At 34.7% G+C, this 57,671-nt stretch carries 44 protein-coding genes (1 of these 44 running past the window's edge); 19 read left to right on the top strand and 25 right to left on the bottom strand.

All coding sequences use genetic code 11. The features are described from left to right. From cysB to matP, 3 genes are all read right to left on the bottom strand, one after another. Positions 1–613, bottom strand: the 5' portion of a protein-coding gene (gene cysB, locus A9G11_RS10555; protein WP_065619573.1) for an HTH-type transcriptional regulator CysB. Its footprint begins 359 nt before the window's first position; 613 of the gene's 972 nt are visible here — the first part of the coding sequence; its start codon is at positions 611–613; its stop codon lies beyond the left edge, outside the window. 173 nt (positions 614–786) lie between these two features. Then, on the bottom strand, positions 787–3,387 hold the full coding sequence (gene topA, locus A9G11_RS10550; protein ID WP_065619572.1) for a type I DNA topoisomerase: 2,601 nt from the start codon (positions 3,385–3,387) through the stop codon (positions 787–789). Between the two features lie 29 nt (positions 3,388–3,416). Continuing rightward, positions 3,417–3,881 carry a macrodomain Ter protein MatP gene (matP, locus tag A9G11_RS10545; protein WP_065619571.1) on the bottom strand — a complete coding sequence of 155 codons (465 nt, stop codon included), beginning with the start codon at positions 3,879–3,881 and terminating at the stop codon, positions 3,417–3,419. Between the two features lie 151 nt (positions 3,882–4,032). Between matP and A9G11_RS10540 the strand changes: the two genes are divergently transcribed. Next, positions 4,033–5,715 carry an amidohydrolase gene (locus A9G11_RS10540; RefSeq protein ID WP_065619570.1) on the top strand — a complete coding sequence of 561 codons (1,683 nt, stop codon included), beginning with the start codon at positions 4,033–4,035 and terminating at the stop codon, positions 5,713–5,715. Between the two features lie 301 nt (positions 5,716–6,016). Here A9G11_RS10540 and A9G11_RS14080 read toward each other — a convergent pair whose 3' ends face one another. After that, a complete protein-coding gene (locus A9G11_RS14080; RefSeq protein WP_081298535.1) occupies positions 6,017–6,190 on the bottom strand; it encodes a PTS sugar transporter subunit IIA in 174 nt (57 codons plus the stop codon). Positions 6,191–6,600: 410 nt separating this feature from the next. Between A9G11_RS14080 and A9G11_RS10535 the strand changes: the two genes are divergently transcribed. Continuing rightward, positions 6,601–7,962 (top strand): APC family permease, encoded by a 1,362-nt coding sequence (locus A9G11_RS10535; protein WP_065619569.1) that lies wholly within the window; start codon positions 6,601–6,603, stop codon positions 7,960–7,962. 117 nt (positions 7,963–8,079) lie between these two features. Here the strand turns inward: A9G11_RS10535 and A9G11_RS10530 are convergent, their stop codons facing one another. The 8 genes from A9G11_RS10530 to A9G11_RS10495 form a co-directional block, all read right to left on the bottom strand. Next, a complete protein-coding gene (locus tag A9G11_RS10530) occupies positions 8,080–8,343 on the bottom strand; it encodes an HPr family phosphocarrier protein (RefSeq protein ID WP_065619568.1) in 264 nt (87 codons plus the stop codon). 150 nt (positions 8,344–8,493) lie between these two features. Continuing rightward, positions 8,494–9,432: a phosphatidate cytidylyltransferase gene (locus A9G11_RS10525; protein WP_065619567.1), complete on the bottom strand. Its 939-nt coding sequence runs from the start codon at positions 9,430–9,432 to the stop codon at positions 8,494–8,496. A gap of 62 nt (positions 9,433–9,494) precedes the next feature. After that, entirely contained in the window at positions 9,495–9,974 is a 480-nt protein-coding gene (locus A9G11_RS10520; RefSeq protein WP_065619566.1) for a hypothetical protein, read from the bottom strand. After that, entirely contained in the window at positions 9,974–11,293 is a 1,320-nt protein-coding gene (locus tag A9G11_RS10515) for a phosphatase PAP2/dual specificity phosphatase family protein (RefSeq protein WP_065619565.1), read from the bottom strand. The genes A9G11_RS10520 and A9G11_RS10515 overlap by 1 nt, the downstream gene beginning before the upstream one ends. A 12-nt stretch (positions 11,294–11,305) precedes the next feature. Further along, on the bottom strand, positions 11,306–13,057 hold the full coding sequence (locus tag A9G11_RS10510) for a bifunctional alpha/beta hydrolase/class I SAM-dependent methyltransferase (protein WP_065619564.1): 1,752 nt from the start codon (positions 13,055–13,057) through the stop codon (positions 11,306–11,308). Between the two features lie 13 nt (positions 13,058–13,070). Beyond that, the gene (locus A9G11_RS10505; RefSeq protein ID WP_065619563.1) at positions 13,071–13,679 is read right to left on the bottom strand and encodes a CDP-alcohol phosphatidyltransferase family protein; all 609 of its coding nucleotides are present in this window, start codon (positions 13,677–13,679) and stop codon (positions 13,071–13,073) included. 75 nt (positions 13,680–13,754) lie between these two features. Beyond that, the gene (locus A9G11_RS10500) at positions 13,755–18,029 is read right to left on the bottom strand and encodes an acyl-CoA dehydratase activase-related protein (protein ID WP_065619562.1); all 4,275 of its coding nucleotides are present in this window, start codon (positions 18,027–18,029) and stop codon (positions 13,755–13,757) included. 231 nt (positions 18,030–18,260) lie between these two features. Beyond that, complete coding sequence (locus A9G11_RS10495; protein WP_065619561.1) at positions 18,261–18,977, bottom strand: epoxyqueuosine reductase QueH; 717 nt, start codon at positions 18,975–18,977, stop codon at positions 18,261–18,263. Between the two features lie 594 nt (positions 18,978–19,571). On the opposite strand from A9G11_RS10495, the gene A9G11_RS10490 reads away from it, so the two are divergent. The 5 genes from A9G11_RS10490 (at position 19,572) to tamB (ending at position 30,816) form a co-directional block, all read left to right on the top strand. After that, positions 19,572–20,984 (top strand): EmmdR/YeeO family multidrug/toxin efflux MATE transporter, encoded by a 1,413-nt coding sequence (locus tag A9G11_RS10490; RefSeq protein WP_176701264.1) that lies wholly within the window; start codon positions 19,572–19,574, stop codon positions 20,982–20,984. A gap of 825 nt (positions 20,985–21,809) precedes the next feature. Then, entirely contained in the window at positions 21,810–23,192 is a 1,383-nt protein-coding gene (locus A9G11_RS10485; RefSeq protein WP_065619560.1) for a glycoside-pentoside-hexuronide (GPH):cation symporter, read from the top strand. Positions 23,193–23,240: 48 nt separating this feature from the next. Further along, positions 23,241–24,767, top strand: coding sequence for a glycoside hydrolase family 43 protein (locus tag A9G11_RS10480; RefSeq protein ID WP_065619559.1), 1,527 nt, complete (start codon positions 23,241–23,243; stop codon positions 24,765–24,767). 540 nt (positions 24,768–25,307) lie between these two features. Then, complete coding sequence (gene tamA / locus A9G11_RS10475) at positions 25,308–27,032, top strand: autotransporter assembly complex protein TamA (RefSeq protein ID WP_442902991.1); 1,725 nt, start codon at positions 25,308–25,310, stop codon at positions 27,030–27,032. A 1-nt stretch (position 27,033) separates the two neighbouring features. Then, on the top strand, positions 27,034–30,816 hold the full coding sequence (tamB, locus tag A9G11_RS10470) for an autotransporter assembly complex protein TamB (RefSeq protein ID WP_141674409.1): 3,783 nt from the start codon (positions 27,034–27,036) through the stop codon (positions 30,814–30,816). A gap of 36 nt (positions 30,817–30,852) precedes the next feature. On the opposite strand, the gene mnmD is transcribed toward tamB, so the two are convergent. Then, positions 30,853–31,581 (bottom strand): tRNA (5-methylaminomethyl-2-thiouridine)(34)-methyltransferase MnmD, encoded by a 729-nt coding sequence (gene mnmD, locus A9G11_RS10465; RefSeq protein WP_065619556.1) that lies wholly within the window; start codon positions 31,579–31,581, stop codon positions 30,853–30,855. An 85-nt stretch (positions 31,582–31,666) separates the two neighbouring features. On the opposite strand from mnmD, the gene A9G11_RS10460 reads away from it, so the two are divergent. The 6 genes from A9G11_RS10460 (at position 31,667) to A9G11_RS10435 (ending at position 36,773) form a co-directional block, all read left to right on the top strand. Beyond that, positions 31,667–32,398, top strand: a complete 732-nt coding sequence (locus A9G11_RS10460; protein WP_065619555.1) for a 1-acylglycerol-3-phosphate O-acyltransferase — start codon at positions 31,667–31,669, stop codon at positions 32,396–32,398. A 3-nt stretch (positions 32,399–32,401) separates the two neighbouring features. Next, the gene (locus tag A9G11_RS10455) at positions 32,402–33,178 is read left to right on the top strand and encodes a methyltransferase domain-containing protein (RefSeq protein WP_065619554.1); all 777 of its coding nucleotides are present in this window, start codon (positions 32,402–32,404) and stop codon (positions 33,176–33,178) included. 395 nt (positions 33,179–33,573) lie between these two features. Continuing rightward, entirely contained in the window at positions 33,574–34,503 is a 930-nt protein-coding gene (gene rfaD, locus A9G11_RS10450; RefSeq protein ID WP_065619553.1) for an ADP-glyceromanno-heptose 6-epimerase, read from the top strand. A gap of 10 nt (positions 34,504–34,513) precedes the next feature. Next, a complete protein-coding gene (gene rfaF, locus A9G11_RS10445; protein WP_065619596.1) occupies positions 34,514–35,557 on the top strand; it encodes an ADP-heptose--LPS heptosyltransferase RfaF in 1,044 nt (347 codons plus the stop codon). Positions 35,558–35,563: 6 nt separating this feature from the next. After that, the gene (rfaC, locus tag A9G11_RS10440; RefSeq protein WP_065619552.1) at positions 35,564–36,526 is read left to right on the top strand and encodes a lipopolysaccharide heptosyltransferase RfaC; all 963 of its coding nucleotides are present in this window, start codon (positions 35,564–35,566) and stop codon (positions 36,524–36,526) included. A gap of 46 nt (positions 36,527–36,572) precedes the next feature. Continuing rightward, the gene (locus A9G11_RS10435; protein ID WP_065619551.1) at positions 36,573–36,773 is read left to right on the top strand and encodes a YaeP family protein; all 201 of its coding nucleotides are present in this window, start codon (positions 36,573–36,575) and stop codon (positions 36,771–36,773) included. Here the strand turns inward: A9G11_RS10435 and A9G11_RS10430 are convergent. The 3 genes from A9G11_RS10430 to trmA all read right to left on the bottom strand — a co-directional run bounded on the left by A9G11_RS10430 (position 36,766) and on the right by trmA (position 40,303). Then, the gene (locus tag A9G11_RS10430) at positions 36,766–38,172 is read right to left on the bottom strand and encodes a heavy metal sensor histidine kinase (protein WP_065619550.1); all 1,407 of its coding nucleotides are present in this window, start codon (positions 38,170–38,172) and stop codon (positions 36,766–36,768) included. The genes A9G11_RS10435 and A9G11_RS10430 overlap by 8 nt on opposite strands. Beyond that, positions 38,159–38,845 (bottom strand): heavy metal response regulator transcription factor, encoded by a 687-nt coding sequence (locus A9G11_RS10425; RefSeq protein WP_065619549.1) that lies wholly within the window; start codon positions 38,843–38,845, stop codon positions 38,159–38,161. The genes A9G11_RS10430 and A9G11_RS10425 overlap by 14 nt, the downstream gene beginning before the upstream one ends. A 357-nt stretch (positions 38,846–39,202) precedes the next feature. Continuing rightward, the gene (gene trmA, locus A9G11_RS10420) at positions 39,203–40,303 is read right to left on the bottom strand and encodes a tRNA (uridine(54)-C5)-methyltransferase TrmA (RefSeq protein WP_065619548.1); all 1,101 of its coding nucleotides are present in this window, start codon (positions 40,301–40,303) and stop codon (positions 39,203–39,205) included. A gap of 490 nt (positions 40,304–40,793) precedes the next feature. Between trmA and srmB the strand changes: the two genes are divergently transcribed. The 3 genes from srmB to A9G11_RS10405 all read left to right on the top strand — a co-directional run bounded on the left by srmB (position 40,794) and on the right by A9G11_RS10405 (position 43,493). After that, positions 40,794–42,104, top strand: coding sequence for an ATP-dependent RNA helicase SrmB (gene srmB / locus A9G11_RS10415; RefSeq protein ID WP_065619547.1), 1,311 nt, complete (start codon positions 40,794–40,796; stop codon positions 42,102–42,104). Between the two features lie 126 nt (positions 42,105–42,230). Next, positions 42,231–42,833 carry a peroxiredoxin C gene (locus A9G11_RS10410; RefSeq protein WP_065619546.1) on the top strand — a complete coding sequence of 201 codons (603 nt, stop codon included), beginning with the start codon at positions 42,231–42,233 and terminating at the stop codon, positions 42,831–42,833. 345 nt (positions 42,834–43,178) lie between these two features. Beyond that, the gene (locus tag A9G11_RS10405) at positions 43,179–43,493 is read left to right on the top strand and encodes a DMT family transporter (protein WP_065619545.1); all 315 of its coding nucleotides are present in this window, start codon (positions 43,179–43,181) and stop codon (positions 43,491–43,493) included. A gap of 24 nt (positions 43,494–43,517) precedes the next feature. On the opposite strand, the gene A9G11_RS10400 is transcribed toward A9G11_RS10405, so the two are convergent. Together A9G11_RS10400 and A9G11_RS10395 are read right to left on the bottom strand one after the other, a co-directional pair. Further along, positions 43,518–43,832 carry a DMT family transporter gene (locus A9G11_RS10400; RefSeq protein WP_065619544.1) on the bottom strand — a complete coding sequence of 105 codons (315 nt, stop codon included), beginning with the start codon at positions 43,830–43,832 and terminating at the stop codon, positions 43,518–43,520. A gap of 25 nt (positions 43,833–43,857) precedes the next feature. Further along, on the bottom strand, positions 43,858–44,181 hold the full coding sequence (locus tag A9G11_RS10395; protein WP_218056124.1) for a DMT family transporter: 324 nt from the start codon (positions 44,179–44,181) through the stop codon (positions 43,858–43,860). Positions 44,182–44,546: 365 nt separating this feature from the next. Between A9G11_RS10395 and A9G11_RS10390 the strand changes: the two genes are divergently transcribed. Further along, complete coding sequence (locus A9G11_RS10390; RefSeq protein ID WP_065619543.1) at positions 44,547–45,194, top strand: TetR/AcrR family transcriptional regulator; 648 nt, start codon at positions 44,547–44,549, stop codon at positions 45,192–45,194. A 583-nt stretch (positions 45,195–45,777) separates the two neighbouring features. Here A9G11_RS10390 and ribB read toward each other — a convergent pair. The 6 genes from ribB to eco form a co-directional block, all read right to left on the bottom strand. Continuing rightward, positions 45,778–46,422, bottom strand: a complete 645-nt coding sequence (ribB, locus tag A9G11_RS10385) for a 3,4-dihydroxy-2-butanone-4-phosphate synthase (protein ID WP_065619542.1) — start codon at positions 46,420–46,422, stop codon at positions 45,778–45,780. A 600-nt stretch (positions 46,423–47,022) separates the two neighbouring features. Beyond that, positions 47,023–47,859 carry an ABC transporter permease subunit gene (locus A9G11_RS10380; protein WP_065619594.1) on the bottom strand — a complete coding sequence of 279 codons (837 nt, stop codon included), beginning with the start codon at positions 47,857–47,859 and terminating at the stop codon, positions 47,023–47,025. Positions 47,860–48,024: 165 nt separating this feature from the next. Then, entirely contained in the window at positions 48,025–48,942 is a 918-nt protein-coding gene (gene potH / locus A9G11_RS10375; protein ID WP_065619593.1) for a putrescine ABC transporter permease PotH, read from the bottom strand. Between the two features lie 279 nt (positions 48,943–49,221). Next, positions 49,222–50,358, bottom strand: a complete 1,137-nt coding sequence (gene potG, locus A9G11_RS10370; RefSeq protein WP_081298533.1) for a putrescine ABC transporter ATP-binding subunit PotG — start codon at positions 50,356–50,358, stop codon at positions 49,222–49,224. A gap of 105 nt (positions 50,359–50,463) precedes the next feature. Then, positions 50,464–51,573, bottom strand: a complete 1,110-nt coding sequence (locus tag A9G11_RS10365; protein WP_065619541.1) for an extracellular solute-binding protein — start codon at positions 51,571–51,573, stop codon at positions 50,464–50,466. Between the two features lie 321 nt (positions 51,574–51,894). Further along, positions 51,895–52,389 carry a serine protease inhibitor ecotin gene (eco, locus tag A9G11_RS10360; protein WP_065619540.1) on the bottom strand — a complete coding sequence of 165 codons (495 nt, stop codon included), beginning with the start codon at positions 52,387–52,389 and terminating at the stop codon, positions 51,895–51,897. Between the two features lie 104 nt (positions 52,390–52,493). On the opposite strand from eco, the gene ydiK reads away from it, so the two are divergent. After that, positions 52,494–53,546 carry an AI-2E family transporter YdiK gene (gene ydiK / locus A9G11_RS10355; protein WP_081298532.1) on the top strand — a complete coding sequence of 351 codons (1,053 nt, stop codon included), beginning with the start codon at positions 52,494–52,496 and terminating at the stop codon, positions 53,544–53,546. A 148-nt stretch (positions 53,547–53,694) separates the two neighbouring features. Continuing rightward, positions 53,695–55,050, top strand: coding sequence for a CDP-diacylglycerol--serine O-phosphatidyltransferase (pssA, locus tag A9G11_RS10350; protein ID WP_065619539.1), 1,356 nt, complete (start codon positions 53,695–53,697; stop codon positions 55,048–55,050). A 260-nt stretch (positions 55,051–55,310) separates the two neighbouring features. On the opposite strand, the gene A9G11_RS10345 is transcribed toward pssA, so the two are convergent. After that, positions 55,311–57,080: a hypothetical protein gene (locus A9G11_RS10345; RefSeq protein WP_065619538.1), complete on the bottom strand. Its 1,770-nt coding sequence runs from the start codon at positions 57,078–57,080 to the stop codon at positions 55,311–55,313. Positions 57,081–57,671 lie beyond the last annotated feature (591 nt).

The raw sequence follows: 57,671 nt of genomic DNA, 5'->3' as shown, positions 1-57,671 counted from the left end.
CTGAACCGTCATTAGAAAAATCGTAACTCACAAGAGGGTATTTTGCCAGTTGCTCTAGGGTAATTAAACTGCTTTGTGCCAAAGGATGATCTTTCATCACAATGATAGCTTGGTTCCAATGGTAACAAGGTAGTGCAATCATTTCATCACTTAACTGCGAAAGTTCGGTCACAATAGCAAAATCAGCTTGTCCAGACTGTGCTTGTATAATGCATTGGGATGAAGAGCCTTGTTCCATATGCAAGGTAATATTGGGATATTGCTGCATAAATTGTTGAATCACAACTGGTAATGCATAACGTGCTTGAGTATAAGTCGTGGTAATAGTTAATGAACCTTGATTAGGTTGACTAAACTCTTTGGCGATGATTTTAATATCTTGTGATTTATTGAGAATTTCTCTGGCTAATGCAACAATTTTCTGCCCTACCGGCGTTACTTCAGATAAATGTTTACCTGCACGAGTAAAGATCTGTACGCCTAACTCATCTTCCAGTAATTTGATTTGTTTACTAATACCGGGTTGAGATGTATAAAGTTTCTCGGACGCTAACGAGACATTGAGATCGTTATTGACGACTTCAACAATATAGCGTAACTGTTGCAATTTCATGACAAAGACCTCTTCAATCCTATACTGTCCTTCCTTTAAGTCTGCATTTAAAAGGAAGCTATCATAAAATCATTCCTTTTAGACGTTAACACAAATAAGGATAATCTGTCTTTATACTAAAACGTAGGCTTAACCTGAAACATCTTGCCAAATGTTTCAGGTTTTTTTATTACCTATTTTTTACCATTAATCCATTTTCCGTCCACATACTGCATCACCCAACCTGTCGATTTTCCATTGACTTCGGATGTAACATATTGTTGTTTACTTTTACGACTAAAACGCACTATGGCCTGATTACCTTCAGGATCTTTACTTGGCGCTTGAGTTAAATATAAGAACTTTTCTGGCAAGCGATCTTTAAAACGTTGTAATTCTTCAATCAATGGCGCTCTGGTTTCCCGTGATTTTGGGAAATTATGAGCCGCTAAAAAGATGCCTGAAGCACCGTCACGTAATACGAAATGCGCATCTGATTTGGTGCATTTAAGTTCTGGCAAATCAACTGGATCCTCTTTTGGAGGTGCGACATCTCCATTTTTCAAGATTTTGCGAGTATTTTTACAATCGGGATTTGTACAGCCCATATATAAACCAAAACGTCCTGATTTTAAATGCATCTCTGATCCACATTTTTCGCACTCAATAACTGGACCTTCATAGCTTTTTACTTTGAAGTTACCTTTTTCAACAATAAAACCATCGCAAATTGGATTATTACCACAAATATGCAATTTACGCTCATTATCAAGTAAGTAACTATCCATTGCTGTATGGCATTTTGGACAACGTTTGCGCGCTCGCAATGCATCGGTTTCGGCCGTATCTGCTTCTTCTAAAATATTTAAAGTCTCATGCTCAGGAATTAAGTTTATTGTCTGTTTACAACGCTGTTTGGGTGGCAGTGAATAACCAGAACAAGCAAGAAAAACCCCTGTTCCAGCGGTTTTAATTCCCATTTCACGTCCACAATTTGGACATTTAATTTCTGGCGTTAAGACTAATGGATTCAGCTGCATTCCACCTTTATCCGGATCTTGTTCGGCAATATCAAGGTGTTCACTAAAATCACTAAAGAATTGGTCTAATACTTCACGCCATTCCTGTTTTTTATTGGCTATTTCATCAAGCGCTTGTTCCATACGAGCAGTAAAATCATAACTCATAAGATCATTAAAGTTTTCACTTAGTCTGTCTGTTACAATCTCCCCGATTTTTTCTGCATAAAAGCGACGATTATCCAAACGAACATAACCACGATCTTGGATAGTGGAGATAATTGTTGCATAAGTTGAAGGACGTCCAATTTCGCGTTTTTCAAGTTCTTTAACTAACGATGCTTCATTATAACGAGCAGGTGGTTTAGTAAAGTGCTGATTTGGATTTAAACTTTGTAATGCTAATTTATCGTTAACCGCTACCTCTGGTAACATTTTATCTTCACTATTTTTGCTAAGTTGTGGTTGAACTTTTGTCCAACCATCAAAGCGTAAGGTACGACCTTTAGCCTTTAAGATAAAATCACCCGCTTTAACAGTTATCGTGGTTGAGTTATATTCGGCACTGGTCATTTGACAAGCCACAAATTGTCGCCAAATTAACTGATATAATTTCCCTGCATCAGCTTCAACATCACTGAGATTTTCAGCAAGGATCATTACATCTGAAGGACGAATGGCTTCATGCGCTTCTTGAGAATTTTTCTTACTGGTATAGACATTTGCTGAACTTGGTAGATATTTATCACCAAAATTTTTACCAATATAGTTGCGAACCATGGTCAGCGCATCTTGACTTAAATTAGTCGAGTCGGTACGCATATAGGTAATGTAACCTGCTTCATAGAGCCGTTGTGCTAACATCATCGTCTTTTTGACACCAAAACCTAAACGGGTACTTGCTGCTTGTTGCAATGTAGAAGTAATAAATGGTGCGGTTGGATTACTTTTAGTCGGTTTTTGTTCTATATTTGTAACCTGATATTGGCTATTATTTAATTCAGTTAAAGCAATATCAATAGCAAGTTTATCTTTTGGTTCAAAGGCTTCGTCTTTATAGTGAGTAACTTGTAGCGTTAATAACTCTTTGTTAGAAGTAGTCAAATCCGCATAAAGATCCCAATACTCTTGCGGAATAAATGCATGAATTTCGCGTTCACGTTCAACAACTAAGCGCACGGCAACGGATTGAACTCGGCCAGCAGATAGCCCTCGAGCAACTTTTTTCCATAATAAAGGCGATAACATAAAGCCGACAACCCGATCCATAAATCGTCGCGCTTGCTGAGCATTAACGCGATCCATATCTAACATTGAAGGTTTATTAAACGCATTTTTAATAGCGGTTTTAGTAATTTCATTAAAAACCACGCGACGATATTTACTATCCTCTCCACCAATCACATCTTTAAGATGCCAAGCAATGGCCTCTCCTTCTCTATCCAAGTCGGTTGCGAGGTAGATCATATCAGCATCTTTCGCCAGTTTTTTTAACTCAGACACCACACGCTCTTTGCCGGGTAAAATCTGATAATGAGCTTGCCAACCGTTGTAAGGATCGACACTCATTCTGTCAACTAAGATCTGTTTTTCGGAACGTTTTACTTTCTTTTCTGTTTTATCTTTGCTGGTTTTCTCAGCGCGCTGGCTACTTCCACTCACCGGAAGATCACGAATATGACCAACACTTGATTTAACCACGAAATCTTTGCCAAGATATTTATTAATTGTTTTTGCTTTGGCTGGTGATTCTACAATAACAAGGGATTTTCCCATAATTAAACCTATTTATTCTGTTGTTTGTATTATTTACTATCTTGTTTTACATCAAGTAGTGATAGTAAATCATCTTTAATTGTCGATACTTTGGTTGCATATTGCTCTTTCTGCTCAGCATCTTCAATTAGTTGCGTAATCGTTTCTGACAACGTAGAACGCCTTCTTTTGGCTAGATTCGCTAATCGTTGCCAAACTAGAAATTCCAAATCAATCGATTTTTTTCTGGTATGCTGTTGCTCTGCATTAAAATGTCGTTTTCGTTTTGCCCGAATTGTTTGCTTCATGCGATTATCTAAATCGGGGTTTAAATGCTGTTTAATCCAGTCAACCACACCGGTTGGATTACGTTCTAGTAGCAATAATTCATTAACGGCATGTTGAGCTGCGCTTTTTTCTATATAGCGAGTAATCGGCTCACCTTCTGAATGCCTTTTTACTAGATAGTGCCACTTCCAACCACATTCAAGGTTTTCTAGTTGTTGATATTTCATCTGTTTACCATGTGACGCTGTAACTAAGATAGATTATTTGTAGCATAATCCCCTCACACAATAAAGAAAATTATTGCATTTGACAAATTTTTTATAAATCTGCTATCGTTTCATCTTTGATTTTGATCTCTATTTAAAGGAATCACCAATAATGGCTAAAGCTGATGTTATTTATATAAACGGCTATATTTATACCGCTGATCAACATGATAGTGTGTGTGAAGCAGTCGCGATTGAAAATGGGTATATTACTGCAATAGGTAGTACCAAAGAAATAAATAACAGTAATTTCGTTGATCATCATACGACCATTTATGACCTACAGGGTAAAACCATGATGCCTGGGATCATTGATACTCATCTTCATACTTTTTGGGGTGGAACGCAATTATCCTCTTGTAATTTAAATTATCAGAGTTTAACCGTAGATGCTACTTTAGCAATTATTCAAAAATATTTAGACGAAGATATTACAAAAAATAGTGACAGTTGGTTGCAAGTTCGCGGTTGGTTGAGGCAAGAAGTTTTGCCCATTGGCACAGATATTACTCGTTTTGATCTTGATAAACTTAACACTAAACGCCCTGTTATTCTCTTTTCCAACGATTGTCACACACTCGTTGCAAATAGTATCGCATTAGAAAAATTTGGATTTGACAGAAATACACCAGAGCCATCAGATGGAAAAATAGGTCGCACTCACGACGGAGAATTAAATGGTATTTTAGAAGATGCACCAGCAATGCGTGCATTTGATAGTATTTCTAAAATAACTGCTGAACAAGCGGTTAATATTGCCAAATTGTCGCAAACAGAACTAAATAAACAAGGCGTCACGGCAGTAATGGATGCACGAATTACCGAGTTACAAGCTGATGCATATTTAAATCTTCAACAACATGACCAATTATCCATTCGGTTATTTGGCGCACGTGAATTACCGCCGGGTGATATTTCTACCATTGAGGATATTCCTAATGTAGTGAATAAAGTTAAACAGTTTGCCAAACGTTATGATGATAAAAACTGGCAACCGAAACCCGGAATCAAAATTTCCCATACTAAACTGTTTGTTGACGGTGTTATGCAAGCACCACTAATGACCGCTCGTCTACTTAAGCCCTATCATTTAGCGACTGAAAAAGATCGCTATGGTGATCTTTACTATTCAACTGAAATGTTAGATGCATTAATTCTCGAATCAGCAAAAGCAGGCTTTCATCCACATATGCATACGGTAGGTGAAGGAGCGATTGAAGTTGTGCTTAATGCCATTGAAAAAATGCGTCAAGTATTACCTGATGCCGATATTCGCCCTAGTACTGCCCACAATGAATTAAGTGCTATGCATCAGTTTGCCAGATATAAACAATTAAATACTTCGGTAGTATTTTCATTTCAATGGGCAGGATGCAGTTCAGCAATGATTGAGCAGTATCAAACACTGTTTGGTTCAGAACGTTACAATGGTTTAGAGGCACACGGTCAATATATCGATGCCGGAGTTAAATGTGCATTCGGTAGTGATTGGCCAATTGATCCTTTAAATGAGTGGTATGATTTTCAAATTGCCATGACAAGGCAAATTAGTCCCGATTATCCTCGTTTAAATAGCGATCGCAATTTAACGGTTAACGAAGTGTTACGTTGTGCAACAATTAATGCCGCATATGTGTTAAAACAAGATAAGTATATCGGCTCGATTGAAAAAGGTAAATTTGCCGATCTAATTATTTTAGATCGTAATCCGTTTACTATTCCTGCAACTGAAATAAGTAAAGTAAAAGTCTTAACGACTATTGTTGGCGGTAAAACAGTTTATAACCAACAATAATACAGACTCGTTAACGTCTATCATTTTTACAGTACATAATCAACACCGATAAAATATCGGTGTTGATTATAATATCGAACGTTATTCCACTTCATTGGCATCATAGTGGTCAACTACATTCTTTTTGCTAAAATATAAAATAGCCACAATCTCTTTATTATTCCTACAAACCTCGAATTTTATCAACAATAGTATTTGTCACTGTTAAGTAAATTGTCGACAAAATCATCCATAACTAAATTAGAAGCTAAATTAGCAATTATGATTAAATGGTCTTGGTTAGCTGTTCAGAAGAATTAATTTAAACACTTAATTTCACTTTATTATTGTTCCAAACGACACCTGTACTATTTTTAGGTATTGCAATGAAAAGCGTTTTAACCACACTGCTTTTAGCATGAAACAATACAATATTATTAGGTAGAACTTTCATCTCTATCTCTTGCTCATGAGCCATCACATCTGCAACAAACATTGTTACACCAGTTAAATAAATTTCACTTTTGCTATCATAAAATCAATGATAAAAGATTTTGATTAATGACATTGTTTGTTAATTTAATAGATATAACAGGGATTGATGCGATAAATATATTCTTCTAATTGATAAAAACTAGCTAACTAACACGCTATTTCGACACAGATAAATACGAATAAACATACAGTCATTTATTTCCCGAGACCCTTTTTTTATTTTGACATGCCTAAATTTAGTTCATACATAATCCCAAATTTAGCAAATTGTTCACTTTTCCATTAATTAACAAAAAATTGGCTTGCATATTTACAATAATGTGGGAAAATTCCCTGCCGCTTTTAGCGGGTAAAAAGGCAAAACTATACTTAGTAGTTTTTTATTGTTTTTTTGGACAGAGGAGCAAAGTCATGTCCACAATAAAAATGAAACGAGTTTTAACCACACCTGCATTGATTGCATTTGGTTTAGCTTACATGGTTCCTTTAGGGATCTTTACCACTTATGGGCAAGTTACAGTTTTAAGCAATGGACACTTACCTATAGCCTATATTATCACCCTTGCAATGATCTTTTTCACAGCATTGAGTTATTGCCGTATGGCAAATAAATTACCTATTGCTGGCTCTGCCTATTCATACGTGCAATATACGTTTGGCGGGAAAATTGGTTTTTTAGTGGGTTGGGCGCAAATTCTTGATTACCTATTTTTACCAATATTAAATTATTTGGTTTTAGGCATTTACCTGCATGATACATTTCCTTTTATACCAGCTTATGTTTTTGTATTAGGAGCGTTAATCAGTGTAAGTCTTTTAAACTTTATAGGTATCAAATTAATTAACTCTGTCAATTTTACATTAATCATTGTTCAATTAATTTTTATTGTATTATTTGTTTTTTTAGCTTTCACCAATGTCGATCATTCGCCAGAAACAATGCTAAAACCACTTCAAATCAGTCCACATGATTTTAGTGGTTTACTTTCGGGCGCTGCGGTGCTTTGCCTTGCTTTTCTAGGCTTTGATGCCATAGCTACGTTAGCTGAAGAATCAAATGATGCACAAAAATCATTACCTAGAGCAATACTGTGGACGGTAGCCATAGCTGGCGGTATCTTTTTAATTGTCTCTTATAGTGCGCACTTAGCTTACCCGATTTGGAGTGACCTGATTGGTAAAGAAGACATTGCAAGTTTATATGTTGTTCGCCGTGTTGGCGAAATCAGTCACCTAAGTGGCAACTTTATGTATAACTTCTTTCAAGCAGCCTATTTAACTGGTGTATTTGCTTCAGCGATGACGGCTCAAACTAGTGTATCAAGAATATTTTATGCAATGGGACGAGAGGGAGTGTTACCTAAACAAATTTTTTATAAAATTCATCATCGTTTTAGAACACCTTACCTATCTATTATTTTTGTTGCATGTTTTTCATTGTTATCATTAGTATTAGAACTTAGTCTTGTTGTCTCAATGATTAGTTTTGGTGCATTAGTTGCTTTCACTTTTGTTAACTTATGTGTCATTAAGAGTTATCTAGGTAAAGTCAAAGGTAGCACAGGCACTGCCATTTTTAAATATGGGTTATTACCTTTAATCGGTGTACTACTTTCATTATGGTTATGGACGAGTCTTGATGCTACGGCGATGATTGTCGGTTTAATTTGGTTGGCAATTGGTTTTATTTATTTAGTCTATCTGACTAAAGGTTTCAAATGTATGTTACCTTCAATTGGTCATAATGAACTAAATTCTATTATCAAAGATTGAATTAATCAGATCATTATCTCTATTTTATACTACTTAGTACTGTCTTTTTTAATATTCCGTCGATCAATATCGACGGAATAAATATCTTACAAAACTTACGGTTTACTTTTTCAGCTATTATTCGCCAAAGCCAGAAGCAAAAAGTTCACGAATTTCATCCATAGCGGCTTGTTCGTCTTCACCATCACAAATAATTTCAACAGTTGAGCCACCTTTGACGCCAGCACCTAATAGACCCATCATACTTTTTAATTTAATGGTTTTTTCATTATAAACAAGTTCAATTGTTGATTTGTAGCGACCGGCCAATTTAACAAGCGTTGTTACAGGGCGTGCGTGAAGTCCAGTTGAATTTTTAACTACCATTTGCTCTTTTAACATAATAAGGTCCTTATTTATATTGTTAAGTTAATTAAATTTGTGTATTTATATCATAAATTTAATCATTTTGCTCTTTTTTACATGCAATTTTTTATACTAACAACAGCACTGGTCTATTTTATCTATAATTATTTGAATATTCGATAATCGTTACACCCAAAAATAGCGTACAACGTGGAAAAAAATTGGCGCAGCAAAGCAGACGGAATCTAGACGATCTAAGATACCACCATGACCACCTATTAAATTACCCCAATCTTTTACTCCTCGATCTCGCTTTATAGCTGACATTACTAATCCTCCCATAAAACCAAATAAGGTGATGAGCAAAGAGATTAAGCCAGCTTGAATAAAGCCAAATGGCGTTATCCAGAAAAGACAGGCGCCGATAAAACTTGCTGATAAAACACCTCCGAAAAAACCTTCAATCGTTTTTGAAGGTGATAAATTGGGGGCAATTTTATGTTTACCAAATAACTTACCAAATACATATTGTAATACATCAGAAAGTTGTACCACCAAAATTAAAAAAGCGATAAGTAATAAATTCCGATCTTGATAATTGTTGATTTCTAATGCCAACAATGCCGGTACGCAAGAAATACTATATACGGTGATCATCAATCCCCATTGAACCTCTGCGGTTCGCTCTAAAAAGTTATTGGTTGATCCGGTAATTGAAGCCAATATAGCGAGTAACAAAAAAACGTAAACAGGAATAAAAATGCTGAATAGACCATACCATGATACAGCCACTAAGATGTATTGCACCGGAAGTGCCACATAAAAAGCAAATAACAGTGCATAGTAATCATAACGTGTAATTGGAGTTAAAATAAGAAATTCGCGTAAAGCCAGACCTGAAGCGACAAAAAATAGGAAAATCACCGCCAATTTACCAAGTAAAAAAGCAACACCTATAATCACCACCATCACCCACCATGCATTAATACGAGTGTTTAAATTATCAATTACGCTATTAGGCGCTTTAACACGACTTTTCAATATCCAACCAATAATTGAAGCGACAACAAGAAAAAGCCCGATGCCCATAAAAAGCCATAATGTATCATGTTGGTAACTAGACATCTTTTTCCCCTTATCGCTAATTCAATTTAAAATTTGCTATAAATACGCAACTAGCAGTTTATTTACTGCAAAAAAATGCCAGTCAAAAGCGTAACGATTAATAACAATAGCTGAATAATTAGCATTATTAACTGTTTTTTTAATAATTGTATTGTGCCATGCTGACGATCGACAAATGTTCGAGGCGATTGCGAATTTGGTTTGATTAAATTAAATGACACTAATGCCTCATCCAATTCGAGTAGTATTTCAGACAATTGCTCTGGATTTTGAGACAAGTAATCAAATAGTGTTTTATCAAGAGAAAGTCGTAAGGCATAATATTTAGCAATTACACCAATTATAAATATAACTGCACAAAAAATAGATAATAGAACTGCATGAAACCACCAACTTGCAATCATACCAATACCTATAACTAAAATGGTTAATAACTGCGAAAAATTATCCAATTTTTTACTCAAACCAAGTAGACTACAAAAAGTGACTAATGCGGTTTTATTTATATGATCTGTTGTTTGGACAGAATAACTCTTTAACATCATTGTTCCCTATTATTAAGCTGAGCAATCCAATCTTCCAAAATTTGTCGTTGTTGTGTTGAAATGACAATACTAGGACGACCAGCCTTTATTATATTAATAGCATCAACAATATTGGATGCCCTTTTCGTCATTAATAACCAGGCAATGATAGCAGTTGCACTTCGAGAATAACCTAAGGCACAATCAACTAATAATTTTCCTTGTGAATAATATTGTTCAATAAGAGTTGCGGCTTTCCAACAATCTTGTGCCGTTAACGGCGTCATATCAAGGACAGCTATCAACGAATAATGACCATTAAACCTACCAATAGGTAACTCTGCACAAAGATCCACAACTGAAATAAATTGATTTTTAATCAATATGCTAGTTGAGGGGATACGTCCTAAATAAATCGTTTCGTGAATATGATCTATCTCATGATTGTTATAAGTCCATAAACGTGAATTTATCCACATAATGATAAAATATGGCAAATATAGAAGTGTTACAGCTAAATTAAAATGTCCGTTAGTCTGTTTTTGAAATCCTTTTGCACCTAACAGCAGATAATTCGCTGACACAAGCAGAAACGCCGCTGACAACCATAGTAACCACAGTCCCCATGATTGTAAGTAAATGGCGATGCCAAAAGAGAGTAAACAACAGGTAAAATAGAACGTAGACCACAAATATTGCTTAGGTGGTTGGACCCTTTTTAAAGGGGATAATCCATTAGCAGGCCATAACCATATACAAAAACATCCAACCCAGATCCCAGTCGGAATATCGAAAAAGTGGTGTTGCCAAGTAGTTAATACCGATATACCAATTAATAAACACCAAAAATGTAACAAGTAACGCCAAAAAGATCGAAGATAGCTATTATAAAATGCCCATAAGATGACCAGTAAAGTAATATGCAACGAAGGAGCTTGATTAAAAGGTTTATCAAAACCCATTAGAATATCAAATAACCAGCCAGATAATCCGTCTAAAGCTGGCCGTTCAAAACTGAATTTAAGTGGGAATAACAAAAAACAGATAATACAAATAATTTGTGCAGACAAAAGACGTAAACAGAGAGTTTTAAGTGATTGTCTTGAGCGGGTCAATAAAATTGCCAGACCATACATAACATCTATCGACCAATAAGGTACAATAGACCAAGGTAAAAGCGGAATTGACACTTCCCAATCAAAAACTAAACTGCCTACATTATTTCGGGTTGAAGCAAACCAATTGGCAAAATTGTAACTGGCAAAGAAAAAGATCGACAAACCAACTAACCAAATAAATTTATATAAGGTTAGTTGGTTCAATCTAAATTTTAACATTTTAGTCACTAATTATTTAATGCGTTGAGCCAGTGATACCGTAAATATTCCCCACTGATCAATACGCATGGTGATCTTCTTAAACCCAGCATGAGCAACTAATTGATCCATTTCAAGCTGAGTTCGTCGTCGCATAATCCAAGGCTGACCGTCACGATGAGAAGTTAACGCTCTTGCAATAAATTCCAATTGAGGGTGCCAAGGTTGATTGGTATATATCAGATATCCGCCTTCCGGCATCGAATCTGCTAAACCAGACAAAGAGTCGCAAAGCAGTTGATTGTCACCAAAAAGCTCATATAAGCCGGAAACCACCGCTAATGTTGGTTTAGGCGATAATTGAGCAAGTTGTTGTCGGCTAAATGCATCCCCTTTTTCAAAACGCACCAAACTCGTTAAGCCTTTTTCCGCAATTAATGCTTGACCGTCACGGATGTTAATATCACTATAATCTCTGAGTAATACTGAATCAGGTTTATCAGCTATTTGAGTAATGGTTTCTAAAATATAGCGACCGTGTCCGGCTGCGATATCGACGATATCAACGGATTGATTGTGTCGATGCAATAGATCGATAGCAAGTTTCAATAACTCTTCTAAGTGGACTTTGCGCTGACGAATACCTCGCCAACCGATAGATTGCAGGTAAGTATAATCGAAAAATTGTCCAAGTTTAGATGAACCGGTTGGTTGATTACGATAAACATAATCAAGTGTACTTCCCGAATCAAAACCTGTCTCAAATCCAAGTTTTATCCCTTCAGAAAGTTTGCTAGCATATTTCAAATTAGCTTTAATAAATTTCCAGTACCAGGGTTTGATCCAACCGGTTACTGGCAAGGCTAAATTATCAGCTTCCAGTCGTGTATACCCTACTCGATCGGCATTTAATAAGCATGGAGACTGAGGTTCATTGGCAAAACAACCCAAAATGAAACGTTTGGCGCGATCGATAGCGATCTGACGATCTTTCTCCCCGAAGGTATCATGATAAAATCCAGGCAAAATATGAAACTCTTTTTGTTCTGTACCTAAATTTTGATAGAACAGTTTTTGAGGTTTACGTCTTACCACATAATCTGAACCTGAAACCAATAACTGAGTTGGTACAGTAATAGCATTGGCATCTTCCACGATGCGATCTGATACCGTATATAAATCAAGTAGCAGACGTACAGAAATTCGTCTGGTAATTAAAGGATCTTGTGCAAATGACTCTGCTCGCTGCGTATCATGAGTTAATAATTTAGGTTTAACATAACTATTAACAAAAAAATTACCTTTAAAATTATAAAGGAGCTTTAATCCGGGTACAGCTAAAGGAATATAAAGCTTAACACTGAAGGCTGGCGAACCTAATACTAAAGCTCGAATGTTCGGCACATAGTCATGCACCCAAGTTGCTGCAATAACTGCCCCCACACTTTGGGCAATAACGGCTAAATCTTTTTGAGCAATAGCATATTGGTGAGTAATATGGTCAATAAAACAATTAGCATCTTTTACCAGAGAAGCAATATTTTCAGCATCACCTCGTTCACCTTCCGATTGTCCGTTACCTCTGGCATCCCAAGCGAAAATTTGGTAATTAGGGAGATCAATTTCATCCGCTAAATGGGCTACACGTCCGGAATGTTCATGTCCTCGATGAAAAAGGACTATTGCTTGAGTACTATTTGTTTCACTATCTTGTGCTGGCCAATAGCGATAAAATAACTTACAACCATCATGGCTAATAAATGTTTTTTCTTGCTGTTGACGCATATTTTTCTCCTAGCTATTTAGCAACTTCCTGTAGACCTTTTTTAATGCGGTTAACTATCGTGTAAATCAATAACAGACTGATAATCCACAATAAAACATTAATCCAGTACAAAGGTAATAAATGAGTCGCTATACCAAAACTTATCACACCAAAAATAAAAGCACGATCACTTTTACCCATTGGTCCATCGTAGCGTCTCGACCCGCCGATCATGACGGTTAACACGCCTACAAACTCCGTTAAAAATGAAAGAATAACTACCAATATGACTAAACTACTACTCACTGCATCTATTTGAGTAAAAATTAATAATAAAACGCTATCAGAGATCACATCACAGATCTCATTTAGATAAGCACCTAAATTAGATTTTTGATTAAATTCTCGTGCTAACATACCGTCTATCGCATTAAGCGCCATGCGGATAAACATCCATAATGGTATCAATATAAATATCATTTGATACTGCGCTAAATAACCAACAAGCAAGGCGATCAAAATGGAACCAATACAGGCAGCAAGGGTTACTTGATTGGCGGTGATATTGGCATCAAAAAGAGATTTCGCATAAGGGCGGAGTAGTGATTGAAACTTTGGTTTTAATTGATAAATTGATAACACAAGCAATCCTAATTATTCAATACCGCTTATCTATTTTCTTAAATAAACAAGCGGTAATATTTAAGTTATCATTCATTATACAATTCTTTGCAGTTGTGTATACTTTAATGAACTAACCATAAAATGTAAACGATTGAGAACGTTTACTTCACCAGCTCCATCATCGAAATCTAAGTACAATAAATTTAGTTTTGGATGAATATCTCGCATCCGCTTTTCAACCCCTTTAGAAACAACATGATTAGCAATACATCCAAAAGGCTGCAAACTAATCACATTGTTAATGCCGTGTTCGGCAAATGTCATAATCCCAGCTGGAATCAACCAACCTTCACCATATTGATTGGATAGATTAAGAATTTGTTCGGCTTTTTTCGCCATATTACGAATACTATGAAAAGGTTGATAATATTTAAATCCTGATAATATCTGGTTAGTTTTATTAATATATCTTTGTGCCACTTTTTCAAAAAAGTGCGAAAGGTATGAAAGATAATTTTTGGTTAACAGATGATTCTCTACATTGCTATCATAATTAACGAAGCATTGTGCAAAAAACTCAATCATTGGTGGAATAACTGGTTCAATACCTTGGTCAACTAACCACTCTACGCTATGTTGATTACCGAAACTATTATATTTAACATAAATTTCACCAACAATACCAATTTGCGGACACTCTTTATTCAGTGTCTCAACTTGGTTGAAATGATTTACGGCATCAGATAAAAGTGCATAAATAGCTTTATGCCCTTTACGTTCACTAATGATTTGCTGTAACTTTCTGGTGTAGTACTCTTTAAGCTGGTTAGCTTGTTTTTTTACCCGCGCTCTTGGCGCAATAGCGTAGTACATTTTGGACAATGAATCAGCAAATAACATAGCAAAAAAGGTGATTGGTAACGTCTTTAACCAATTAATTTTAAAACCTGGTTGTTCAATTTCATTAATATTACCGGTACTTAAAGAAATAATAGGGATATCATCAAAACCATTACTAATCATAGCTTTTTTAATTAACGACAAATAGCTACTTGCACGACACTGTCCTCCAGTTTGGGTGATCCCAATAGCAACTTCATCACGATTGTATTTACCCGATCGTAATGCTTTAATTATGTCGCCTACAATAATTGTTGCTGGATAGCAAATCTCGTTATTACAATATTTTAACCCCCACTCTACTGAACTTTTATCTGGTTTTGGTAAAGTTTCAAGTTTATAACCCGATAAAGCAAAAATCGGCGGTAAAATGGGTGAATAAAAGTCAGAAATAAACGGCGCTAAAATAGTACGTCGTTGTTTATCTTTTACACCAAAAATTGCGGTCTTTTTACGCTCGGTTGTTTTCAGTGGTTGATTGCGATTCATGCGAATAGATTCAATAATTGAACGTAACCGTAATCTTACTGATCCTGTTGCGGTAATTTCATCAACTCGAATAATCGTGCAGGTTTTTCCTTTTGATTCTAATATAGCTTTACATTCATCAGTTACAATTGCATCTGGTCCACAACCAAATGAATTTAATTGCACAAACTGAATATTATTTGCTTGCTCGGCAACAAATGAGGCCGAAGCATATAAACGATTAGGATAACTCCATTGTGAACAAATCTGCAATTCCGGTGATAATTGGTTAATTGATCCTAATACCGAATCTTCGGTGATCACATCACACCCTAATGCATTTAAGATCTCTGGTGTTTTATGATTAATTAAGCTGTCACTATGGTAAGGTCGGCCGGCTAAAATAAAGACATAACGCCCTGTTTCTTTTGCTTTATTGAGTATTTCAATTGCTTTATTATATAACGCTTGTTTATATTGAGCTTGAGCGTTTAAGGCTGCCGAAAACGCCTTGTTTGCTACACTTTTATCAATACCCAACGATTGTAGATATTGTATACAACCCTTTTTAAGTAATTTGATATCGGTAAAATTAATAACAGGATAATCTAATGGTACACCATATTTGATTTCCGGATTAATAGCGCTGTTCATAACTTCAGCATAACTACTCACAATCGGGCAGTTATAACTGTTTACTGCATTACCAAATTGCGTCGCCTCAAAAACCACCATTGGCATAAAGATTCGATCAACTTTTTTCTCAACTAACTCAATAATATGACCATGTACCAATTTAGCAGGGAAACAGATACTATCGGACATTACCGTACCCGCCCCTTTCTCATAGATACGATGCGTCGAATAAGGTGAGAGGGTGACATTAATACCGCTTTGCGTTAATAAAGTATGCCAGAACGGAAAGTTTTCATATTGTCCTAACACACGAGGAATACCAATATTAATTTTGGCATCAGGATTTGACTGAGACGTACGATCGAATAACAAGGCATTTTTATAATCAAACATATTAAATGAATTGCTATCTTTCTGTTGATTATTACTTAAAAAACGCTCGCATTTATTGCCGGAATAATAACGCTGTCCATTAGCAAAACGATAGATCATAATATCACAATTATTTTCACATCCTTTACAGCGTGAAGGTTTAGCTCTATTGTCTAACGCTTTATCCAAATTATCCAAACCAATAAATTGCGATTTACTATTTTGTTGCTGATAATGATTTTTAGCCACTAAAGCTGAGCCATATGCCCCCATTAGTTCAGGTATGTTTGAACTGGCAATCTGCGCTCCTGTTAGCTGTTCCAATGCTCTAAATACAGCTGGATTTTTAAATGTACCACCTTGAACGACAATATGATCGCCTAACTTCCGCATATCATGTAATTTGAGTACTTTATGAATCGCATTTTTGATCACTGAAAAAGCAAGGCCTGCTGAGATATCCCCCATGGTGGCATTTTCACGTAATGCTTGCTTCACTTTAGAGTTCATAAATACAGTACAGCGTGTACCTAAATCACATGGATTACTTGACTTACAAGCTGCATCAGCAAAATCAATGGTATTTGAATTAAGGGATTTAGCAAAGGTTTCAATAAACGATCCACAACCAGATGAGCAAGCTTCATTTAATTCAATATGATTAACTACGCCATTAGCAATAAAAATGGCTTTCATATCCTGACCACCGATGTCCATCACAAAACTTACATCAGGATCAATATGTTTGGCCGCGGCAAAATGTGCCATGGTTTCAACCAAACCGTCATCAATAGCAAACGCCGCTTTTAATAACTCCTCACCATAACCCGTTACACCGGTTCTGGCGATAGTGATCTGTTTACCGGATGCTTCAATCTCTTCTTTGAGTTTAGTTAGCCCTTTAATCAAGGCCGTGATAGAGTGTCCATTATTGGGTGCATAATAGGTAAAAAGTAACTCATCATCTTCGCTGACTAAAGTGATCTTAGTGGTCGTTGATCCACTATCAATACCTAAAAAGGCAGTTTGTTTTTGATAATCGGCTAAATTGACTTTTGGGATCTCAATATATTTACGCTTCTTCTTCCAATTATCAAACGAAAGTGCTTCATTAAAAAGTGGTTTTAATCTGAATGACTCGTTCACTTTTACCTTACTTGAATCATTCAATTTCTGGATCAACTCAGTTAGCGGTAGTTCAGTTCGTTCAAGCAGGTGGATTGCGGCACCCCAAGCCGATAATAGGGTTGGATGCTCAGTTTTGACAATCTGCTCATCACTTAATTTTAGGGTGTCTAAAGCGGCTTTGCCTAAAGTAGGAATAAACGAAAATGGTCCACCAATTAACATGACTTTTGGTACAATATCATAGCCACGTGCTAACGTATTAATTAATTGGATACAAACGGCATGTAATACAGAATAAGCTATATTTTCTTTAGAAACATTTCGGCTAATTAGATTCTGCACATCAGTTTTAGCAAATACACCACAGCGAGATGCAATTGGGAAAATCTGATCATGTTTTTGAGCAAGCTGATCGAACTCTTGAACAGGTGTATTAAGTAAAGTTGCCATCTGGTCAATAAAAGCCCCTGTTCCACCAGCACAACTACCATTCATGCGAATATCAGGTGGGCGATCAGGGAAGAAGAAGATCATCTTACTATCTTCACCACCAATATCAATTAAAGTCCGAACTTCTGGATACTTACGCTGAACCACTTCTGATGCAGCAACAACCTCTTGAATAAAAGCAATACCAGCTTTTTCAGAAATCCCCATGCCAGCTGAACCAGTTACCTTGACTGATAAAACAATATCCTCACCAAGACTCTGTTTTATTTCATCAAGCAATTCAAGCACAGTTGCTACAATATGGGTATTATGACGAACATAGTTGGTATATACAAAATTATCTTTTTCATCAAGAACGACACATTTTGCCGTTGTTGAACCTACATCCAATCCGAGCCTATATATTTTTGACATAAAACAAACTCACGTTTAAAAAATGATTCCTAACTTATAAATATATTTTAATAAAGAATTCTTTTAGTAATTCCTGTCCATTAAAATTATTATAGCTAAAACTTTTATTTTTTAACATGTCTGAATAAATAATCTCACTTTTTAGCGGTTATTTCGACCAAATGTTTCAGGTTAAGCATACGTTTTAGTATATTTTTCTGATAAAAATCAAATTTTATTGCAGATGATAGCTTACAATGTCTGTAAACCTTGTTTAGCTATGGCAATGACATTTTTCATATCAATACCTTGAGCTTTGGCGGCAAAAATACACCCACAATAACATTGTCGATAAACATCATATTCTTTGCATAACTCAATTGATCGCTTATAACCATTATTCTTTTTGAAATCAGAAGGGAGATAGTTAACAGAAAAGATCTCTTGAATTTCAAAACCAAGTTCATTTATTTTCTGACTATTTTTCTTGGGACTGAGAGTTAAGGCACTAGCAAAATAATCAAATCCCAGTTCTTGCGCTTTTATTGCCGCTAAATCCAAGCGTAATTTATAACATAAATGGCACCGCTCTCCACCTTCTGGCGCATCACGTAAATGTTCAACTTGTTTAATAAACTCGGCTGGTTGATAAGGCGCTTCTAAAAACTGTACGTGATTACCCGTTTTGGCGTTAAAATCGGCGATAAATTTTTGTTGAACCACACTTCGGTACTCATACTCTACCCGAGGATGAATATTGGAATTGGCAAAATAGATTGTAATATCGGCATACTGAGCTAAGTACTCTAAAACGTAAGTACTACATGGCGCACAACAGCTATGTATTAAGAGTTTAGGACGGACGGTTGCTAATTGCCAATCGGCTATCACCTCTTTTAAAATGGCATCGTAATTAACTTTATTATGTGGATTTAATTTTTCGAGAATATTTTTGGCATTGATTAACATAAGGACTCAATTTTATTTTGATAATTAAAGTCTTTCACGCTCGCTATGATATAGTGATACCTTCTTCTATTCAAGCTAAACCGTGAAGTTATTATACTCAAACATATAGTTAACCTGAAACTTTTTGACAAACGTTAGTAATTTTACATCTTTCACCTCAATTTATTGCATAGTGCTTTACTCGACAACTCTGTTCGCAGTTAAACATTTGTTAGTATTTATACAAATAAACAAAAAAAATTTTCAGTTAACCGTTTTTGAAACTCATTACTAATCATTTATTCATATCTGCTTCGACAACATTTTCATTGGGTTACTTTTTGGAGAAAAATTATCCACAGAGTAGCTAAAAACAGATATGCATTGCATTATCTTCATTATTTATGTTATCTAACAAGCCAATCATTAATTTACATCGCCAAATTTGCTATTAGCGTTAAATTTAAGCTTATTTACCAACCATTAAAAATCAAAAAAATAATGTTAATCGTGAACAATTTTCTACCATAATTTTTAAAACATGAATTCATTTTTGTTAGATAATGGAGTTATAATGGCGCCCAAATTTTAATGGACAATCGATAAGGCCTAAAATTGAATGTACAACTTATTACACGATTAAAAAGTCTACAATTATATAAAAAAAGGCATTCAAATAATGTACTTCTATGGAGAGAAATTTATCCTTTAGCAATTCCAATATTTATTGAAAATTTATCCGTTATCCTAATGGGTATTTTCAGTACCTTTTTAGTTAGTTGGATAGGTAAAGCCGAAATGGCCGCAGTAGGATTGGCTGAAAGTTTTAATATGATCATTATGTCCTTTTTTATGGCTGTTGCTCTTGGGACTTCGGTGGTTGTTGCTTTTAGTTTAGGTCGTCATAATAGGAAAAAAGCCGTATTTGCAGCCAGACAATCTATTACTTTATTAGTCATAATATCAATTTTACTGTTCCTGTTTGTCGAGTTTTCTGGTTATTGGATCATCGAAATTATAGCCGGCAAAGCAGATCTTGAAGTAAAAGAGTTATCGTTAACTTTCCTTAGATTAACTGTGTTAGGTTATCCTGCTTTAGCCTTTATTTTAATAGGTTGTGGAGCTTTAAGAGGTGCCGGTAATACTAAGTTACCAATGTATTTGAACATTATCATGAATATCCTTAATTTATCGATAAGTTATATCTTAATTTACGGTATTTTTGATTGGCAAGGATTAGGATTTATTGGCGCAGGAATTGGACTTACAGTATCTCGTTATTGTGGTATGTTTTTTATATTACTTGTATTAACCATTAAACCTAGCCGAGCTTTATTTATTCCTTTTAGAAGTTACTTCCACTCATTCAATGGTAAAATTCTTCTTGATATCTTAAGCATCGGTATTCCTGCCAGTGTTGAATCTGTAATGTTCAATATTGGTAAATTGTTAACTCAGACTTTTGTTGCCGGTATGGGTACATCAACAATAGCAGCTAATTTCATTGCATTTTCAATTGCGGGATTGTTAAATTTACCCGGTGGAACTTTAGGCGCAACCTCAACGATTATTGTTGGCAAACGTATTGGAATGGGACAGATTTATCAACCTACACGACAATTAACCTTTATTTTTCATTTAACTAATATTCTATTATGTGCTATCGCTTTTTTATCCATTCCCTTTGCTGGTTTGTTAAGTTCGATGTACACCAACGATCAAGAAGTTATCGATATAGCTAAGCACTTACTTTGGTTCAATGCACTATTTACCCCATTTTGGGCATCGTCATTTGTCTTACCTTATGGTTTTAAAGGCGCAAAAGACGCCAGTTATACTATGTGGGTAGCTATTGCTAGTATGTGGATGTGTCGAATTGTGGTCGGTTACGTTTTTGGTGTCTATTTCGGATTTGGTGTAATAGGTGTATGGTTTGGCATGTTCCTTGATTGGATCATCCGAAGTTTATTTTTCTACTATCGATTAGTGAGTGGCAAATGGTTATGGCGTTATCATCAGCGAATTTGATAAAAAATTAACCATTATTTGCTTATAATCTGGTAGGCAGATTATCATCTTATTGTATAAAAACTAATAGTTTAAAAATGGATAACTCGCCTACCTCAAAACTGTTGAACAACTATAACTTATGATGTAACTTTTTAGCAATTTGCTAAATCTGCCCTATATTAATTAATAGATTAGTACTGTTGTGAAATATAATGAAACTGAGCTTATTAAATTAACATTTTTCGACTTTTATTCCTAATAACCATTCAACATTAATTTGCATTAAACAATATATCTTTATACTCATTTTGCTCGATAATCATTTTGTCCCCTTTCTCAAAAAATCTAGCGGATTTCAAGATATCAATCATCTCTATTTGATCTATTCTCATCATCTATTTCGCATTAATCATGCTTAATTTTAGTATTGTAATAATTAATAGTTAAAATCCTTTTTTAATCAATTCAAGCTAATCACGTTACTATCAATATTCAACTGTCAATTTGCCTTAAAAGCAACATCGTCAGAAAAATATTTGCACTATCTATTTGATAAATTAAATATCGGTTAGGTTCTTTTTCACTTAATGGATTTCTCAAGTAATCAATACAATAACCTTAGTTATATAAAAATACCTGTTCAATCAAAGAATATCGTTAGTGCAATGTGATATCTATCACATTAACCATAAAACGTAATTAGAGTACGTAAAATCATAATACTGTATTAAAAACTAATTTTATAAACTCAAAACATAGGTATTTGTTAATAAATAGTAAGTAATGATTTCGTGTAATTAATCAAAATTTACAAAATGGTTTATAAGCCATAAGGAGATTGTAATGGATAATAATAAAAAATTATCAACCATGGAAAAAATAGGCTTTGGAATGGGTGATGCTGCCTGTGGTATTGTTTATTCTTCTGTGACAATGTTTTTAACTTTCTTTTACACCGATATTTATGGGCTTTCAGCCGCTGCTGTAGGGATCATGTTTTTAGCTACACGAATTTTTGATGCCATTATCGACCCTATCACTGGTATGATTGCCGATCGTACCAAAACCCGATGGGGGCGATTTCGGCCTTGGTTAATATGGTTTGCTATTCCTTATGCTGTCTTAGCTGTCATGACTTACACCACACCTGATTTTGGCTATTCAGGTAAACTCTTATATGCCTATATCACCTACGCACTATTAATGATGTGTTATACCTTTATTAATATTCCTTACTGTGCTTTAGGTGGCGTAATTACTCGAGATGAAAAAGACCGCCTTTCAGCGCAATCATTCCGTTTTACCATCTCTTCAGCATCGGGTTTAATGGTCTCAATTGGAACTTTATTTCTGGTCGATTGGTTAGGTAAAGAAAACAAACAACTTGGATTTCAACTTACCATGGCGGTTATGGGTGTTATGGCCATTGGCATGTTAATATTCTGTTTTGCTACCACGAAAGAACGCGTGACACCAATTGATGAAAAAAATGTCAGTGTTAAAAAAGATTTAAAATGTTTGTTAGCTAATGATCAGTGGTGTATTGTTGCAATCATTACATTTTTTTCCAGTATGGCTGGTGTAATGAGAAGTTCAGCTACACTTTATTATGCTACTTATTTAATGATGGGTGGAATAAGCTCTGCAGCGGGTACAGCCATGAAGTCAGCTTTTGTATCTACCTCTGTTGTTGGTACAATCCTAGGTGCTATCGCAGCAGGATATTTCGCTAAACGTTTTACCGCTATACAACTATTTAAAAATATAAATTTAACCTTGTTTGTCATTGGTGTGATCATGTTTTTTATTCCACCTGTCTGGTTACCTGTTGTCTTCCCTCTCTATTTCTTAATCGGTTTTTTCCATTCAATGTATCAACCATTTAAATGGAATATGATGGCAAACGCGGCAGATTATGGTGAATGGAAATTTGGTGTACGAGCAACCGGACTCTCTTTTTCAGGAAATCTATTTGCACTAAAACTAGGAATGGCAGTAGCTGGAGCTTTAGTGGGTATCTGTTTAGGACTATTAGGCTATCAAGCCGGTGTTGATGTACAAACCCCTCTTGCCACTACCGGTATTATCGGTTTATTAACCATTGGACCTGCATTTTCATATTTATTACTCTGGTGGTTGATGCGTTTTTATAAGTTAGATGACAAAATGATGGAAAAAATCCAAAACGATTTGTTAGCAAGACAAAAAAATTCGGAAAACAACTAATAGGATAACAATATACGTTAGCAACGTATTTTATGAAAAGGTATTTGTATGAGTCTTGATTATTATAAAAACCCTATTATCTGTGCGGATTATTCAGATCCAGATATTGTGAGAGTTAATGATGATTTCTTTATGGTATCATCAAGCTTTAATCACATGCCCGCATTACCAATATTACATTCAAAAGATTTGGTTAACTGGCAAATTATCAATCATGTTTTTTCATCATTTGATCTACCTGATTACGACTTAGTTCAACCAGGTAAAGGCGTTTGGGCGCCTTCGATCCGCTATCACGATCAAAAATTATGGGTGTTTTTTAGTACACCAGATGAAGGGATTTTCATGTGTAACACCGATGATCCTTGGGGAAAATGGAGCAAACCACATTGCGTACAATCTGCGTTAGGTTGGATAGATCCTTGCCCTTTTTGGGATGATGATGGCAATGCATGGTTAGTCCATGCTTTTGCACAAAGTCGTAGTGGCATAAAACATAAGTTACAACTATTCAAAATGAAAAATGACGGTTCCGCTTTAATTGGAGAAGGTAAAATTATTTATGACGGAACGGCAGATTTACCTACTCTTGAAGGCCCTAAAGTTTATAAACGTAATGGTTGGTACTATATTTTCGCACCAGCAGGCGGCGTTGAAACTGGCTGGCAAACCGTTTTACGTAGCAAAAACATACAAGGTCCATGGACTGCTCGAAATGTACTTTTCCAAGGTGACACACCAATTAATGGACCTCATCAAGGAGGTTGGGTAGAGTTAGACAATCAGGAGTGCTGGTTTGTACATTTTCAAGATGCTAATTTATATGGACGAATTGTACATTTACAACCTATGCATTGGGCTGATGATGACTGGCCGACAATCGGTGAAATAAAAGGTAATAATGTTTGTCAACCAGTATTAACCTGGAAAGTGCCAACAATCACCAATAATACAAGCCATTATCAAATCCAAACTAGTGATAATTTTGCACAGGGAAAATTTGGTTTACAATGGCAATGGCTTGCTAATCCACAAAAGCAATGGTTAGCTGACAATAATCAATCATTAACATTAAATTGTTACCCTCTTCCCTATCGTAATGAACAACAAACGCTCTATTTTGCTCCAAACTTATTATTACAAAAATTCTCATCATTTCAATTTACTGCTCAAACTGCTATAAAACTAAATCCAGAGCAATCTGGTGATTTTGGTGGCTTAATTGTTTATGGTGAACGCTATGCTGCCCTAATAATAAGTTATGACAATAAAGAGTATAATTTATATTACCGCTACGGTTGGATGAAAGACTCTGGTAAAGTTGATGAGTATCGAGAAAAAATTACGCAATTAACCACTGCTGATTGTCAATTTAAAGTTGATGTTGGATTAAACGGTATTTGTCAATTTTATTACCGAGAAGAAAAAGGTGAATGGCAAAAAATCTCCCGTAACTTTGCTGCCGGAAAAGGCAAATGGGTTGGTGCTAAAATTGGTATTTTTGCCTCCACCGAATCTAAACAAAACAGCCATGGTAATTGTAACTTTAAATATTTTGACATAAAACCAAAATAAACAATAAGTTAAATTTCACCTATTAACTAAACACTCAACGCCAGTTCAACATTAATGCTGGCTTTTTGATATTAACTCAATCGCACTAAAGGTCATCGTATGATGGGTCTTTTCAACATATTCATTAAATGCAATTCACTTTATCACTAAGTTAAATATTGCAACTGATTGAGAAAAGAATCTGAAAATCATAACTAATTATTAAGTTAATGAATTATAGTAAACAAACCATTTACAAAAATCGTTTCTATTCATTTTAATTTTCTAAAATTTCTCTTTTATTGCTCGAAAGATAAACATAAAAAAACCATATTCAAATTACTTGCAGAGTGTAAAAGTAGCAAAAAGAGATTTTATTTAAGATATAATACTTATTAGCAGCAAGTTTGAATGAATTTTAATTTTGTAAGAGAAAAATTTATGGCAAATTATTTTTAATAAATAGACTATTAAAGGCTTAATATGCTAAATTTATACAGCATATATGCCCATACAATAATCGAAATAAGATAGCCTTTATATTTCATATTATAACACGAGGTGAGTGTGTCACGATTTTCCAATTCATTGTTTTTACTTTTATTTGTAACATCAGCATCAAGCTATGCTGAAATGAAGTTATCAATTAAAGGATTATCGGGAGAGCTTGCTGAGAATGTTGATGCGCGGATCTCATTAATCGATCCAAATAAGATCGACAATAGCCCATATTTTAAGCGTTATTTAGAAAATGAAACAGAAAAAGCGTTACGCGCTTTAGGTTATTATTCTCCTACTTTTCAATATGATGATCACGATCCTAAAGTATTAGTTGTTAATATTTCGCCAGGAGAACCCATAACGGTTGAGAAATTAGATATTAAAATACTTGGTGAGGGTCAAAATGATAAAGATTTTAACGATCTATTGGCACATAATTTACCTAAACTAGGTGACGTTTTAAATCATGGTGTATATGAGGCCTTCAAAAAGAGCCTACAAAATCTATCTCTGAAAAAAGGCTATTTTGATGCCAATATGACTAAACATGAATTGGCTGTCTCCAACTCTTTACATCAAGCTTTTTGGGATATTGAATATAATACGGGACAACGATATAAATTTGGTAAAGTAAGTTTTCACAATGCCAGAATCCGGGAAGATTATTTGGTCAATATTATTCCATTTAAAGAAGGTGAAAAATATACTGCCGAACAGTTATCATTATTTAATAGACGCCTTGCATCAACCAACTGGTTTAATACCGTTGTTGTTGCGCCGGATTTTTCAAAAGTATCTGCGGATAAGACGTTGCCTATCGATGTAGCCACATCACCGCGAGCAAAAAATAATATGGATTTGGGATTGGGTTTTTCAACAGATAATGGTGTACATGGTAAGATTGGTTGGAATAAACCGTGGATCAATAGCCGTGGACAAAGTTTTCAAAGCAATCTGTCACTTTCATCCCCCGAAAAAACCATTACTATGAGTTATAAAATCCCGCTGAAACGATCGCCACTTGAACACTACTATACTGTTCAAGGCGGATATAAGAAAATAGATAATAATGACACCTATTCTCGCTCCTATACGTTCGGTGTTTTACGCAATTGGGATAGTTTTGAAGGGTGGCAAAGTGCATTGGGTTTATCAATGCTACGTGATGACTTTACGCAAGGTGATTCAAGTTTTAAAACGTTTCTCTATTATCCTTCGCTTAGCTTCTCACGGATTCGTACCGATGGTAATCTATTTGCAATGTGGGGGGATTCACAACGTTATTCTGTTGACCTAGCTGGCGAATCATTAGGCTCTGATATTAATTTAGTTCGTTTTCAAGCCCAACAAAGTTGGATCCGTTCAATTTCACAAAAACACCGATTTATTGCTCGTGGTAATTTAGGGATAATTCAAGCAAGTAATTTTGATCGGGTTCCACCTTCATTTAGGTTCTTTGCTGGCGGTGATCATAGTATTCGTGGCTATAGCTATCAATCTATTTCCCCCGAAGATAAAAAAGGCAAGTTAAAAGGAGCTTCAAAACTCCTAACAGGCTCTATAGAGTACCAATATAAACTAACAGGTTCATGGTGGAGCGCACTATTTATCGACAGCGGTGAAGCCATTGATAAAGTTGATAAAAATAAATTTTATACTGGTGCAGGCTTTGGGGTTCGTTGGGCATCGCCTGTCGGTCCAATAAAAGTCGATTTAGCAACGCCTACTAACCGAAAAAATACCGGCTCTATTCACCTATATATTGGTTTGGGAAGTGAATTATAATATGGCAAAAAATCCAAATAGAGTTAAAAAAGTCAAAAAGTTAAAACGGATCCGTAAATGGAAAAAACGTAGTATTATTATTTTATCTTTTTTTGTCACGCTTATTATCCTTTTTATTATTTTGATTTATACCAGTTTAGGTATAAAACTAACTACTTTTGCCTTAAATAAATTTTTACCTGAACTAAAAATAGCACAAATTGACGGAACATTGCATGATCTGCATATTAAAGATCTTTCGCTCGAATTACCGGGCGTTAATGTTCGAGTTGATGATGCTTCACTGACCCTTGCTGGCTCCTGTTTATTAAAAGCAAAAATCTGTATTAACCATTTTGATGCTAAAGGGGTAAATGTGGATCTTGAAACCGCCAAGATCATCACATCACCTGATAAAATTGAAGTTATCAAAATGCCTCTGCCGATTGAGCTGAAAAAAACTTTTATATCTGATGTTAAAGTCAAGGTCAATGATATGCAGTTCGCTCTTTCTGACTTTACCGGTAAAGCGAAATGGGTAAAAGATAAGCTTTATATTTATCCTGTAGTTGCCAATGATTTAAAAGCGATTTTTGCCGATCCTGTTCAGACTAAACCAAAAAGCGAAAGCGATAACACGATTCCACTTAATCAAAAGATTAATCAATTATTTAATAAACCTTTGATTAATACTCTTCCGGATGTCCATATTCCGCTAGATATTAATGTTACAAGCCTTAGTGGTGATAATTGGTTATTGCATATTGCTGGCCAAGATTTTAAATTTAATCATGTCACAATTCAGACAGATATTGATAATAATCATATTGTGATCAATAAAGTTGATACCGATGTAAAATCATCCTATGCCAATGGACATGCAACAGTATCAGGTGAAATCACGTTAGGTGATAGTTGGCCTGTTTTTGCTCTAATAAATGTGAAAACAGACAAGAATCAGATTGACGGGCAATTTTCCGGTAAATTGCTTGGCGAGGTTTCAACCTATACTACATTGAGTGGTTTAAATCAGGCAAAAATTGAAGGGCAGATAAATTTTATCGAAAAATATCTACCTATCATGGCTAAAATTAATGGTGAACATATTCAATGGCCAATCGAAGAACAAGCACAATATCAACTTAATCAATTTGCACTGACTTTAAATGGTTCAGTGAATAAATATCAATTGACGACAAAAGGAACTATGTTAGGTAAACAATTACCAGATATTCATTTTGATATTGTAGGTAATGGCACTAATGAAGATGCAACATTTGATCATGCTTTTGTTAAATTACCGCAAGGAGAAGTCAATCTTACGGGTAAAGTAAGCTGGCAAAAAGCTCTACAATGGGATACCCAAATTAAACTAGATAATGTCGATATTAGTAAAGAGTTCCCCGCTTATCCAATTAAATTAGCGGGTAACATTAAAACAACAGGAATGTTAGATGATAAGATATGGCAATTAGATTTACCTGAATTACAATTAAAAGGAAATATCAAACGTGCTGATTTTTCAGCCAATGGTAATGTATCGGTCAACTCACAAAATGTGATCACAGCTAATAATTTAACCCTTAATTGGGGAAAAAATCGTTTTGATTTAAATGGTTCGACACAAAAAGGCAATTTAAATGCGAAATTAAATCTGGCCTCTTTATCATTATTCATCGATGATATGAAAGGTTCGATTGTTGGCGATGTCAAAATGAGTGGTACTCTCAATGAACCAATTATTGACACTAATCTTACGGTTAATACATTAGCATTACATGATATTGCAGTTGCTAAAGCCAATCTCACCGGTAAAGTGCAGTATAAAAACCAATTAAGTGGAAAAGTTAATCTGACTGGACAAGGTATTGAACTACCGAATCAAAGTGTTAAAAAGGCTAATATAGAATTGTCTGGTAACGAGAGTCATCATACTTTAACTGTTAATCTTGACGGTACTCCCGCATCATTAACCACGTCATTAACAGGTCAAATTGATAAAAATCGTACTAAATGGACAGGTACAATTCCACGAGCTTTATTAAATTTAGGTGATAAAAATAATTGGCAATTAGCTAAAGCATTAACATTATCTTATGATATTGATCAGCAAGCGCCGGTGATTAACGCACACTGTTGGAATAATAGTTATTCTAGTATTTGTCTTGATAAAGCAATGTCATTTATGCCTAATACTGATACCAGTATTAGTTTAAAAGATATCGATCTTGCTAAATTACCGATTCCGAACGATGGTGAAACCAAAATTGCAGGTAATATCAACGGTAAAGTAACGATAAAATTTAATGATACAAGTAAGATTCCGTTAATTAAAGCGAATATTAATAGTAAAAAAGTTTATGTTCAGCAACTTATAACTTCACAACCGTTAACCATTCCTTTTGATTTATTTAATATCAATGCTGAATTTAACGAACAACAGGCTAAAATAGATTGGAACTTTAGTTTGGATAAATTAGGTAAAATAAAAGGTGATTTAACTATTGCCGATCCTATGCAACAAAAAAAATTAAGTGGGCAGTTAAACATTGATAGTCTTGCCTTAGCTATCGTGAATCCACTATTAGATAAAAAAGATTATGCTAAAGGTGCAATTAATGGTGCAGTTAAATTCTCAGGAACGTTGATTGAACCATATCTAACTGGTGAAATAGGTTTAAAACATAGTGAAATAAAATCAAGTCAATTGCCAGCCGATATCAAATCAGCCAGATTAACGATCAATTTCAATGGTAAATCATCCGTTTTAAAAGGAAGTTTAGCCACTAATGCAGGGAATATTAATCTTAATGGTCGAGCTAGTTGGAATACCATTGATAAATGGCAAGCGACATTAACTGCTAATGGAGCAGCAATGGAAGTTACGGTACCACCTATGGTAGTAATGACCGTTGTTCCTGACATAAAAATCGAAGCAACTCAAGATGAATTAACCTTATCAGGTAAAGTCAATATTCCAAAAGGCAAAATCACCGTTGAATCTTTACCTCCGTCTAGCATTGATGTATCCAAAGACGAAGTAATGTTAGATAGAAATAATCATGCGATTAAACCACAACAGTTTGGTATGAAAATTAATAGTCACCTTGAGATCAATATTGAAGATAAAGTGACTGTCGATGCGTTTGGTTTAAAAGCTTCGCTTAAAGGTAATTTAATTGCTCAACAAAGTAATAAAGGTTTAGATGTTCATGGTGAAATTTTGATCCCAAAAGGACAATTTAAAGCTTATGGACAAGATTTAATTATCCGCAAAGGTATACTCACGTTTTCTGGTCCAACCGATCAAGTGATGCTAGATATTGAAGCAATTCGTAATCCGGAATCAATGGAAAATAGTAATATTACCGCCGGTATCCGTGTTTCTGGTCTATCGGATGATCCTAAAGTTGAAATTTTTTCAGATCCCGCAATGTCACAACAAGAAGCACTCTCTTATTTGATCAGAGGACAAGGACTTGATAGTACCGACCAAAGTGATAATGATATGATGACTGCGCTATTAGTTGGATTAGGTACAGCAAAAACAGGTAAATTTATTGGCGACTTTGGTAATGTTTTTGGTATCAAAAACCTCTCTTTAGATACGCAAGGCGCTGGAGATAATTCAAAAGTAGTCGTTAGCGGTTATATTTTACCTAATTTGCAATTAAAATATGGGGTCGGTATTTTTGATTCTCTTGCAACATTTACACTGAGTTATAGATTAATGCCAAATCTTTATTTAGAAGCAGCATCCGGTCTTGCACAAACACTGGATCTAATTTATCAATTTGAGTTTTAAATCATTTAAAATAATTTAACTCTTCCCTCTCGCCGATTATTTTTTCGGCGAGGTGATTTCGTTTTTGTAACCTAATAACATTTCACGTTTTACACCAAATCCTTGACATTTATTAACAATAAATCCGCTACTGATTAAATTACGACGGACAAATCCACCAGCTGAATAAGTTGCGAATGTTCCGCCTAACGAAGTTAATTGATAACAGGCTTTAAATAATGATTCTGACCACATATCCGGATTTTTAGACGGAGAAAAACCGTCAAAAAACCATGCATCAATCATTATATTTTGCTTGGCTAAAAATTCAGGAAAATGGCTGACGTCATTATAAAGAATAGACAAACTGACATTATTAAACAGGCAAGTTGTATTAACTAACTGTTGCTGTAACTGTTTAGCAAGGAGTTTTAATGCTTGATCATGGATAACACTTTCATGAATTTTTATCATTTCTGATTGAGTTAAAGGATATTTTTCCACACTAAAGAATTGTAGTTTTTTAAGTATATGATCTGGATGTTGTTTTCTGAATCCGAGAAACGTTTGCCATAATATAAGAAAACTAAGCCCTGTACCAAAACCGGTTTCACCAACTGTAAATATAGGTTGTTTATGTTGTAGAAAACGCTCAGATAACTTATTACCGTTAATAAAAACATAAGTCCTTTCATCAATAGCGCCGTCTGTATTAAAATAAACGTCATTAAAATAACGAGAGATAGGGGTGTGTTTTTCATCCCAAATAAGCGTTGAATTTTGCATAAACTTCCTTAAAGCAATCTCGAGGAAACTGTATATTAGTCTAGATTACATATATAATACGCCATATCAACTTATGAGGTAAATTATGGTTTTTCTATTTCGCTTAATTATTGTCTTAATATTAGGTATCATTATTTGTGTTTTAGGCATTTTATTTTGCTTATTTAATCCTCGTAACCCGAAAAATGTCGCCCATTTTGCTCATTTATTCAGTTTCTTTTTCAAACCAATTTTGGGTGTAAAAGTAGAAACTCGCCAATATCCCGGCATCAAAGACTTAGGAAGTTGTGTTTATATTGCTAATCACCAAAATAATTTTGACATGATTGTAGCTGCTGATATTGTTCAGCCTAAAACTGTTACCGTTGGTAAAAAAAGTTTGGCTTGGATCCCCTTTTTCGGTCAACTCTATTATTTAACTGGTAATATTCTTATCGATCGAAATAATAAAGCAAAAGCACGTGATACTATAAATCAAGTTGTTGATGAGATTAAAAAACGTGGCATTTCTATTTGGATGTTTCCAGAAGGTACACGCAGTCAAGGTCGAGGACTATTACCGTTTAAAACGGGTGCATTTAAAGCAGCTATTGCTGCTGGCGTGCCAATTGTTCCAATTTGTGTTTCAAATACCAACGATATCCAATTAAATCGTATAAATAACGGGCATATGATTGTTGAAATGCTTCCACCAATTGAAACCAAAGATTTACGTAAAGAAGATGCAAAAGTACTTTTGGAAAATTGTTATCAGCAAATGGCTGCAAAAATAGAACAAATAAATATAGAAGTAACTAAACTGAACGATCAAAAGTAATTTATGAATAAACAAGATCGCAATTTTGATGATATCAGCAATAAATTTGTACAAAACATTTACGGTACTAGCAAAGGTAAAATTCGAGAGATTATTGTTTGGCAAGAGCTAGAGAAAATACTTGCCACTTACCCTAATGACAAACCGTTAACTATATTAGATGCAGGTGGCGGGCAAGGTCAAATAGCGTGTAAGTTAGCCAAACTGGGACATCAAGTTACGCTCTGCGATATCTCTATAGAGATGCTAACTCTTGCTAAACATCAAGCACAAAAAGATAATCTTAACTTAACTTGTATCCATAGTTCTATCCAACAACTAGAAACTTGTCTTGATCAGTCGTTTGATCTGGTCATTTGTCATGCGGTACTAGAATGGGTTGCAGATCCTGTTGCAATAATAGCCTCTTTAAAAAAATACCTTAAGCCTAATGGTTATCTATCATTGATGTTTTATAACTATTATGCTTTATTTTTTAAAACGGTCACTTTAGGTAATTTTGGTTATACACAAACAGGGTTAGCTAAACGTAAAAAAAAGACACTCTCTCCTGATTTTCCTAGAGATCCCAATGACGTTTATAATTGGCTTAGTCAATTGAATTTTGTGATCACACAAAAAACAGGGATTCGTATCTTCCATGATTATCTTATCAATAAAAACAAAGCACAGGCAGAGTTTGAGCAGTTGTTAGAACTTGAAAAACAGCATTGTCAAAATGACACTTTTTTGAATATTGCCAGATACATTTTAGTAACCGCTAAGCAGACTGATGAATAATTTAGTATCAGATATTTTATTAGTAGAGATATTTGCAGACAACTCAGTCTTTTCCTGATTTGTTGAACAGATAAGTGCCGGAAGTAAGAGTAATTACGCCCAGAACAATGAATAGCAATCATTATATCACCGATAGCGTTACCCTTATGGAACATCATCAACTAACCCTATCACCATTTAATGAATGATTAATCCTTCAAAAGTAACTCATTAAGTTGATAATTCTGAGTGATATTTATCGTTAAAAAGCCCTTTTTACCACTTGTAGCAATCAAACTTCTTTGACTATGTTTGAGAAACGAATGAAAAATAACTTAACTTTAAATGATTACTCGAAAATTCTTGCATAAATCGGTATGATAAGCACATCAATTTATTAGTGAAGGAAAATGATTATGATCGTTGTTACAGGTGGCGCAGGATTTATTGGTAGTAATATAGTAAAAGGTCTAAATGAACAAGGATATAAAGATATTTTGGTTGTTGATGATTTAACCGACGGTACCAAATTCGCTAATTTAGTCGATTTAGATATTGCTGATTATCTGGATAAAGACGAATTTATTTCAGCAATCCTTTCCGGTGAAAATCTCGATATTGATGTTATATTTCATCAAGGTGCTTGTTCATCAACCACTGAATGGAATGGTAAGTTCATAATGGAAAACAATTATGCTTATTCCAAAGATCTTCTACACTACTGTTTAGAATTAAGCATACCATTTTTATATGCATCATCAGCGGCAACTTATGGTGGCCGTAGTGATAATTTCGTCGAAGGTCGGGCTTACGAAAAACCATTGAATGTCTATGGTTATTCCAAATTTTTATTTGACCAATATGTAAGAGAAATATTAACAGAAAAAGATCACTCCCAAGTTTGTGGATTTCGCTATTTTAACGTCTATGGACCTCGTGAAGCACACAAAGGCAGTATGGCCAGCGTTGCTTTCCATTTAAATGAACAGATCAATAAAGGTGAAACACCTAAATTGTTCGAAGGTAGTGATAATTTTAAACGTGATTTTATTTATGTGGAAGATGTGGTTAACGTCAATTTATGGTTCTGGAAAAACAAAATATCTGGAATTTTCAACTGTGGTACAGGTCGGGCTGAATCATTCCAATCAGTTGCAGATGCAGTACTTAATTATCATCAAACCGATAAAATTGACTATATTCCTTTCCCTGATCATTTAAAAGGTCGCTATCAAAGTTTTACCCAAGCAGATTTGACAAAATTTAGAAAAACAGGTTGTCCGGTTGAATTTAAAACTGTCGCCGAAGGCACAACTGAATATATGAAATGGCTCAATGCGCAATAAAGGTAATAAAATGAAAACTCTCATTATTGGTCCTTCATGGGTAGGCGATATGATGATGTCACAAAGTTTATATCGCACATTAAAACAGCTTGATCCAAGTAATGAAATTGATGTCATGGCACCGGCTTGGTGCCAAGCGTTATTAAATAAAATGCCAGAGATAAATCAATCCATTGATATGCCTTTAGGTCATGGTGAATTTTCATTGGCAAAACGTTATAAACTGGGAAAATCATTGCGTGCTAATCAATATGATCAGGCTATTATTTTACCTAATTCGTTAAAATCAGCGTTGATTCCTTTTTTTGCTAAAATTCCTAAACGAACTGGTTGGAAAGGTGAAATGCGTTATGGCTTACTTAACGATATGCGTAAACTTGATAAACAGGCTTTTCCTTTAATGGTAGAACGTTATGTTGCACTCGCCTATCCTAAACACCAAATTCACCAAGCAGATGAATTACCACAACCTCTTTTATGGCCTAAATTGAATGTTGAAGCAGATGAGATTTCTCAGGCACTTGCTACGTTCAATATTCCACAAGATGTGCCTCTAATTGGTTTTTGTCCGGGAGCTGAATTTGGACCAGCTAAACGTTGGCCTGACTATCATTATGCTTCACTAGCCGATTTACTTGTAAAACAACATGCTAAAATTCTTATTTTTGGATCAGCCAATGATTTTGAAGTCGGCGAACGTATTATTAGCAAAATGACTCATGGTGATCAAGGTATTAATCTGGCGGGTAAAACTAAGTTAGAGCAAGCTGTAAGCTTAATTGCCTCTTGTAAAGCTATTGTTACCAATGATACTGGGTTAATGCATGTAGCCGCTGCGCTAGATCGGCCTTTAGTCGCACTTTATGGACCAAGTAGCCCTGATTTTACTCCTCCTCTATCAAACCGAGCTGAAGTTATCCGTTTAATTACGGGATATCAGCGAGTTCGTCAAGGAGATGCTGAGCAAGGCTATCATCAAAGTTTAATTGATATAAAGCCTGAGACTGTTTTTGAAACTTTAATGAAATTAATTGTGCGTTGTGAAAAAGAGTAATTAATAATGCGCGTATTAGTCGTTAAAACCTCATCAATGGGTGATGTCCTTCATACTTTGCCTGCGTTAACAGACGCAGCTAATTGCCTACCCAATCTAACTTTTGATTGGGTAGTAGAAGAAAACTTTGCCCAAATTCCAAGTTGGCATTTTGCTGTCAATAACGTTATACCAGTGGCTATTCGACGTTGGCGAAAAAATTGGTTCGCTAAGCAAATTCGCCAAGAGCGTCATCATTTTATCCAACAGCTTAGGCAACTAGAATATGACTGTATTATTGATGCACAAGGGTTAATCAAGAGTGCTTTTTTAATAACTCGTAAAGCACGTGGGATCAAACATGGATTAGATCGTAAAAGTATCAAAGAACCCATTGCCAGTTGGTTTTATGATATTAAACATTACGTACCTAAACAATTACATGCTATTGAACGTGTCAGATTGCTTTTTGCTCAGAGTCTAAACTATCCATATTCTGATTGTATGGGTGATTATGCCATTGCTCGTCATTTTTTATCTTCCTTACCTGAAGATAATCAACAATATTTAGTTTTTTTACACGCCACTACACGTGATGAAAAGCATTGGACAGAAGAAGCATGGCGAGAATTAATTAAATTGATTGAGCCTACAGGTTTAAAAATAAAGTTGCCTTGGGGCGCACCTCATGAACAAGAACGGGCTATACGTCTAGCTCAAGGCTTTAAACATGTTGATGTGTTACCTAAACTTTCGCTTGCGCAAGTTGCTACCGTTATTGCCGGTGCGAAAGCGGTTGTTTCGGTCGATACAGGATTAAGTCATTTAACAGCTGCATTAGATCGACCCAATATTACGCTTTTTGGGGAAACGGATCCTAAGTTAATTGGGGGGTATGGTAAAAATCAATATAGTATTATTTCTCCTGAAAAAAGCATGCAAACCATTACAGCTGGTCAAGTTTACCAACAATTAGCTGATTTTTTATAGCAGATTTCAGCAACCTATTTAATTTATAAAAAAAGGAATTAACATAATGAAGCAATACTGTGAACTTATCCGGGAAAAATATGCTCAAATCGGCAGTAATGACCTTGGTTATATCGAAGATGCACTTGGTACGGTAATGCAAGTACTTAATGAAATCGCTTGTGACCAACAAGTATCAGAAGATTTAAAACATAAAGCTGCTTATGCAGCAGCTAATTTGTTAATGAGTGATTTTGATGTCAATTAACTGTTGGTAGATTTATTACAAATCGAGTGGATAGATCATCTGATTCAGCATAAATGCTACCTTTATGTGCTTCAATAATCGATTTTACAATAGCTAAACCAATACCAGCACCTGAGGAATTATCATTTTCATTACGATGACGAGACTCATCTATGCGATAAAAGCGATCAAACAGATGAGGCAGATGCTTACTGTCTATCTTAGTACCTGGATTAGATATAATTATTTTGACACGTTTTTCGGTAACTTGACTTAACGTAATGGTAATTTTTTCTTTTTCAGGTGTATAACGAATTGCGTTAGATAAGATATTACTTATCGCTCGACCTAGCATTCTCTTATCACCTTGAATATGTGAACAGTTGCCTTCCAGACAAAAAGTGATATGTTTTTCATCGGTTAGAGGTTCGAAATAATCACACATCATCATAATCATATCATGCAAATCTATACAAATTAAATTTGGTATTAATTGGCGATTATCAGCCTGAGCTAAAAATAGCATATCCGATATCATTTGTGACATCTTTTCATATTCTTCTAAGTTAGAATATAAAATCTCGCGATACTCTTCAGTTGATCTTGCATTATTTAATACAATCTGTGTTTGTGTCGTTAAATTAGTAATTGGAGTACGCATTTCATGTGCTATATCGGCAGTAAAATTATGTTGTCGATGAAAAACATCTTGCATGCGATTTAATACGTTATTGAACGCAGTAACTAGACTGACATATTTTGTCGGAACTGATGTAGTTGGAATACGATAATTAAGACTTTTCAAATTGATACGTTCTATTTTCTTAATTAAGCGATTAATCGGTTTTTGCGTAATATAAATAGTCATTACTGAGCCAATTAAAGCTAAGACACAAGCTATGATAATAAGGATACCCAATCCATGCCTTAATCGACCTATAAATTCAAGTTGTAAATCACGAGCTACTGCTGCAATAGTAGTAAATTGTTTACCATTTTCAACCATTAATCTAGAAGCTGCTATGCGATAAGATGCTTTATCTACATTTGCAATTGCCGTACGATGATTTTTAATAATTTGTTCTAATACAGTTGGCGTTAACGCTATGGATAAATTAGGCCCACGAGTGCGGTAGACTATTTTCCCTGAGTCATCAATAATATAAACGAACAAACGATGATGTCCGGTCAAAATTAATAATAGGTTTTGAAAGAATTCATCCCGATTCTCATCTGGAGCATAGTAAGAAAGTTCTCGTTCAACAGAGGTAATGACAGAGTTCAATTCTGTCACATTCTGTTGAATTGAGAATTTCTCAAAAGAATTTTCAATTAAATAACTGAAACAGTAAAGTAACCCACACGTTAGTAGGCAAACTATAACAGGTAAACGAAACGAAATTAATTTATTCTGCTTCATCTAAAACATCTAATTTATAGCCCATACCACGAACTGTGTGAATTAATTTAGGTTCAAAACCGGCATCAATTTTATTGCGTAGCCGTCTGATTGCTACGTCAATAACATTTGTATCACTATCAAAGTTCATATCCCATACTTGTGAAGCGATTAATGATCTCGGTAAAACCTCACCAGGATAACGTAAAAAGTACTCTAACAATAAAAATTCTTTATTGGTTAGTTCAATACGTTTATCGGAACGTGTAACTGTACGTTTAGGCAGATCCATAACTAAATCTGCGATACTCAATTGATAATTATTAACCTGTGGAACATTGCGTCTGAGTAACGATTTAACTCTAGCTAATAATTCCGCAAATGAAAAAGGTTTAACCAAATAATCATCCGCACCAAGATTAAGTCCTTTAACTTTATCTTCTACACTACCCATTGCAGTAAGTAAAATAATTTGAGTATCTTTGCCGACTTCACGTAGTGATTGTACTATCTTCCAACCAATAATATCAGGTAACATCACATCGAGAATAATTAAATCATAATCTTCTGTCATTGCTCTATGATAACCATCTAGGCCATTATTAGTCAGGTCGACAATAAATCCAGACTCAATTAATCCCTGACGGAGATACTCACCTGTTTTCTGCTCATCTTCAACAACTAACAATTTCATCTTGAATATTTCCTTTGTTTTTTATCAGGTTATCGAAATTGCATAATGCTGTAATAGGATATATGAAAAACTCTAATGCAATCATGATAATTCAATGACTATTTTGTAATCACAATGTCATCAATCCGTTTGTTTGAGTCTGCTATAGTAGCCACACAATGATTCATGAGGCTAGACAGTATTGTTTCATTGTTTTATTTCCTTTCATCCATTCCTTGCAATTTAATGCAGCCCTAGTTTATCTAGGGTTTTTTTTTGTCTTAAAACAATGTTAGCTTAACTACAATTAATACACCAATTAGTTTGGCACAAATTTTAAGCTATATAAACAAAAATCTTACATACTCAAAAGGTAAATTAGTTTAGTTTTTGCAAAACAACACCTGTTTCAATATGCTCGGTATAAGGGAACTGATCGAACATAGCAATATTAGTAATATTGTGAGTCTGAGTCAGTTGCTGTAAATTCTCACATAAGGTATGTGGATTACACGAAATATATATAATTGTTTTATAACTCATGAGAGTATTTAGCGTTTCATCATCTAATCCACCTCTAGGTGGATCGACAAGTACAGTGTCACACTGATAATCATCAAGATCAATATCTTTTAATCGGTTGAATTCTCGCTGCTTTGTTATTGCACTGGTGAACTCTTGTGCCGATAAACGAGCAATAATCAAATTATCAATTTTATTAACTGCAATATTATGTTGCGCTGAATAGACCGAAGCTTTGGCAATTTCAGTTGCAAGTACTTTGCGAAAGTTCTGTGCTAAAGCAACAGAAAAATTACCATTACCACAATAAAATTCAAGTAAATCACCCGATAGACCTTTAGTTACTGTAATAGCCCATTCAAGCATTTTAATATTTACCGCAGCATTAGGCTGTGTAAAACTATTTTCTACTTGTCGATAGGTAAATACCTTATCCCCAACAGGTAAAACTTCATCCACATAATCAACATCTACGGGAATTTTTTGATTACTTGCACGCCCAACCAAATTTGCATTAATCCCTTGTTTTGCCAATTGCTGTTTTAAGTTTCTTGCTTGGGTAAGCCATGTTTCATCGAGTTTTTTATGATATAACAGCGTAATTAATAATTGACCACTCAAAGTTGAAAAATAGTCAATTTGAAAAAGTAAATGACGAAGCAATTGATTGTGTTGCAAAAGTGGCAAAATAGCATGCATTGCTTGATTAATCAATTTTGTCGCAATGGGAAAACTATCAACTCGTATACGCTTTTTCGTCTTTTTATCATACATAATATGATAAAGTTCTTCACCATTATGCCAAACTCTAAACTCAGCTCTCATACGATAATGACTTATTGGTGATGAATAAACCGCTAATTCAGGTAGGACGAAATTAACTAGTAGTTTTTTTAAATGGATTACTTTATTTTCTAGTTGTTGGTTATAAGTTTCGGTTGAAAAACACTCGGTCATATTATTTATTTAATGATTGTAAAAAAAACGAATATAATTTGTTATCAGCTAACTAAGAATTTATCAATAATCATACCATTAATTGTTTAACTATTTAGTGTCATTAATAAATGAAATTATCATCCTTAGTAAACTTATGTTGTTATTTTAGCATAAATAGCCAATTTTGATAAATTTTATACTAAAACGTATAGTTGACCTGAAACATTTTTACAGAAAATTTACTCTTATAAATGATTAAAAATAAATAGGTGAAAATAATTGTAATACACCTTGCTAAAATAGGATTTTATAGCCTATCTATATTAAGATTTTGCTCAAAATAAGAGGTTAACTCGCTTCTTTTTCAAAGATGCAGGCATATTGTACTATTATGCTCTCTTTTGCTTAATAATAATGAGACAAGCAATAGATTCTGTCACTTTTATTGATTGTAGTTCTAATGATTGCCGTTATAATGTGTCACATTAATTTAGACAGAAAGATCACTATGACAGCACAGACTTTTTCGGATTTAGAATTAGATGATATTTTAATTCATAACCTACAAGCAGAAAATATCCAAACACCAACAGTAATTCAAGCTCAAACCATTCCTGTGGCATTAGAAGGTAAAGATATTTTAGGCTCAGCACCAACCGGTACGGGAAAAAGCTTAGCTTTTTTACTTCCAGCGGTACAACATTTATTAGATTTTCCTCGTCGAAAACCGGGTCCACCACGAATTCTGATTTTAACCCCAACTCGCGAGCTTGCTATGCAAATTGCTGACCAAGCCAAACGATTAACCCAAGACACTCATTTAAGTATTGCAACAATTACCGGTGGTGTAGCTTATATGAATCATTCTGAGGTGTTTAGCAAAAATCAAGATATTGTCATTGCGACCACTGGTCGACTATTACAATATATTAAAGAAGAAAATTTTGATTGCCGCGCTGTTGAAATGCTCATTTTAGATGAAGCAGATCGCATGTTAGATATGGGCTTTTCACAAGATGTTGAAACGATCTCGGCAGAAACTCGTTGGCGCAAACAAACGCTTCTTTTTTCAGCGACACTAGAAGGCGAAGGCTTACATGATTTTGCTCGTCGTATCTTAAAAGATCCGATTGAAATTAACGCAGATCCTTCTCGTAAAGAGCGTAAAAAGATTTTGCAATTTTACTATCGAGCTGATGATTTAACACATAAAATTGCGCTACTCACCTATCTTTTAAAACAACCAGAAGTAAAAAAAAGTATTGTATTTGTCCGTAAACGTGAAAGAGTTCATGAATTAGTCACTTGGTTACATCAAGCTGGAATACAGAGTTGTTATCTCGAAGGAGAAATGGTGCAAGCTAAGCGAAATGAGGCAATCAAAAGGATCAGCAATAATACGGTTAATGTGCTGGTTGCAACTGATGTTGCCGCACGTGGTATTGATATTGATGACATCACTCATGTGATTAATTTTGATGCGCCAAAAACCGCGGATGTCTATTTGCATCGTATCGGTCGCACTGCCAGAGCCGGTAAAAAAGGAACTGCAATAATGCTGGTTGAAGCGCATGATAATGAGTTATTACAAAAAATCGAGCGTTACATTAAAGAACCAATTAAATTAAGAACTATCGATCAGCTGCGCCCTAAAACTAAAGCGCCCAAACCTGTTACAAAAAAGAAGCCTTCACAAAAAACAAAACTCAAACAAGCTTCTAAGAAGAAAGAAGAGACTAAAAAGAAAAAGGTTAAGCTTCGCCATCGAGATCTCAAAAATAAAGGTAAACCTAAAAAATCAATAATTAGCGCCGAATAATAATAACATGCATAATAGTTTAAGCTTATGAAATTGATTGTTCATAACGACTTGGACAATTCACTTTAATTGCTATAATGCATCAATATAAATTATGTATTTTAAAATAAGATAAGGAGAAAGATTATGACATTAGTCACTCGCAAAGCCCCTGACTTCACTTCAGCAGCGGTATTAGGTTCTGGTGAAATTGTTACCAATTTTAATTTAGCAAAACATATTCACGGTAAATACGCAGTTGTATTCTTTTGGCCTATGGATTTTACCTTTGTATGTCCTTCTGAAATCATTGCTTTTGATCACCGTTTAGAAGAATTCAAAAAACGTGGTGTAGAAGTAATTGGTGTATCTATGGATTCAGAATATGTACATAATGCTTGGCGTAATACTCCACAAGATAAAGGCGGTATTGGTGAAGTGAAATTCCCAATTGTTGCTGATGTTAAGCATTCAATTATGCAAGCTTACGGTATTGAACATCCAGAAGCTGGCGTAGCACTTCGCGCATCATTTTTCATTGATAAATCAGGTATTGTTCGTCATGAAACAATTAATGATTTACCAATTGGACGTAACATTGATGAAATGCTTCGTATTGTTGATGCTTTCCAATTCCATGAAGAACATGGTGAAGTATGTCCTGCTCAATGGACTAAAGGCAAACAAGGTATGAAAGATAATCCGAATGGTGTGGCAAGTTATTTAAAACAACATGCTAAAGAACTGTAATTGTTGAAATCCACCTTATTAGCATATATTTCTGTTAAAAATGGACTTTACTTTAACCGGAGCTTGTCTCCGGTTTTTTCATATTTTTATATAAAACCTTATCGTTACAAAATCTGTTAATCATTATTGTATATTAGGTAGTTTAGCTGTTTACCCAACTCAAAGCGTGTATAGATTTGATAACAGGCTGCGTCTAAAGGTAAACTTAGCGCCTTAACATGAAATCTTTTCATTGTATTTTTGAATGATAGCGCAATGGTCAGATTAATATGTAAACTGCTATCATAATTAAACAATTTAACATTAAAATATCATAATTATCGTTTAAATATTGAGAATATTATTATGTCATGGATCATTCTTATCATTGCAGGTCTTTTTGAAACTGGTTGGGCTATTGGTCTTAAATATTCTGAAAATTTTAGCAAATTAATACCTTCTATTATTACCCTTATCTTGATGATTATTAGTTTAGTTCTACTTAGTTTTGCGATGAAAAACTTACCGGTTGGTATTGCTTATCTTGTATGGACTGCTGTGGGTTCAGTTGGTGCGATTATTCTCGGCGTTATTCTGTTTAATGAGAGTATTTCCTTTTGGCAAGCGATTTGTATATTATTCATTATCGGAGGGGTTATTGGGCTAAAACTATTATCGTAACTTTTTACGTTATTAACTCGTAAGTTATATAGTCATATGCAAACCCACCACACCAATAATAATAATGCCCAAGCCAAATAAACGCGCTATATTTTTAGGTTCATTAAATAGCAACATATTGGCTGATACAGCTCCTGATGTGCCAAGTCCAACCCAAACAGGATAGACAATACTTAATTCAAGGTAATGTAATGAAAGATAAAACAGCACAAATGAAACAAAAAATCCTCCCCAATATAGAATTAATCTGATTAGATTTTTTTGTTGTGCATATAATTTAAGCCCGACTGCACCGACAACTTCAAATATTGATGCAGTAAATATTAACAGCCATCCCATAAAATCGCCCTTTATTTCTTATAACTTAGCTATCAGTACGTTTAAGTTGTACAACCCCAATTATGATTAATGCCACAAAAAAAATTTGTATTGCCTTTATCTCCTTGCCAAACAGCAACATATCAATAATCGTCGCACCCACCGCACCAACGCCTGAAAAAATCGCATAAACCGTACCTGTTGGAATTGTTTTACAAGCATTGGTGAGAAAAGTAAAATCAATCAGAATCAGGGTGATAATAATCATCCATTGCCAAAGTTCTGTGGCAATACTAAATCCTAAAATCCAACATAATTCAAAAAAGCAGGTTAATACCACAAATGCCCACTCTTTATTCACGCTAAACATAGCTACCTCGCTATTACTATTTTTTTACTTATCTTTGTTGTTTTGATTTGTTCTTTTCGCCGAAGTTTGTCATTGAAAGCGAAAGACGGTTCGCAAACCGATTGGCCTGCCACCTAAAGATCTATTGGTATAGTCAGAAACTAATTTGCCTTACCTTAAAGCATCAATATTACAAAAATTCTTTAACTTTTTATTATTATTTATTCACTGTAGAAATAATTCTATAATGAAGAAATATAAATAGCAAGTTAAAAAACGTTTATTATTCAAGATATCAGCTATCTATCAGAAGGTTATCTTTGCTCAAATAATGATAAAAGCGATATAATGATACTGTTTTTTCTTTTTTGAGATTAAGAATGAGAATGAAAAATCCAGATAAAATCAAAACCACCGGACCCAAAGGACTAGCATCTCAAACTATGGTTCTTGCAGCGATTGAATTTATGGAAGATGTTGGGGATTCAGCATTTAGTTTGCGTAAACTTGCCAGTAAAATAGCTTGCGATCCAATGTCATTACAATATCATTTTAAATCCAAAAAAGGACTGGAGCGTGCTATGGCTGAGGAGCTAACGCGTAGAATATCCACGATTAGCCATACCGCATCTTGGGAAGATCGTCTTAAACATTTAGCTTATCAATATCGAGAAATTGCCCTTGCCTATCCTAATACGTTTAAATTAATGCAGCAATTTTGGAGTACCGGACTTGCCGATTATATTCGAGCTGAATATGTCTGTCAGGCACTCGTAGATGCTGGTTTTAATGATAACCAAGTAACCAGTTTTTGTTTAGGTTATTATGCCTGCATTATTGGACTTGCAGCTTCTGAAGCTGGTGGATTACTACGCCCTGCCGATGATGCCGATTTACAAGATATTCAAAGACTTCCAAATCAAGGTTTTGAACTGACCAAGAAACTTGCTCCGGCCTTCAACGCCATCGAATCTGGCCAAGTTTTTGCGTATACTGTAAATCTATTTATTGAAGGCATAAAAAAAGCACTATAAATAAAACAATTGCGTAACCAATAGCTAAGTAGCAGGAACTTTATTGCAACCAGTATATTGTTACAAACAATGATGCATATTTTCAAATAGCATCTAACTCGTATTCAGCGTATTAGAGGGGTAGCTCCAGCTCCAATAACAGTGATTTTACTACTTGTAAGCTCTTGTAAAGGCAATGAATTACCTTCGCTAACTAGATGTTTATTAAATAAATTATCGACGTTAGCGGTTAGCATGACGTTTTTAATAAATTGATACTGACCATTAACGTTCAAAGTAGAATATAGATATAGTTAGTTGATAAAACTATTGCTAACTTTCTCACATCAATAATTATACTATTACCGTTTTTACTCATCCCCTATTACTGATGTTGAAAAATGCTAATGTAAGGCTTACCTAACTACATAGAGCTTAACCTCTGTAATTGACAAACAGTAAGTTCCCTAAAATGAGTGAGTGAATAAAAATCAAACACAACATGAACAGCCTAACCTCAAATAATAGCGATTAGGTAATAGACGACCAATGTGCTGGTATTGTCAGTTTCCACCGATAAATTCAGCGAAAACTGATGATTGATTTAATTTTGTAACGTTTTACGATAGGCCACAATATCTTCAATAGTCACTACAGGTAGATGATGCTGTTTAGCAAATTGGACTACTTGTGGCGCTCTTGCCATTGTGCCATCGTCATTAGTTAATTCACACAGAACGGCAGCAGGTTTTAAACCAGCTAATGTCACTAAATCAATGGACGCTTCTGTATGACCTCGACGAACTAATACTCCGCCTTCTTTAGCGACTAATGGAAATACATGCCCGGGATGATTTAAATCACTAGGTTTAGCATTATCTGCAACTGCTGCTTTAATTGTCGTTACACGATCTGCTGCTGAAACCCCTGTTGACACCCCTTCAGCTGCTTCTATAGATATAGTAAATGCGGTGTTATTTTTACTTGTATTATGAGCAACCATCATCGGTAATTGCAATTGATCACAACGTGCTTGTGGCAAGCATAAACAAACTATCCCACTACCATAACGAATAGTTAAAGCCATTTGTGCTGCTGTGATTGTTTCAGCCGACCAGATAATATCACCCTCATTTTCTCGATCTTCATCATCTAAAACTAATACGCCTTGACCGGCTTTAATTGATGCAATTGCTTTTTGTACACGTTCAATCGATGTACCAAACTCTTTTAAATTAAACTGATTCATGGTAAGTACCTATATTTTTTATCAAAAATTTATTATTTACCAAATTAATTTTAAGCGCTAACTTGAGCAGATCTGATTTGTTTAACAACATCAGTAAAATTACTATCTAATGCTACTACCTATCAATTTTGCTTTTTGGAATGCTAAAATTAAATAAATAAAAATAAATTAAATACCAGAATCAGGGCATGTGCTTGACCATAGTGACATTGCTCTTCAGCAATTTTGAAAAGATAAGCAACTCTCTTTTATCCAGACTTTAACTGTCGGCTTTGGAATTTCACCAAATCTGCTAGTCCTTAATATAATCACATTGTGAATATCACTACTTTGCAATAACTCTGATACCCAAATGATATCTGTTTTATTCAAGTCTGTAGTAGTTCACTCAGTTCAACAGGTTTACAAGATAACTCGTAAAAATCTAATATATTAAGCGCTCGTGGGCTATACCACCGGTGGGGATTTACACCCCGCCCTGAGAATTTTGTCAGTAAACTGACCGCATGACACTATAATACAAAACGAGACAAAAAACACGGATAATTTATAGGGATAATATTGCCACCATAAGTGGCAATATCAATATGAAGTACAATTTTAACGCATACGAAGTTCACGCAATCGACGTCGTTCAGCTCTACGCATTAATAACCATGAAATAAATCCGATGATACCAACGATTAATAAAATAATGGTCGCTAATGCATTTACTTGGGGATCGACACCTAATCTAACTTTAGAAAAGATTAGTTTTGGTAATGTCATTGCACCCGGACCTGTTACAAAATTAGCAATGACCACATCATCAAGCGATAACGTAAAAGCCAATAACCAACCAGAAACTAACGCTGGTGCTATCATTGGTAAAGTGATAATAAAAAAGACCTTTAACGGATTCGCGCCTAAATCTAAAGCAGCCTCTTCGATAGATCTATCTAATTCACGTAATCTTGCACTTATCACCACAGTTACATAAGCTGTACAAAAGGTGGCATGCGCCATCCAAATAGTTAACGCACCACGATCTTTAGGCCAACCGAGGACTTGCCCCATTCCAACAAATAATAAGAGCAATGCCAAACCAGTTATCACATCAGGCATAACTAGTGGTGCGGTTGTCATAAATGAGAACAGATTAGAGCCTCTAAAACGTCTGAAACGAATAATTGCATAAGCTGCTAATGTACCTAAAATAATAGCAAAAGTTGCTGCACCTGCAGCAATAGATAAACTTAAACCTACAGCTTTAAGTAATGTTTCATTATGTATTAATTCAAAGTACCATTTAGTTGAAAATTCGGCCCATACCGTTACTAAACGTGAACTATTAAACGAATAGACAATCAAAATAATCATTGGAATATACAAAAACGAAAACACTAACACTATAATTAAGCTTTTCAAACTTTTACAAATTAAAGCTAATGTCACCATTGCTGTAACTACAATACTGAAAATTAGACAGCCTACATATAAACTACTATTGCCAATTAATTCTAACCCTGACGATGAGATTAAAATGCTTAATATATAAGAACCAATTAACGATGAAATAAAGACAATCAAGGCTGATCGCATAATAATTGATGAATTATTCATTTATCTGCCTCCCATTTGTCGATTTTGGAATTTATTGAAATAGTAAATAGGAACAATTAATATCAATAACATCACTGCAGCTACCGCTGAAGCTGCTGGCCAATCATGATTATTAAAGAATTCTGTCCACAACTGTGTACCAATCATAATACCTTCTGAAGGGCCTAATAACTCTGGAATAACATATTCCCCTACTGCAGGAATAAACACAAGCATACCACCAGCTATTACACCATTTTTGGTCAGTGGCACAATAATTTTGAAAAAGGTTCTAATTGGCTTACAACCTAAATCTAATGCTGCTTCTATTAATGTAGAATCAACTTTACTTAGCGATGTATAAATAGGTAAGACCACAAAAGGTAGATAAGAATACACAATACCAATATAAACAGCTAAATAGGTTTTCATTATAATTAACGGATGATTGATATCAATTACGCCCAACCAGGCTAAAAAATTATTTAATAAGCCATTAGGATTAAGTATGCCGATCCATGCATAAACGCGAATCAAAAACGAAGTCCATGAAGGTAAAATAATCAATAATAATAGAATATTACGAGTTGATGGTTTACATTGTGAAATCGCCCATGCCAATGGGTAACCAATCAAAATACATAATAATGTCGAAATAGCAGCAACTTTTAAAGACTGTAAATAAGAATCTATGTAAATCGTATCACTAATTAAATTTAGATAATTACCAAAATTTAACGCTATATTAAGTAAACCATCGTCATAACTAAATAAATCTGTATATGGTGGTACAGCTAAAGCCATTTCAGAAAAACTGATTCTAAATACAATCAAAAATGGTAATAAAAATAGTAATAACATCCAAAGGTAAGGGATCGCAATTACTATAGATCGACCATAAAGTGTCATCAAATCAGACTCATCTCGTTGCAGGCGCATTTTTTTAACTGCAAAATAGATAGCAACAATACCTGCCGGTATAAATAAGATACTTCCGGCAATAATAAGTCGATAAGCAAATTTAGACGGTTTGTAATACACTAAATATAGCCCGACACATGACACTATAAGTGATAGCGTCATTGCCATAAATAACGCATCTAAAAATAAATTATCAAACGCTCCGGTAGTTACAAAACGCCAATAAACATTGAGTAACACAAATGCATTTAACAATACACCCAATAAAATGGATCGCATCACTATATCCTCTTTTATTTATTCGGTAAGAACAACACAACTATCAACTTCCCAACTAAGGTTTACTGTGTCTCCCCAAGTTGGCATACCTTTACGATAACGATGTTCATTTTGTAATTGCGCAATGATAATTTGTCCACTTGATAATTTGACGTGATAAATAGAGAGATCACCCAAATAAGCAATTTCCACAACCTCACCTACTGCAACGTTATAAGCGTTTTCTGGTATTTGTTCACAAAGTTTGATTTTTTCTGGTCGCAATGCAACTTTGATTGGTACACCTTCAACTGCTGGAGAATCATAATCAACTTTTAATGGATGTTTAATCATTGGACAAGCAATAATCAAACCATCTTCTAAAGTCTCTTGTAAAATACCGTCAAAAATGTTCACTGAACCAATAAATTCTGCACTATAACGACAATTTGGATGCTCATAAATTTCTTCAGGCTCTCCAATTTGCACAAATTGCCCTTTGTTCATAATTGCGATTCGTCCTGCCATTGTCATGGCTTCTTCCTGATCATGAGTAACCATAACACAAGTCGCACCCACCTGCTCTAAAATGCTAACAACTTCAAGTTGCATACGATCTCGAAGTTGTTTATCTAAAGCCCCCATTGGTTCATCAAGTAACAACAATTTTGGTCGTTTAGCTAAACTTCTGGCTAACGCAACTCGTTGCCTCTGTCCACCGGATAATTGGTGTGGTTTACGTTTACCGAACTGCTCCATATGAACCAGAGCTAACATTTCTTCTACACGTTGTTTGATTTCATTACTATTTAATTTGTCTTGTTTTAAACCAAATGCAATATTTTGCTCAACCGTCATGTGAGGAAATAGAGCATACGATTGAAACATCATATTGATAGGTCGATTATAAGGAGGTACTTGAGATAAATCCTTGCCATCTAAAATAATCTGTCCTGAAGTCGGTTGTTCGAACCCCGCTAACATACGCAATAGTGTTGATTTACCACTACCAGATGCCCCTAATAAAGCAAAAATCTCGCCTGTATAAATAGTGAGATTCACATCATCAACAGCATAATAATCATCATTAAAAACTTTGGTTAAATTTTTGATCTCCAACAGTGGAGTTATCATCTTTTTTTTAGGCTGTACCTGATTTGTTGTTTTATCGTTCACTCTTTTTTCCTCATAACAACAAGCCAAAAAAAACGAAACGGAAAGATCAATTCAATCTCTCCGTCTTGAATACTTTATTAAATAACTCTGTATTTAATAAATCACTTACTTACCAGTTTTAAGTTTTGTCCAAGTCCGAGTAATAACTCGTTCAAGTTTAGGCTCTTTAACTTTTAAAGTGAATAACTTTTCCATCACTTCTGGTTTTGGATAAACCGCCGGATCGTTTTTCACCTCTGGTTTGACAAATTCATCATTAGCAACTTTATTTGCACTAGCAAAGTTAACATCATTGGTAACTTGTGCGGCAATCTCTGGTTTCATAACAAAATTTAAGAACTCGTGCGCTTCTTCAACATTAGCTGAATCTTTTGGAATGGCAAAGGTATCAAAGAATACAAGTGCGCCTTCTTTAGGAATTTGATAGCCAATATGTACACCATTTTTAGCTTCATTTGCCCTATCACGAGATTGCAGAATATCACCTGACCAACCTAAAATCACACAAATATCACCATTAGCAAGATCGGTAATATATTGTGACGAGTGGAAATAACGGATATTTGGTCTTACTTTTGCTAATAAGTCGTAAGCTGCTCCGGTATAGTCTTTAGCATCAGTACTATTTGGATCTTTACCTAAATATTGTAAAGCACTAGCAAAAATTTCGGTTGGCGCATCAAGAAATGCCACACCACAATCTTTCAGTTTTTCCATGTTTTCTGGTTTGAATACTAAATCCCAACTATCAACTGGTGCATCCGCTCCTAAACGTTCTTTAACTTTATCAATATTGTAACCAATACCTGTTGTCATCCAAACATACGGAATTGCGTACTTATTATCAGGATCGTGAGTTGCCATTAATTTCATTAAATTAGGATCAAGATTTTTCCAATTTGGTAATTTGCTTTTATCTAATGGTAGATAAATATCTGATTTAATCTGTCTGGCTAAGAAACTATCCGAAGGTGACACAACATCAAAACCTGAATGGCCTGCCATTAGTTTACCTTCTAATGCTTCATTTGAATCATAAACATCATACACCAGCTTAATACCCGTTGAATTTTCAAAATCAACAATTGTTTTTGAACCTATTTGTCCTGCCCAATTATAAAAATGTACAACACGATCTTTAGCTATGGCCGATTGTGATAAAGCTAGTGAAACACCAGCAAGAATTGAAAGAATTGTTTTACGTTGAGTAAACATGCTCACCACTTCTCCTCTTGTATAGGGATATTACATGTTAGACACAAGCCCATTGCAATGACACAACGGACCCCCAAATTTTACCCGTTACTTTTAAAAAAATAACCTGGCGAAACCGAGGTAATCAGGCAATCACAAGTCATTAACTGATTATAATTAATGAACAAGTAGAGCTAACCTTGCATTACGAGGGATAAAATACCTTTTTTTTAAAAGATGTCCACTTAAATAATCAAATATCATCAGATTCAGGATTGAGTGGTCATATTTTAGCCTCTCAACCCTGATTTAACGATCTATTGACGATTAATTTTGATAATTTTATTCGGCGTTGGCTTGTGAGGTTTTGGTATGAGGTTGCCAAATACGATATTGAATAGTTAACTCACTTGGTACATAAAAGACAATCGGTAATCGACTGTTATAATCTAACAAACCTAAATTGTGATGAATGGTAACAAATTGCTTTTGTGTTGCATTGTCAGGACAAGCCATTAAAGTTGACACACCATCACCAACTTTATCCACTACATAATATGAATATCCCCAACCTTTTAACTCTTTTTGCACCACTTTGCCAGATAAACTATGCGCGTTACAATCCACATTCATATTTTTACCAATTAATACTTCGACACGGGCATTACTCTCATCTGATAAGGCGGGAAGATGAATTGTATAACGAGTATAACCCACTTTTGCCTCAGGATAAGGTGCTATTTCACTTAACTTTTGATTAGTGACAGGTACATTTGGGCTTTTCGCACAAGCGCTTAATACAACGCTCATCAACGTTAATAACAGTAATTTTTTCATTTTATGCCTCCGTTAAACTTCGTTATCATTAACATTACGTTATATGATTTTTAAATGAGAGTGGGTATAATACCACTATTGAATTTAATTAATACGGTCAAATAATGCCAGCCGAAAAAAATACTTACGATTTATTAAAATTAATTTTAAATCTTTTACTGATTGGTTTACTTATAATTCTTACTTACCGTGTTGTAGAAGCTTTTTTATTTGGCTTTTTCTGGGCTGTAATGGTAGTGATAACCACTTGGCCATTAATGATAAATATACAACAACGACTGTTTAACAAACGATGGTTATCATTGCTAGTAATGACGTTAATACTATCATTGGTGTGTGTCATTCCTTTTTTTCTAATTATTAGCAGTGTTGCTCAAAATGGTCATTACCTTATTGAATGGGCAAAAACCCTTCAATCTAAAGAACTACCAACTTTTGACTGGTTAAATAACATACCTATGTTTGGTACTGAGTTACATCAAAAATGGTTAGAACTGATTAAAACCGACGGATCTGATTTAATCACCAGCATTCAACCTTATATTGGCACAGTGATAGGATGGTTGTTAGAACAAGCAACTAACATCGGTCTATTTATCTTCCATGGTGGGGTCATGATTATTTTCAGCCTGCTACTATTTTTAAAAGGTGAAAGTATTACTAAATATGTTTACCTATTTGCTAACCGTCTATCTAAACAATATGGAGCAACAACCGTAACTTTAGCCGGACAATCAATCCGTGCCGTAGCATTGGGTGTTGTTGTGACCGCCATTACATTGGCATTAATTGGTGGATTAAGTTTTATATTGACCAATATGCCATTCCCTGGAATTTTAACACTGATTTTATTTATCTGTTGTGTTGCACAAATTGGACCGGTCATAGTCATGTTAGGTTGCATTATTTGGCAATTCTGGGACGGTCACACCACGTCGGGTATAATACTTATTGTTGTGGCTGTCGTTTTAACCACTCTTGATAGTGTAATGCGAGCCTTTTTAATTAAAAAAGGGGCTGACTTACCATTCTTACTTATTTTATTTGGTGTGATTGGTGGGCTTCTTGGTTTTGGTATTATGGGATTATTTATCGGACCTGTGGTACTCGCTCTGGCTTATAAGTTAATTCAAACTTGGATCAATGAACAATCTTGATATAGCTTTGATCACAAATAAAGCCATTTTTAATATATATATTTTATTAAGTTAATTAAAATAACGCCAATGTTATAAAGGGAGTGTTATTTTCTAGTGTAAATTATGTTATTCTACCAACTAAATTAGTTACGATGATAAATGAATCATGCGAATACCATTTATAAAATATAATCACCAAAAGCATCTTGATGAATTAGGAAAAATTCAGCAAAACGCAGATCAATATCATATTGTATATGAACCTGAAGCTTATCGTTTGGCGCTTTTAGATCATATTTATAAAGCACAACAACGAATCTATATTGTTGCGCTCTATTTAGAAAAAGATGAAGCCGGAAAAGAAATACTTGATGCACTTTATCAAATTAAACAACAGTGGCCGAATATAGACATTAAAATATTTATGGACTGGCACAGAGCGCAACGTGGTCGTATTGGTGAAGATAAAACGCAAACTAATGCCCGTTATTATTACCAATTAAAACAACAGCACCCTGATATAGATATTCCTATTTATGGTGTACCTATTAACCGCCGTGAAGTGCTTGGCGTATTACATCTTAAAGGCTATATCATTGATAACACCGTCATTTACAGTGGTGCAAGTATTAATAATGTTTATTTACACAAACTTGATAAATACCGTTACGATCGTTATCACTTTATTAAAAATAAAGTTTTAGCTGATAGCATGGTATCATATGTGGATAACAACTTTTTACCATTGGACGGATTACAAAGACTCGATGTTGAAAAGCACAAAAGTCGAAAACAGATTAAAAATGAAATTAGATCATTGCGCCAACATCTTCAAGATGTTAATTATCAATATACCAGTAATGCGGATAACGATACATTATCGGTAGCACCAATTGCTGGTCTTGGACGTAATAATGCGCTGAATAAAATTATTCATCATTTAATTAACTCAACCCAACAAAAAATAGTATTTTGTACACCTTATTTTAATCTACCTAATATCTTAGTGCGCGATATTATTCGATTACTTCGTAAAGGTCGTCAGGTTGAGATCATAATTGGCGATAAAGAAGCTAACGATTTCTTTATTCCCGAAGACCAACCGTTTAACATCTCTGGTGGATTACCCTATTTATATGAAATCAACTTAAGAAAATTTATTGAACGATTACAATCATTTGTCGATAAAGAGCAACTTATTATTCGATTATGGAAAGACGCAGATCAAACTTATCATTTGAAAGGTATCTGGATTGATGATCAATGGGTACTAATTACCGGTAATAACCTTAATCCTAGAGCTTGGCGATTAGATCTTGAAAATGGTATTTTGGTTCACGACCCTAAACAAGAGTTACAAAATCAATTCACAAAAGAGCTTAATACTATTCGTGAAAAAACTACCTTGGTAACCCATTTTCAACAAATTCAGGCTAGCCAATTTTATCCGAAGCATGTTCACAAACTAATTAAACGATTAAGCCGAATTAAAGTAGATAGAATAATAAAAAGATTGCTATAAAATCGCTCCTGTGTAGCATGCTTTTAATTATTTTTAGTGCTAATCGCTTTTTTACATAAAAAATGATCGGAACCTGACGTACTCTCAAACACTGTATTTTGAGGCATTTTTTATTTTTACTATTATCAAAAAGCCCCTTTTTGCCAACATATCTTTATCTGATTAACAAAAATGGGCTATTTACTATGAAAAACCGGCTAACTTAAAATAAGCTAGCACAAAAATTTTACTTCACTCTAGCTGTCAATTTCTTCATTATTTTAAGGTTTGACACATACCGCCCGATAATCAAAATAGTTATCTTGAGAATAGTAATTAATATTGCCATAAGATGAATTAACTAACAAAGCATAACCATTTTGGATACTACTTGGATTCGTGGCTACACTGTTGGTCCAATATGAACGATATCTATCCCAATCACTGTCCGGATAACCACTGCACCTATATCGGGTTCCAAGCACGGCAACATCAGCTGAAAATTCAGTATTTGTTAAACATCCCCATTCATTTAATATTCCACCTTGCCACTTTGTAGGAGTCTCAAGGTAACTTAATTTACGCTTATAGCTATCTCCAGCGGATTCACTACCGTCAATAAAACCTTCTCGCCAACCAAAATTAGGTTGGTTCGCATTGGTGTAATCATTAACATTTGGTAATCGATAACCAAAACTCTCACAATAAGATCTCGCCTGAGCTTGACCATCTAGACCATTCCCTGTTTTTGAACCAGGATAAGATTTTCCGGGCTGTGCTATATACCAACGCATTAAGCGAAATTCATACAATAACTTTTTCCTACTGCTATCAGCATAAAGCTTAAATGTCACAGGACTAAAGCTTTTATCGCCAGAGGAATACCTAGGACCAGATAACTGTACCTTTACTGCTGGTACAGGTGGAAATGGACCATACCATCCTGTACTAATTATTGGTCCTCCAGCAGAGGTTGGACCGTCACCACGTCTCCACTGAGGGGTCTCTGTTGCAGTTAGGGTTAAATGAACATTACTGCCTGATGCAGTTACTTGACTGCCATTAATAGCGACGACCTCAGCAGGAGTGATGCCATTAGTGATCAAATAAAAGTTTAATCCGTGAGCTCCGGTAGTAGGGAAATTATTATTATTTACCGAATTTGCTCCCCAATAATTACCACTATTGGCAGGTTTGGTAACCCTAAAACCTAATCCTGTTACAAAATTTCTATTATCCCAATCATATTGCATGCTCAAATTTGGTTCCGCGAAACATACTCGCCCTGCTTCTGCTTTATTAGGAACGATGTAATAAGTATGAGAACTAACGTTATATCCACTAATTTTAGGATCTCCATATTTGGTACTAAATTGACCCGGCCCCACCATTACGGTTAACTTGTACGGTGCATCGCAAAAATTTATAGCCCCATTTGGGTTATCTCCTACATCCATAGTTATATCTCTATCATCCTTATCTTTCCATCTTACGGAGACAGCCCCTGTAATATTGTCATAAGTATCACCATCCGCGTCTCCCCAATAATTATTAGGACCAATTATATTATTCATATAATAGGAGGGGTAACGATTATTATTAGCTGGAAACGGCACTACCGTTTTTACTGTAGAAAAAGTCTCTTCCCCATTTGGTAACTCAATTGGTTTATCTAAAGATGACGTATCGTCAGTAGCTTTAATTTCATTGCCGTCTGATAACGTGATACTTAACAATGTACTGGCATCGTTGACTTTAGTTACCCCACCATCAAAGGTTAAATAGGGAGGTTCGCCATTAATAGTTTTAGCTGTACGAGCATTTAATCCATAAGCGCTATTTATAGCTAATAGAAAACTTACACTGAGTAATAGCGGTTTTAATAATGGCCTGATAAATTTTGATACTTTTATTTTGGAATGAGAATTTATTGCTACATAAGAACGTATTGATGAATAGGGAAAGATTGATACTGAAAATTGTCTTCCTAAAATTACCGGCACTTTAATACTGCTCGGTTGCCTGGCTTCTAAACATATCCTTTTTAACATACTATCAGCCTTTTGTATAAATATGTGGTTATATTATTATTGAATAATTTGTTATTACAATGCCAAGAGAGACGCAAAACAGTATAAGTATGATATTAATATTATGCAATTGTATGTAAATGAGATTTGTTAAGAAATGTAAATAATTAATATAAAATTTAAGTTAACAACTTCTTTTTATTTAATAAAAAAAAACAATAACATAGCTTAAAAATAACCTTATAGATCATATCTGTTTTTAATGAAACGTTACGAGATATAGATGTTTTAAATGACATACTATCAAAAAATATTATGTTTATATTTGAGTAAAATAAAGTTGATGTGAATCGCCGTAGTCAATCCCAATATCTCGATAAAAATAGTGATTTTTTTATGATTGCCTTCGTTGCTAATTAACCTTTTACAATCCATTGGGCATCAATCTACCTACAGGTAATTTGGATTTCTGTCTGATATTGATGCAAATTAATCTACTTAGCACTATTTAGTGAATGAAAAGATAATGACTTGCAATTTTTGTAAAGATGTTTCAGGTAAGCTATACGTTTAAGTATAAATTATAGGCTGAATTCAACATCTAAATGCGAA

This window comes from Gilliamella sp. wkB108 (assembly GCF_001690195.1).
GTDB classification, from domain to species: Bacteria; Pseudomonadota; Gammaproteobacteria; order Enterobacterales; family Orbaceae; genus Gilliamella; species Gilliamella apicola_L.
This window is presented reverse-complemented; position numbering and strand designations above follow the sequence as displayed.

What these genes read in the sequence shown, in the direction of transcription:
- A9G11_RS10460 (WP_065619555.1), top strand. Translation starts at nt 31,667, where the DNA reads ATGGTTTTTCTATTTCGCTTAATTATTGTCTTAATATTAGGTATCATT.
- rfaD (WP_065619553.1), top strand. Translation starts at nt 33,574, where the DNA reads ATGATCGTTGTTACAGGTGGCGCAGGATTTATTGGTAGTAATATAGTA.
- rfaF (WP_065619596.1), top strand. Translation starts at nt 34,514, where the DNA reads ATGAAAACTCTCATTATTGGTCCTTCATGGGTAGGCGATATGATGATG.
- potH (WP_065619593.1), bottom strand. Translation starts at nt 48,942, where the DNA reads ATGCGCCTGCAACGAGATGAGTCTGATTTGATGACACTTTATGGTCGA.
- A9G11_RS10525 (WP_065619567.1), bottom strand. Translation starts at nt 9,432, where the DNA reads ATGTCTAGTTACCAACATGATACATTATGGCTTTTTATGGGCATCGGG.
- A9G11_RS10455 (WP_065619554.1), top strand. Translation starts at nt 32,402, where the DNA reads ATGAATAAACAAGATCGCAATTTTGATGATATCAGCAATAAATTTGTA.
- A9G11_RS10515 (WP_065619565.1), bottom strand. Translation starts at nt 11,293, where the DNA reads ATGTTAAAATTTAGATTGAACCAACTAACCTTATATAAATTTATTTGG.
- A9G11_RS10345 (WP_065619538.1), bottom strand. Translation starts at nt 57,080, where the DNA reads ATGTTAAAAAGGATATGTTTAGAAGCCAGGCAACCGAGCAGTATTAAA.
- A9G11_RS14080 (WP_081298535.1), bottom strand. Translation starts at nt 6,190, where the DNA reads ATGTTTGTTGCAGATGTGATGGCTCATGAGCAAGAGATAGAGATGAAA.
- mnmD (WP_065619556.1), bottom strand. Translation starts at nt 31,581, where the DNA reads ATGCAAAATTCAACGCTTATTTGGGATGAAAAACACACCCCTATCTCT.
- A9G11_RS10380 (WP_065619594.1), bottom strand. Translation starts at nt 47,859, where the DNA reads ATGGTGACATTAGCTTTAATTTGTAAAAGTTTGAAAAGCTTAATTATA.
- rfaC (WP_065619552.1), top strand. Translation starts at nt 35,564, where the DNA reads ATGCGCGTATTAGTCGTTAAAACCTCATCAATGGGTGATGTCCTTCAT.
- A9G11_RS10390 (WP_065619543.1), top strand. Translation starts at nt 44,547, where the DNA reads ATGAAAAATCCAGATAAAATCAAAACCACCGGACCCAAAGGACTAGCA.
- A9G11_RS10400 (WP_065619544.1), bottom strand. Translation starts at nt 43,832, where the DNA reads ATGGGATGGCTGTTAATATTTACTGCATCAATATTTGAAGTTGTCGGT.
- eco (WP_065619540.1), bottom strand. Translation starts at nt 52,389, where the DNA reads ATGAAAAAATTACTGTTATTAACGTTGATGAGCGTTGTATTAAGCGCT.
- A9G11_RS10495 (WP_065619561.1), bottom strand. Translation starts at nt 18,977, where the DNA reads ATGTTAATCAATGCCAAAAATATTCTCGAAAAATTAAATCCACATAAT.
- topA (WP_065619572.1), bottom strand. Translation starts at nt 3,387, where the DNA reads ATGGGAAAATCCCTTGTTATTGTAGAATCACCAGCCAAAGCAAAAACA.
- A9G11_RS10395 (WP_218056124.1), bottom strand. Translation starts at nt 44,181, where the DNA reads ATGTTTAGCGTGAATAAAGAGTGGGCATTTGTGGTATTAACCTGCTTT.
- A9G11_RS10500 (WP_065619562.1), bottom strand. Translation starts at nt 18,029, where the DNA reads ATGTCAAAAATATATAGGCTCGGATTGGATGTAGGTTCAACAACGGCA.
- A9G11_RS10535 (WP_065619569.1), top strand. Translation starts at nt 6,601, where the DNA reads ATGTCCACAATAAAAATGAAACGAGTTTTAACCACACCTGCATTGATT.
- A9G11_RS10510 (WP_065619564.1), bottom strand. Translation starts at nt 13,057, where the DNA reads ATGCGTCAACAGCAAGAAAAAACATTTATTAGCCATGATGGTTGTAAG.
- pssA (WP_065619539.1), top strand. Translation starts at nt 53,695, where the DNA reads ATGCGAATACCATTTATAAAATATAATCACCAAAAGCATCTTGATGAA.
- A9G11_RS10435 (WP_065619551.1), top strand. Translation starts at nt 36,573, where the DNA reads ATGAAGCAATACTGTGAACTTATCCGGGAAAAATATGCTCAAATCGGC.
- ydiK (WP_081298532.1), top strand. Translation starts at nt 52,494, where the DNA reads ATGCCAGCCGAAAAAAATACTTACGATTTATTAAAATTAATTTTAAAT.
- A9G11_RS10540 (WP_065619570.1), top strand. Translation starts at nt 4,033, where the DNA reads ATGGCTAAAGCTGATGTTATTTATATAAACGGCTATATTTATACCGCT.
- A9G11_RS10485 (WP_065619560.1), top strand. Translation starts at nt 21,810, where the DNA reads ATGGATAATAATAAAAAATTATCAACCATGGAAAAAATAGGCTTTGGA.
- matP (WP_065619571.1), bottom strand. Translation starts at nt 3,881, where the DNA reads ATGAAATATCAACAACTAGAAAACCTTGAATGTGGTTGGAAGTGGCAC.
- ribB (WP_065619542.1), bottom strand. Translation starts at nt 46,422, where the DNA reads ATGAATCAGTTTAATTTAAAAGAGTTTGGTACATCGATTGAACGTGTA.
- A9G11_RS10365 (WP_065619541.1), bottom strand. Translation starts at nt 51,573, where the DNA reads ATGTTTACTCAACGTAAAACAATTCTTTCAATTCTTGCTGGTGTTTCA.
- A9G11_RS10425 (WP_065619549.1), bottom strand. Translation starts at nt 38,845, where the DNA reads ATGAAATTGTTAGTTGTTGAAGATGAGCAGAAAACAGGTGAGTATCTC.
- trmA (WP_065619548.1), bottom strand. Translation starts at nt 40,303, where the DNA reads ATGACCGAGTGTTTTTCAACCGAAACTTATAACCAACAACTAGAAAAT.
- tamB (WP_141674409.1), top strand. Translation starts at nt 27,034, where the DNA reads ATGGCAAAAAATCCAAATAGAGTTAAAAAAGTCAAAAAGTTAAAACGG.
- A9G11_RS10430 (WP_065619550.1), bottom strand. Translation starts at nt 38,172, where the DNA reads ATGAAGCAGAATAAATTAATTTCGTTTCGTTTACCTGTTATAGTTTGC.
- A9G11_RS10410 (WP_065619546.1), top strand. Translation starts at nt 42,231, where the DNA reads ATGACATTAGTCACTCGCAAAGCCCCTGACTTCACTTCAGCAGCGGTA.
- A9G11_RS10530 (WP_065619568.1), bottom strand. Translation starts at nt 8,343, where the DNA reads ATGTTAAAAGAGCAAATGGTAGTTAAAAATTCAACTGGACTTCACGCA.
- srmB (WP_065619547.1), top strand. Translation starts at nt 40,794, where the DNA reads ATGACAGCACAGACTTTTTCGGATTTAGAATTAGATGATATTTTAATT.
- A9G11_RS10520 (WP_065619566.1), bottom strand. Translation starts at nt 9,974, where the DNA reads ATGTTAAAGAGTTATTCTGTCCAAACAACAGATCATATAAATAAAACC.
- A9G11_RS10480 (WP_065619559.1), top strand. Translation starts at nt 23,241, where the DNA reads ATGAGTCTTGATTATTATAAAAACCCTATTATCTGTGCGGATTATTCA.
- A9G11_RS10405 (WP_065619545.1), top strand. Translation starts at nt 43,179, where the DNA reads ATGTCATGGATCATTCTTATCATTGCAGGTCTTTTTGAAACTGGTTGG.